We start from the raw sequence: 42,521 nt of genomic DNA, 5'->3' as shown, positions 1-42,521 counted from the left end.
TGGAGGATGTTTTCAAATAATCTGACCGTCGTTCAGGACCACACCTGAGCGACGTATTTTTTTATAAAGAATGCTGCCTAATACTTGAAAATTATTCCGTTATCTGTTATAATAGAAAAAAGCATATAACTCGTTTTGCTCAAAGTACAGCTGGTTATAGTAAGCTTGTTTTGTCACCCATTTGTCACCCTAAATTGAAAAATACTAAGTTCTGACACATATTTCAAAAGGTCAATAAGAATTTGTATTTGCGAAAATACGGCTATTTTTCGACAATTATACGCAACACAACGCAATGCTGTGGAATCCGCAGATCGGCTATACATGAATGGGCAACAACCCCATGGTTGGTGCAACAGTTGCTTGTGCAGTTGCTGTTGAAGAGGCTATGAAGTAATTAATTAAAGAATATATTAAAATGGCAGCAAGTCATGAACTTGCTGCCATTTTTTATATCAATCTTGCAAATCGTAAAAATAAATGCTATAATGTAGAAAAAACAGGGGGATATTATGAAAAAAGTACTGAAAAGAACGGCGATAGTGCTCGTTATACTGCTTATCATCGCATTTGCGGCGGGATATTGCTTAACTGCGTCGGAAATGAAAAAGAACTTCGGGCGCGGGGACTATCCCGACCCGAAGATCACGCTGACGTGGTTTTACGATCACTACGAGAACGACTATCCCCGCGAAGAGGTAAGCTTCAGATCCGGGGAGAACACGCTTAAAGGCTTTCTTTACGGCATGGACAACAAAAAGGGGCTTATCGTCTTTTCACACGGTATCGGAGGCGGCCACGAGTACTATCTCGGACTCATTACCCGTCTTGTCGACTGCGGCTGGAGCATTTTCGCCTTTGACTGTACGGGAAGCGGATGCAGCGAGGGCGAGGGCACAAAAGGTCTTGCCCAGTCGGTGATAGACCTTGACAAAGCTCTTGATTTCGCGGAAAGCGACAGCCGTATCAAGGATATGGACAAGTACGTTCTCGGTCACAGCTGGGGCGGATATGCAGCTGCGGCAGTGCTCAACTTTGACCACGATATTAAGGCAAGCATATCCATGTCGGGCTATAATACGCCTTTTGCGAAGCTTGCCGAGAGCTGCGACAGCTCCTACGGCATGGCGGGAAAGCTGCTCTATCCGCTGGTATGGCTGTATAATAAGGCAGAGTTCGGCAGGAACTCCTCATGGTCTGCTGTGGACGGCATTAACAAGTCAGGGATTCCTGTTCTTGTGATACACGGCGAGAATGACGAGGTAATACAGTACAGCGGCTCTTCGGTAATAGCGCAGAAGGATAAGATAACAAATCCCAAGGCGGAATTCCGAACACTTTCCGAGAAGGACAGAAGCGGTCACAGTTCAATATTCTATACTGCCGAATACGCGGAATATAAGGAAAAGGTGTATATTCCCGCGGCAAATGAGCTCAACGCCAAGTACGATAATGATATACCGCATGACGAGCTTGTGAAGTTTGTCGAGTCGCTTGACGACGAGCTGTATAACGGCTTTAATCCCGAGATGATCGCCCTTATTGACGAATTTTTTGAAAAAGCTGCATAAACAGTGCAGAACTGAATGAGAAGTACGGCACTTCTACGGAAGTATATGGTTATTTATCGGGGAAACCCTTTCCGCAGGAATGGTCCCTCTGACAGAAGGTAACACCTTTGTCAGAGGGACCATTTTTTATTTTTCCTCATTAATATTTATAAGCTTCCTTATATATATACCATACCTTTAAGTACGTGGACTTTATTATACAGGAAGCGATTTCACAAGCTTCAGCAGGTACTTCTGTATAGCAAGGGCGTCATTTGAGGTTATTCCGTTTCCGCTGCCCTCAACATCGCCGTCAGCTATTCCCTGCATTGTGATATGTGTCGGATCAGAGCCGTTCAGACCGTATTTGTTCGGATTTGCAAGGACCTGCATTATAAGTACTGCGTCCGACATATCAACAAAACCGTCTCCGTTTGCATCACCTGCACGTTTCTGCTTGGGTTTGGCAGTTGTAGTTGTTGTAGTTTTAGTGGTAGTTGTGGTCGGCTTTGTTGTAGTCGTTTTTGATGTAGTTGTTGTGGTTTTCGTGGTAGTTGTGGTGGGTTTTGATGTAGTTGTCGTGGTTTTCGTGGTAGTTGTAGTAGGCTTTGTTGTAGTTGTCGTGGTTTTCGTGGTAGTTGTGGTCGGTTTTGATGTAGTTGTAGTGGTTTTCTTGGCAGTTGTGGTCGGTTTTGATGTAGTTGTCGTGGTTTTCGTGGTAGTTGTGGTCGGTTTTGATGTAGTTGTCGTGGTTTTTGTGGTAGTTGTGGTCGGTTTTGATGTAGTCGTTGTGGTTTTCGTGGTAGTTGTGGTCGGTTTTGATGTAGTTGTCGTGGTTTTCGTGGTAGTTGTGGTCAGCTTTGTTGTAGTTGTCGTGGTTTTCGTGGTAGTTGTAGTCGTTTTTGATGTGGTTGACGTTGTTTTTGTGGTAGTTGTAGTAGTCGTAGTCGAAGCAGTTGTTGTAACAGTAGGAACTGCATTTATATTAGCCTCCAGCACCGAAACTGCAACGCCTGAATATTTTATTGCCGCATTGCCTTTATTGTCAACGTGGTCATACTCGGTAGCAAGTCCGTAATACATGGTATTTCCGTCAGAATACATACCGTAGATATATCCTGTGTTCTTTTCAGCCTCCGTAAGCTCATAGGCTTTTTCTTTTTTGCCGTTATACAGCGCATAAACAGCTGTGGGAGTTGTATAGTATATCACGCCGTTCACTACCTCGGAGACTGTAAAGGACTCTGTCCAGTAAGCACGTGGATTTTCCCATACATACCATACCGAATCGGGAGAACCGATAGTCACCAGCGTCTTAACAGACGCTTCCTTATGAGCTGCTCCGTCATATTTTACCAGTTCTGCCGTCACACTTCCCGGTTTGCCCTTTATAACGATCCAGCCGCCGTCATAGGGCTTTACGGCTGCACGTGAGTCGTTCCAGAATGCATCGCTGAATGTATCGGGCACATCAAGGCTGTAAAGGTTACGTCCGAAAACATCCTGCCAGTCACTGGTATCGTGATTTTCCGATGCGATCTCGGAGGCAGTTTTCATGAAATTGCTGTGCTTTACTATGCCGCTGTAGCCGCAGTAGCTGTCGTCCCATGCAACATCCACGAAATATCGGCCTCCGTCTATGTTGACTATGTTCCACGCATGAGAGAGCGAATCGCTCGTAACAAGCTCGGTGTGTATGCCGAGCCTGTTCATCAGCTTTGCATAAAGCTCCGAATAGCCCTCGCATACAGCCATTCCGTTTTTCAGCATACCGTATGCGCTGTACTGTTCCCTGTCGGGACGTGTAACAGCTCCGTAATAAGCAGGATAATCGTAATCGAACTTTACAGACAGATAATCGTGTAGATACAGGGCTTTTTCCTCGTCAGACCAGCTCCCGTCAACTCCCGAGAGGATATCATCCAGCCTCCGGCTGTAAGCCGCGTACTGCTCATTATACTCGTCACCTTCGTACAGATATGACAGCTTTATGATACTTCTGCTCGGGATATAGTTTATCGTGCCTTTTTTGGCAAGTATACCCACATCATAGCAGGCTGCAACGTGTCTGTATATATTTATCAGGTCATTTTCGTTCCTTCTGTTCATACTCACTCCGCGTGCACTGAAATCGACCTGATCGGCACGGTCGCAAAGCGCCTCGTATGACGCCTCGGCAGCTTTTTTCGTCTGCTCGGCACTCAGGCTGCCGACTGCACCTATATATGAAAAATCGGGCATTGATGGAATTACGTATTCAGCAGTTACAATATCTTCCGGAATAAATTGCAGTATCATAAATAATGATACTGCTGCTGCCGCAGCTTTTTTTGTCCGTTGCTTGCCTGTCATATCCATCACCCTTTCAAATTTGACATTTTATAGAAATAATTAATATATTTCTTTCAACACGCTATCCTATAATTGTATCATACCACAATAATAATATTATTTCAATTGATATCATGCATGAAAAAAACGTAAAATATGTATGCAAATTCACGGACAAAAAAGGACTCCGACAAGTGGTGACCACTTATTGGAGTCCTTTTAAGAGAGGGATTGGTATTATTGCAAGATCATTCCTTGATCTCACTTGGAAGTGACTTGATCACATTCAGCTTGTAAAGCTGTATTGCAAGGGCATCATTCGTCGTAACGCCGTCGCCTGCGTTGCAGCAGTCTGCGTTTGCAAGTCCCCTGTCTGTAATGTGACGCTCGTCTGTGCCGCTGATACCGTACTTGTTTGGATTTGCAAGCGACTGCATGATAAGCACAGCATCTGCAAGGTCAATGATACCGTCACAGTTAGCGTCGCCGTAAACGGGCTTTTCGCCGCTGTCTGTAGTTGTGGAGGAAGTTATTGTGCTTGTGACCGATGAGGTGACTGTTGTGCCTGTTGTTGTAGTAGTTGTTGTCGATACTTCGGGAGCTTCGCCCTGAGCGTACTCATATACTACCTGTATGCTTGAGTATTTCACCTCTATCTTGTCCTCGGCGGCAGCTTCGCTCTTTTCGGAAGCGTCCCACCATTTCTGGAGCTCTACCTTGCCGTCGGCAATAGTTGCTTCCAGTTCCTCCGAGACCTTGTCTGCACCCTCGCCCGTTGTTTTTGTGAGCGTACCGTCAAACTTTACCGAGGCAGATACCTTGTCACCAAGGGTAAGGCTGTAATCCTTATAGGTCCAGAAGCCTACGCCGTCCTTTGATACTGCGTTCATGCATACCGCACAGCCTGCTGTTCCCCAGCTTGAACCTGCGCTCGATGTTACGGAACCGTTTATAACTATCTTTGAGAGGTGCTTTGCGTCCTCGATAGGTACTACAACGTAGCCCTTGTCATTTGTGAGAGACTCTATATCTGTGAATTCCTTTGTGACTGTATCCTTCTTTGTCTCGGCGTAGGTCTTTAGTCCTTCAAATGCATCTGCCTTGTCGGAAACAACTACCATAGCTGCCGAGAATGCGGGGAGCTCCACATTCACCTTATTGTCCTTTACATTCTTTATGATATCAATGAGCTTGATCTGCTCCTCACTGCCAAAAACAGCATATACAGCTGCGGACTTGTACTCCTTTTCGGCGTTTTTAAGGTCGATAACAGCATTTTCGCTGCTTGTCTGATCCTTGTTCGTAACCATTACAGTTACCCTTGAATCGTCCTTTGCGTTTACAGCCGCATATGTGCTCGATTTCGCAACGTCCTCGGAAGAAGCGGGTACGAGAGTATCTCCGAAGCAGCCGCCATTGCCGTCATAGTTGGTATAGAGGTTTATACCTGCCATTATGAATGGCTCACCGCCCCATAATGAGGCGAAATACACGCCCTGATCCGCATAGCAGCCCAGTGCCTCAGCCTGCGCGATAGTTCCCGATGCATCGCTTCCGCCGCCGAAATTGTACTCGGAAATGGCAAGCTTTGTGCCGGGATAGTATTTGTCTATGGAAGCCTTTACAGTAGGAAGTATCGGCACATTCTCCATGCACCACTGTCCTATCCAGCTGTTTTCGGCGAAGCCTTCCTCATAAAGTGTGCGGACTGACTGTAATCTGTCGTCAATGCCCTTTCTTGCCGATTCGGAATAATAGTGTATATCAAGAACATCAAGGAGCCTTGTGCCGCTTTCCTCTGAAGCCTTTTTCATCTGATCGAGGTAGCAGTCAAGATACCAGTGATAATTGTTTTCCTTCTTTATATTTTCCCATTCGTCGTGAGCATCGTCATCATCAAGGTGATCGAAGGCTGTATAGCCGTAAAGTGCAGGTCCGAAAACCTCCGCCTTAGGGTCGAGCTTCTTGACCGCCTTTGCCATTTCTATGGACTTTGTGCTGAGCTCCTCGATAGTTACAGGCTCGGGGTGCATCCTGCTGTGGGTATCGTTCCAGAGAACAGGCTCATTGTCAAGGCTGTAGCCCTGTATACCTGTCTCGGACTGTGAGTCGCCAAGCTTATTGATGATATAGTTCACATACTCGTCCATGTATACTACTCCGTCCGTAAGGTCGGGAGTATCCGCAAACGGAGCGTCCTTTGTGAGCACTACCTTGTTCCAGCGGTCTGAGGGAGCTGTTTCAGCTTCGGATACGGGACCGTCCTTATCGGCAGCCACATAGCCTGCAAGCTGTAATGTTGTCAGCTTATAGCCCACATTGTACTTTGCAGCGTCCTTTGAGAGCACCTGTACACAGTCTGCGGGATCGTCGGACTCGGAAAGGTTGGTGTCCGAGCTGTGCTTCCAGTCAGAGCCCGCGTTTGAAGCGTTTGTCTCCCAGTTATAGGCCGTCATGCGGTTTCCGCCCTGACGAACGGCTGTTGCCCTGACGTCCTTTAGAGGTGAGGTGTACTGGTTCACGCCGTAGATAAGTGGGGATATCTCCTTGCGCCCACCCTTTAGGTCTACCGTGATATTCATGTCATAGCCGTCTGCCGCCATTGCGCGGTCGTTTGTCACGCCGTTCATGGGCGCAGTCACTGCACAGCCCGATACAACACAGGCTGCAATAAATGCTGCTGTTCTTTTCATGTTTTTACCTCCGTTTTTCCCGCCGTAATGCCTCCGACGGATATATTTAACAGCTTTTGCTGTTATTTTCTACAGTTCTCCTTCTCCCCACCACGGCACCTGAGGAACTACCTCGTCCTGTTCGCCGTTCTCGCGTCTGAACGCTCCCTGCGACCATTCCTCAACATTGGGATCCATGTACTTTATATAGTTGGTAATGGTCTTTGCAAGGACAAGTATCAGCGTCAGCGGTATCTGGTGAGTATAGCCGTAAAGTATGACAGGCCGTTCGGAAATATCTGCGGAAACTCTCCATACAAGTCCGAACCTGTCAAACCTGTCGATTATATGCTGGACCTTTTCGGGAGATATCCCCAGCTTGTCGGATATCATCGCCGCCGAGAACATCTTGTTCCTTACACTTGCGCCGAGATAGCTTATTATGCTGATAGCGTCATCGTCCGCAAGGGTATTGAAAAGGCGTATCATATTCGTGGTATCGCCAAAGTAGGAATTGACACCGTTTTCGGGGATCTCCAGAAAACAGAAGTACCTAAGATCCCTGCTTATCCGTGACAGTGCCAGTTCACGGTCGGTCTTAAGCCCTGCGTAGGTTTCGTGCTCGTAGCTTTCGCGGAGCTTTGCAACGGTGTCGTTATTTGGATTACAGGCACAGAGGGCGGTATACATTATCCTCATGAACTTTTCGGAGCGATCATCGGGAAGTGTCGCTCTCATTTCATCGTCAACAAGCTGCTCTATGTCTCTTTCACTGCTCATGACCTTTACGCCGAAAAGAGAATCAAGGGAGGTATTCAGTTCCTTAGCGAGCTGTGGGAGCAATTCACCGTCGGGATAGCTGGAATTCTCCCACTTTGAGACCGCCTGCGGAGAAACATTCAGGCGAGCCGCAAGTTGTTCCTGGGTTAGCCCGAGGGCTTTTCGGCGCTTTGCAAGATTCATTCTGAAAACGCTGTTTTTGTCCATGATGCACCGCCTTTCCTCTGTGCTTTCTACAATTACATTCTACCACAACATTTGGTTGAGTTCAAGCGAATAATAATAGATTTTTTGCAACCATTGGTTGAATATGTAATAACAATCATTTAAAACACAGATCATTGCTGTTATATTTCTTTAAAAATACAAATATGGGTTAATTTTCATGCATTTTCGCTTTTCAGGCTCATAAATGCAAAAATAACGGCTCGGTTTAAACCGAGCCGCTGTGATATTTTATTTCAGGATCCCTACGACTATCTGCCGCTGAGTGCCGTCATCGGTACAGGTCACTATCGTCACCCTGTTGTCGCCGAAATCGTTAAGTATCCACGTTTCGTCGGGTTCAACGATAAAGCTGTCGCTGATAATATAGCTGTAGCTATTCTTGTCCTTGTCATAAAGCTTTATTTCCATGCCTGTTTTCGCTTTTTTGAGATCGTTGAAGTACTCCTTATATATCGTACTGCTGTGTCCCGCAATACAATAATTTCCTTTTCCCAAATCGCCGCTTCCAATGAAATGACCTGCCGCTCTGGCAAGCACCTCTTTATCTGTTCCTTCTAATACAGGAGCTTTTATATTCAGATCAGCGATCTCAATAACGGGGTTTTCGCGCATGAGCTTATGCCTGAGGTACTCTCTGTACAGCTTCCTGCCGCCAAAAAATCCCAAAATACCGGTCCCGATCAGTATCGCAGCGAGCCCTGTTATGAACAGAGCCCATTGCTTTTTGGTCGGTTTTTCTTTTTGTTTACTCCTCATTTTTTACGCGGCGTCTGAGTATGCCCGAAAGCATTGCTGCTGCTATACCAAATCCGATAAGTGCAAATGCACCTAAAACGATAAGTATGTTTCTTACGGAATTGTTTCCTGTCTGAGGAAGTGAGATAACTTCATCTGCTGAATTTGTTGCATCTCCCGTAACAGGATCAACGGTATATGTATCGAGCACATTGCCTGCATTATCCTTGAGGATTATCTCGCGCTGACCGTCAGGTGTGATATTCAGCTCAACATCGTCAACACGTATAGCAGTTCTGTCCTGATAGTCGGTGACTGCCCATTTTACGAGCTCGGCATCTGACGCGATATTAGCAGCTGTTGTCGTTGTGACTGCTTCCGTTGTTGATACAGCAGTTGTTGTCGTTGAAGCCTCATCTGTTGTTGTGGATACGTCTGCTGTAGTAGTTGTGTCAGAACCTGAAACTGTAGTTGTTGATGATGTTGTCGTAGATGTAGGTTCTGTTGTAGTTGTAGTAGTAGTTGTTGTAGATGTGGGTTCTGTTGTAGTTGTAGTAGTTGTTGTTGTAGATGTGGGTTCTGTTGTAGTTGTTGAAGTTGTTGTAGATGTAGGTTCTGTTGTAGTTATAGTAGTTGTTGTTGTAGATGTGGGTTCTGTTGTAGTTGTAGTAGTTGTTGTTGTAGATGTGGGTTCTGTTGTAGTTGCTGAAGTTGTTGTAGTTGTTGTGGTGGTTGCAGTAGTTGTTGTTACAGTTGTTGTGGTCGTTGTTTCGGGAACAAGAGGACCGTTTCCGCTGAGATCATAGCTGCGTCCGCTGAGATCGGTCACCTTGCCCTTTGCAATAAGCTTGCAGCCGTCCTTTACTGTGATGTCGGCGTTATCTGCTATGAGTACGTCAACATATTCGGGTATAGTCACGTCAGCTGTTACATTGATCTTGCCGAACAGTGTGAGCTCTGTGCTCTCTCCTGCCTTTACAGCATCGTCAACTGCAACTCTGATATCGGCATATGCTTCTGTGCTGCTGAGCATTGCTACTGCCTCATGATGGATAGGACAGCAGTCTGTGAGTTCTCCGCATACATCGCATACACGTACTGCAAAGCCTGCCTGTGAGCCCTTGGGAGTGTGAAGCACTTCAAATCTGCCTGTTGATACGCACTGGTGCGATGCAATGCTGCGTATCTTCTGCTCTTCTCTTGTGCCGTCTTCGTACTCGATAACGAGCTTACCGCTTACGCCGTCCTTAAGAGCCTGTATCCTGATGATGTCCTCATCGCCTGTTATTGCCAGCATACCATCTTCGCCCACTGTATTGCCGTTGATGTCTGTGAGCTCAAATGCATTGCCTGTTACAGAGGAGGCTGCTGCGGAAGGTGCTCCGCTGCGTGTATCTATCTCGACGAAAAGACCTTTTATCTTTTTGCCGTGATTGTCAACATACATATAGAAGTCGTTGACTATTGACAGCGCACCTAAGATACCGTGCTTTTTATTGAAATAATTTTCAAGTGCTGTATTGACCTGATCCTCATCTGTAGCATCAATATTGAAGATAAAGTCATTTCTGAACTGTTCAAGATCGTTTGAAGACCTTGTCGGTCCGTTGAAGATATCTCTCAGTCTGTTCCTTGCAGTATCCGTAAGGATATGTGCTCTGCTGCCTGTGGGCGCATTGGAATTGTCTATAATGACATCATAATCAATAGGTGTCTGAGAGCCTGAAAAGTTGACATCTACGCTCTTTAAAACGTGCTCTGTGGGGAGCTCGCTGAAGTACTCTGCAAATTCCATATTAACAAGAGCGTCATTGAGCAGAGCAGGATTTGCGGATATCGCATCGAACAGTGTCATCATCTTTGCATCGAGCATTTCTGCCGATATGTACTGCTCATATACAGACTTCCAGAGATCCTTTATGCTGATCTCCAGTGTTGCTGCATTAGATCTGCCCGGTAATAACTCGGGTACTCTCAATTCGTATCCGCCCTTTGACTGATGAAGTGTGCTCTTAGTAGTGCTTGTTTCTACTCCGGCTGCTATTCCGCCTATGGGAGTACCTACTCCTGCTTCATAAGTTTCCTTGAGAGTTGCATTTGATATCTGTCTTAAGCTTGTAACGAGCAGATCAAGATCGTAGATAGGTCTGTCTGTCTTGTTTTCAATGCTTATAGCCATTACATAATCCTTCCTGAAGTATGAATACTTGGGAAGTGTTATGTGCATCTTGACAGAATCTGTTGTGTAAACGCGGAGCTTTTCCTTTGTGCTGAATTCATACTCACAAAGCTGACCGTTGCTGTATCCGCTGAACAGAGCCTTAAGATCATACTCGCCTGCCTTGTCTCCGCGGAGATACCAGTGTGCTGTTCTTAAGTCATTGGGTGCCATATCGCTGATGCTCTGTGTCTGATCGCCCTTTACAAGAGTGAGTCCGTCAGGGATATCGAGCGCTGCCTTGCAGTTTGTAAGAGTATTTGTTCCCCTATTGATAACGAGAAGCTGTACATCGTAGAATTCCTTGAGCCATCTGCAGCTTCCGTCCACGAACATATACATTTCCTCATCAACAGTCTCCTCGTGGTATACATATACTCCGAGGCTGGGGATGTATGTCCCTCTTGAAACGCCTGCGTCGCTGGGTATTTCATAGATACGTCCGTCTTCGTCTTCAAAGCTGATATTGCTGTAAAGCTGTGCTCCTGTTGAGCTGTAGATAAGCTCTCTCTGGATAACAACTCCTGCTGAGTCATACTCAGCGTCGATCTTGAACTTGAAGCTGTTGTAGTTCTCCTCACCGCTAAGGTCTATGCCTGTATTCAGGATCTCTTCCTTAGTCATGGGAGTTACAGTGAGCTCGCCCTTTACAGGGGGGATCGTTGTAATTATAGTAGTAGTTGTTGTCGTCGTTGTTGTAGTAGGAGATGTGGTTGTAGTGGTAGGCTTGGTTGTTGTGGTGGTCGTTGTAGTTGTTGTAGTAGTTGTAGTCGTAGTTGTAGTTGTCGGTTTCGTTGTTGTAGTTGTCGGTTTCGTGGTTGTGGTCGTTGTAGTTGTTGTGGTGGTCGTTGTAGTCGTAGTTGTAGTGGTGGTTGTTGTGGTTGTTGTAGTTGTGGTGGTTGTAGTAGTCGTTGTAGGTGTTGTAGTCGTAGTGGAAGATGTTGTAGTAGTTGTAGGTGTTGTAGTTGTAGAAGAAGATGTTGTAGTAGTTGTAGGTGTTGTGGTCGTAGAAGAAGATGTTGTAGTAGTTGTAGGTGTTGTAGTTGTGGAAGAAGATGTAGTAGTCGTTGTAGGTGTTGTGGTCGTAGAAGAAGATGTTGTAGTCGTTGTGGTGGTGGTTGTAGTCGAAGAAGTTGTCGAAGATGTTGTTGTCGTTGTCTCTTCAACAGTAACTTCGATACAGAGCTCACCTTCAGAATTTACTGAGAGTGTTCCGTTTGCCTTGATAGTCGGCAGGATATCCTTGAGCACTGATGCGGAAACATACTTGCCAAGGCCGTTTGTGAGCACGCCCGAAGCTTCTGCATAGATGCTTGTATCTGCACCTGTGATCGCGCCTGTGATATTTACGGGCTTTTCTTCAGGTACATATATACCGCCGAGCTTGCCTGTTATGCTGATATTGCCGCTGAGGTTCAATGCACCGCTTCCTAAGCACATTATACCGTATTTCTCTTCACTTGCCAGCTTGCCGCCGGAGATATTAACATTGCAGGCTGAAGTTGAACCGTAAACAGCAGGGCCGTAATTTGATGTTATCTCTGTTCCTGTGATGTTAAGATTGCCTGCAAAGTTGCCTGCCATCCATACAGCAGATCCTGCTTCGAGACCGATATTCTTGCTGCTGCCCTTGAAGGTCATCTTACCGCCTGCAAGATTTATAGTTCCTTCATTGGTTCTTATGGAAAGTGCATTGTTGTAATAGCCGATGACCTCTCCTCCGAAGAAATCAAAGTCTCCGCTGTTGATCCTTATGGTCGCATAACCCGTGCTCTTATCATAGCCGTAGAATGTACCGCCATAGATAGTGAGCTTGTTCTGTGAAGTGATAAGATTGCCTACCTGTGTGCTTATTACAGCACCCTTCTTGTCAGCCGAGCTGTCTCTGAAAGTAACATTGCTGTTTCCGCCGCAGTTGATCGAAGAAGCTTTGATAGTATGACCGTTGAGGTCAAGATCAAGCATACCGTTTATTGATACAGAGCCTGTGAGCTCTACATCGCAGTCAAGCTTGTATACGCCGCCTGCGGGGAGGCTGTCTGTCTTTGTCCACAGTCTGCCTTCGCTTTCAACGAACTTGATATTGTGCTCCTTTGCGAATGTCTCCGCAGCAGAGCCCTTGAAGCCGTAGATAGTATCTATCTTGCTTCCGCTGAAAGCATTTGAATTGATATTTGTAACATTTCCGGGGATATAAATTGATGTGAATGTTGTTCCATAGAACGATTCGCTGCCTATGGATCTTACGTAATCGGGGATATCAACGCCCTTGAGCTTTGCACAGTTATAGAAAGTTCTGCCTGATATCGCCGTAACAGAACTCGGAAGAGTTACCGACTCAAGCTCCGTACACTCCCTGAACAGTGAGCTTGTATCAAGAGATGTCACTGTTTCGGGGATAACGACAGACTTGAGACCTGTACCCCAGAATGCATCATATCCGATCGTTGTTACAGTTTCGGGTATCTCTATCTCTGTAAGAGAAGAACAGTTCTGGAATGCAAATGCAGTGATTTTTTCAAGTCCCTCATTCAGCTTTATGGATTTCAGGCTCTTTGCATTCTGGAATGCGCCATTGCCTATTATCTTGACATTAGCAGGTACCTCAACGGATTCAAGGTCAGATTCTCCAAATACTGCTGAATCGAGCTGTTCAAGAGAAGGAGGAAGCTTTATTGTTTTAATGCTGCTGCCATAGAAAGCGCTGTTGCCGATAGTCTTGACAGTATCGGGGATGTCAACGCTTGTAAGCGATTTACAGTTTGAGAATGCACGTACAGATATAGCTGTTACCGACTTGGGTATCACTATCTCTGTCAGGCCCGAGCCTGAGAAAACATCCGAGCCAAGGCTCGTTACCGTCTCGGGAAGCTCTATTGTTTTAAGAGCGGTGCAGTTTGAGAAAGCACCTTTGCCGATAGTTTCGACCTTTGCGGGAAGCTTTACGGATGTAAGATTCTTAGCGTAATTGAAGGTATAGTCAGGAATAGCCTTGATGGCGTCATCACAAACTATGGTCTCAACATTTGAATCAACAAATGCATTAGTGCAGCTCGTCAGAGAAGCGGGAAGCTTTACTTCCTTTATGCCGCTGGCTCTGAACGCATGATCGTCTATAGTTGCTACGCCAGCGGGGATATCAATGCTTGTGAGAGCAATACAGTTATTGAACGCATATTCTCCGATACTTGTTACTGTCTCGGGAATATCAACGCTTTCAAGCACCACACAATTACTGAACGCATTATTCGGTAAGGCTGTAAGCTTTGAAGGAAGCTTTACCGATTTCATCTTGTCCGCATAAGAATATGCATAATCGGGAAGTTCTGTCAGACTGTCATCATAATTGATCGTCTCAATATTTGAACTATAAAAAGCATAGCCGCTCAGCTTTTTCAGAGACTTAGGCATTGTAAGCTCTTTTATTCCGCTGAAGGTGAATGCATACTCATCTATAGTCTCAAGTCCTTCAGGCAGCTCAAGAGCCGTCAGGGATTTACAGTTATAAAATGCATAAGGGCCGATGCTTGTGACCGTATCGGGGATATTGACACTTTCAAGAGCTGTACAGTTATTGAAAGCGCCGTTTGAGATATTGGTCAGCTTAGACGGCAGCTTGACCGTTTTAAGGCTGCTGGCGCCCGAGAAGATACCGTTCGGAAGAACTGTTACAGACTCGGGGACCTCAACAGCTGTGATCTTTGAGCCTGAAAAGGCATTAGCCTTTATCTCTTCTATCTTTTCAGGGAGAGTAAGAGATGTCATAGCGCAGTTCTGGAACGCATAAGCTCCTATGCTTGTTACTGTCGAGGGGATCTCAACATCTGCGAGCTTGCTGCATCCGCTGAACATATAATCAGGTATGGCAGTAAGCTTTGAAGGGAGCTTTACGCTGCTGATAACGCTGTTTCCGCGGAACATCCCCTCAGGCAGCTCGGTAAATCTTTCCGGAACCTCAATTGACTCTATCTTTGAATTTGAAAAGACATTTTTTGAAAGAGTTGTTATGGAATCGGGGATCGCAAATTCCTTTATTCCGCAGTTGTAGAATATTTCAGAGCCTAATTCCGTTACTGTCTCGGGAACTTCAAGACCTGTAAGCGATGAGCAGTTGTAGAACGCACGGTTCGGGATAGCGGTAAGCTTTGAAGGGAGCTTTACTGTCTTCATTTTTGTAGCGCCCGAATATGCGTTTTCGGGAAGCGACTCATTATCATCGGGATAGTTTATGGTCTCGATATTTGAGCTTCCGAATGCATTTGCTTCAACTGTTGTTACAGAAGCGGGGATATTAAGCTCCTTTATCTTTGTAGACTCAAAAGCCCATCTTCCTATGTAATTAAGCGTATCTGGAAGCTCTAAGCTGCTGAGTAAAGTACAATAATAGAAAACATTGTACGAAATTGTTTCAAGCTTTGAAGAAAGCTTTACTGTTTCAAGCTGTCTGCAGCTCGCAAATGCATATCCGTCAAGCGTGACAACGCTGTCGGGGATATTAACGGATTTAAGAGCTGTGGCATTGAAAGCGTTATTACCGATCTTCGTTACGGTTTCTGGTATCTCTATTTCAGTGAGAGAATTGCCGCTGACACACATATACGAAGGGATCTCTTTCAGTCCCTTGGGGAGCTTGACCTCTGCAAGCGATCCGCAGTTCGCAAACGCATATGTACCGATGGTCTCAACGCTGTCAGGGATAGTTACCGACTCAAGATTTTTACACCAGTTGCAAAGACTGGTTGGAAGCGAGGTGATCTTGGACGGAAGAGTAATGCTCTTGATATCCGCATCATAGAACGCATTTTCTCCGATAGATGTCACACTGTCGGGAAACTCCACCGATTCAAAGGAAGAATCCCTGAAAGCATTTGCTCCTACAGATGTTACTGTATCGGGTATAACTATTGACTTGGCAAGAGTGTTGTAAAATGCGTATGCAGCAATATCGGTAACCTTCTGACCGCTTATCTCGGACTGGATAACTACCTTTTCAGCCTCATAATCGCAGTATGCGACCTCAGCGTGATCCTTGTATACGGCATATGTGACCGAATCCTTCCTTACAATTTCAAAAGGTCTTTCGGCAGTTGAAGTATTTGCAGCCGAATCGGGATCAATAAGGATATATCCGTCATAAGGTGTATCCTTAAGGTATTTGTCGCTGCTCACATCAGCTGTCTTCGGTTTCTTGTTGTACTCTGTGTTGACAGTATCCGAGCCTCCTGTATGCATATATGTCGGGTAATCTTTCGTATCACAGATGTTGAAGTAGAAAATATCACCGGGCTGTGCATAAGCAGGAACAGTGACCTCCATTGTTGCAAAGGTTCCGTTCTTGCCGTTGCCGTTTGCCTGAATACGGAAACTTCGTCTCGTCGTTGAAGCAGCAATACTGGTTACCGTAAAATTTGTTGTCGTTTTTCCGTCGCTTGTAAGACCTGTTACGTTGCCGAAAGTCAGACGTCCATCACATAACACAACAATATCAGCGTAAGAATAATATTTAACATCGTCGCTGATATTCTTGTCGTTGATGTAGATATTCATTTTCACCTTGGTACCCGCAGCTGACGCAGGCACTTTCAAAGCGTCCATGGACAAAACGGGATCGGCAGTGATCTTTTCGCTGTCCGCTCCGACATCAGCCAGAACAACAGGCTGTGAGATATCCACAGCCGCCGCATTTACAGGCATAGTGCCTATAAGCTGACCTGTTGCCACAGAAGCTGCCGCCAGCAGTGATATCGCTTTTCGGGTCGATCTTCTGAGAATTTTCTGAATCAATTTAAATTCCTCCTTTTCTGTAGATGCAAATGTTCAACTAAAATGAACACAAGCTCATACCGTGACCTATGATGTGTACAGATCTGTCACATTTCTCCGTCTTTTTCAGGCTGATCTTTCACCACCCTTGTTAACGATTTATATTGCATAATAAAATATAACAACATATTATAAATTATATCGCACTTTATACAACAAGTCAACATATTTATTGCTCTAATTTCCTTTTTTGTGCTATTTGTTAATAAAATAACGCTTACATTGCTTTTATTTCTATACTTTTTCAAATACGCCAAATAAGTAAAAAACTGCCCGTTCCGCAGCAAGTCCTCTGACTTTCGCCGCAAAACAGGCAGTATTCATTTTTATCCTTCAACAATTACGGTATCTGTTCCGTTCAGTGTGAACACGAACTTTCCGTGCTCAGACATTATATTTTCACGCTTCACGCATTGCTCTGCCTTTATGGCTGAATTCAGCACAACGTGAGTATTCGCGCCCTTCTGTTTTATGGTCGTATCTCCCGTAAATCCGCCGATACCCACAGACTGATTTCCTTCTACGGTCAGCCTTATGGCAGCCTGTTCAAAATAAATATCGCTTTTTCCCTCAAGAGCCGCCACAGCCGAACAGCACTCGCCCTTTACATTCACAAAGCAGCTTGCTTCATGCAGGGACAGCTTCGAGCTTTCTCCGTCAAGAGTTCCTATACCGACAAGCTCGACCCCCGACATGAATATCTTCGCGGAAGTCTTGTATATGCTTATCTCGTTGCTCCTTCCGATAGTACCTATTGCCGTTCCGCGGGCAGTGGTCATTTCCATGCCGATATCGCAGTCATGTATTATCATTTCTGTGGAAGCATAAAGAGCTCCTATGCCTACGGCAACATCTCCCTGAAGATTTATGCGGTACTGTCCCGCGTTTATCCTGATGATACCGCCGTTTCCCGAGCCTATGGCAATGCCTGTCTGTCCGTGGGAATTAACGGTAAGTCTGCCCGACTGCTCAAAAATCAGCTCACCATGCAGCAGCCCGACACCGTTGCCGATGCCGTAGTACTCCTTATCATCAAGATTTATTTCGAGCCTTCCCTCACCTGCAAGCCTGAACCTTGAGGACTCGGGAACTCTTATGCCGCCCATATCGAGCTTATTATCGCCCACAAGCACCACAGTAACGTCGTTTTCCTCACCGATATCTATGCACGGCTTGTTCTTTATGCTCGTGAGCCAGGCGTTTTCAAGGATTATCTTACCGCAGAAGCCCTTCCGCGTTTCAACGCGTATCTGCGAATCCACGTTGGGATCGCCCTCAACAGTGACATCGCCGCTGCCGTTTGCCCCAACTACGATGCACTTTATTCCCGAAGGCAAAAGCCTGTCAAGAATGATGCGCTCCGCACAGTCCGCAAGATATACCTGCTGTCCGATACCCTCCTCACGCTCCTGATGATAGCGCTTTATGAGCTGCTTGATATCATTGGGTATGGACTCGATTATCTCGGGCGCAGGTCTTGCTGTAAAATAGCCCTGTATAAGGTCAGCTCCGAGGAGTATCACTGTATGGAGCTCATCTGCTGTTTCAACTCCCTCAGCGAGGGCAAGTATATCATTATCGTGGCAGAACTGTATTATCTCCCTTACGAAATGGCGTTTTTTCGGATTTGTATGTATCTCATGGAGCAGTGAACGGTCTATCTTTACGAAATTCGGCATATACCTCAGGAGATTTCCCACATTTGAATATCCCGAACCGTAATCGTCGATAGCCATTTTTACTCCCATATTCCTGTAGCGTTCCTTGAGCGCCTCAAGGCTCTCATCGTCTATCTCGGACTGCTCTGTCATCTCGACCACAGCCGTATCAGCGTGTTTAAGCAGCATTTTTGTGACGCGTCTGTAGTCCTCCGCCTCCAGCCTTGCCTCGGGGATACTGTTTATAAATACATATTTCCCAAGAAATTCGCTTTTCTTCACATCTATGATACCGAGCACATTAAGGAATGTTCCGCGCTCTATATCGGGAAGCCTGTTTACAAGCCCCGCATATTTCAGGATATGCAGCGGCGTCAGCTTCATGGTGCTCTTAGGTCTCATAAGAGCTTCATATGAAAATATCTCTCCGTCCGTGGTATTGACAATGGGCTGAAAGTAATAATCGAACTCATTTTCATCTATTATACGCTCGGTCTCTTCGAGCTCAGCTCTCTCATCATCTGTAAGCGTCATAAGCTTGTGATTGACTATACCGCTGTAATTCCTGCACCGCAGCAGCATTTCCGCAATACTGTCCGCATCTTTCAGTATAAGCCCTTCTGTTTCCCCTGTATATTCTCTGCGATACCTCTCGATCAGCTCAGAGCGCTCCTCGTCCGTAGAGAGCTTTAATATATCTTCTAACAGCCTGTGTATCCAGGATATGCCAAGTTCATTCCTGTGCTGCTGTTCCATATGCTCTCCCCCCTGTCTGAAAGCAATAAACATTTTCTATATTATACCACTTTTGATGATATTTTTCAAGCATTTTAACCAAAAATTCATAAATTCAGTTAAAAATGCAATATAAGCTTCCGCACAAAGTCTGAACACAAAAAAGTAACCGCCTGACGGCGGTTACTGCATAAACCTTTTTATATCACAGGCTCTTCACTATACCGAGAAGGAACTGCTGTATCTTAAGAGCATCATTTGAAGTAAGTCCGGCAGCATCCGTATCAACATCGCCATTTTTTGCTCCCTGCTCTGTAAGAGCTTTTTCATCGGAGCCGCCTATGCCGTACTTGTTCGGATTTGCCAGTGCCTGCATGATAAGGACTGCGTCTGCCATATCAACAGTATCGTCACAGTTCACGTCGCCTGCTTTGGCTTTAGTCTCCGCACTCTTTTCAGCGAACCTGATGCCCTGCTCTTTGGCAAATGTCTCGGCATAAGAGCCCTTGACGCCATATATCGTTTCAATTTTGCTGTGCCAGAAAGCGTCCGCCGCTATCTTTGTCACGCTTTCAGGGATATACAGCGAGCTCAGCGGAGTTTCCGCAAAAGCATTGCTCTGTATTTCTGTGACTGATACGGGGATATCCACTTCCGCAAGCGAATTGCAGCTGTAAAACATATCTTCTGTTATGACCTTCAGACCTGACGGCAGCTTTACCGTTTTTATGTCCGAGCCTTCAAAAAGCTTATCAGGCAGCTCCGTGATACTGTCTGGTATCGTAACAGATGTCAGATGTGAACACGAAAAAGCACCTTCTTCTAAAGTGTTTACAGTATCGGGGATGACCAGCTCCTTTACACCGCAGCCGCTGAAAGCGTATCTGCCAATACTCGTTACAGTTTCGGGAATATCAACGCTTGATAATAAAGCGCATCTGTCGAAGCAGAAATCAGGTATTGCAGTAAGCTTTGAAGGGAGCTTTACAGTTTTCATTTTTTCCGCTCCCGAGTAAGCATTATCGGGGAGGGTATCAAGCTCGTCAGCGTAATTGATCGTGTTTATACCTGAGTACAGAAAGGCATTTTCTTCTATTTCGGTTACAGACGCAGGGATATCTATCTTCGTTATCCGCGTCTCTCCGAAAACATCACTTGCAATGCTTTTAAGTGTATCGGGCAACTCAATGCTTTTAAGCAGCAGGCATCTGTTGAAAGCGCAGTCTCCGATGCTTTCAAGTCCCGAGGGAAGGAATACGTGCTCGAGAGCCGCGCAGTCAGCGAAAGCAAAGCTGCCGATCTTCTTAACGCCTTCGGGTATCCTTGCAGTAGTAATGGCTGTATATTCAAATGCAGCATTTCCTATAGCCGTTACCCCAGAAGGTATCTCTATCTCCGTAAGGCACCTGCATTCCTCACACATTCCTGTGCTTATCTCCTTAAGCGTACTCGGAAGCTTCAGCTCTGACAGAGATCTGCAGGCCCTGAACACATTCCTGCCTACAGTCTCAATGCCTTCATGGAGCACAGCACTTTTCAGCTTGGAGTCTTCAAATACACATTCTCCTATATTCACAAGGCTTCCCGGGAGCTCAATGCTTTCCAGCGGCGTCCATGTAAAGGCAAAGCTGCCGATAGATGTGACAGAGTCGGGAAGCTCAAGCGAAGCAAGCTTTGAGTTGGCAAAGGCATGGTCACCGATGGAAGTGACTGTGTCAGGTATCTCTACAGAAGTGATATTTGTTCCCGCGAACGCATAATCAGCAATCGCAGTTACCTTTTTTCCGTTTATCTCGGGCTTTATAACAGCCTTATCCGCTTCATACTGACAGAAAATTACCTCGGCATGATCCTCGTATACATCATATTCGAGCTCATCCTCCGAAACAGTCACATATTTCTCTTCTGTCTGCGGATTATCGGATTCCGACTCGGGATCAATAAGGATATATCCGTCATAAGGAGTATCCTTAAGATACTTGTCATCACTTGTATCGGCAGTTTTAAGAGGTTTATCGTTCTCGCCGGCAATATCGTCGGTCTCGGGTATGCTTACCTTTGTTATATTGCCGCCTGCGTCACATATATTGAAATAATAGAGCGTTCCCGGCTGTGCATCCTTCGGTATCTCAACTTCGATAACAGCAAATGTACCGTTTGCACCAAGGCCTTTTTCGGAATAAAACCTGAGGGTACGCTTGTGTTTGGCGTTTATATACATTTCCCCCTGGAGACCTATGCCTTTTGTTCCGTCTTTCATTCCGTTCCTGAATCCACAATACTGAAGTCGTCTGTCAATGTCAATATACACATCAGGCTGCTGATAATACTTACTGCTGCCCATATTATCGTCATTTATGTAAACATTTACCTTTACTCTGCTTCCTGCGGCAGATGCGGGGAGCACTATTTTATCAACCGACAGGCAGGGCTCTGCCCTGAGCTTTTCAGACTTATCCGTTTCATCTGCTTTTTCGGACTGAGCTTCATCTGTTTCAGCTGCTTTTTCAGGCTGTGCTTCATCCGTTTCAGTCACTATTGCAGACTGCGGCTCTTCTGTTTCTGCCGCATTTGCAGGCATAACAGCCGAAAACTGACAAGCCGCAACAGAAAGTGAAGCGATAAGTGCTGCTGCTTTTTTGACCTTACTGTTGATGGATCTTCGTTTCATTATAACCTCTCCTTTTGTTTTAATATCACACGTTGCATAATTTTCATAAGGTATCATATATATTATATCGTTATTTTAGCCTATAGTCAATACAATTTTTACATTCTTATTCTTCGGCATAAACAGGCATGGCTCCTTGACATTTCAGCTCGGCAGTGGTATAATGATAGCGTTTGATATAACGTATATCTTTATATGAAAGTGGGCGTCAGTATGAAGGATAAAAGCTTAAAAAAGAAGAAGCTGCCAAAGGTGCTTCTGACGATAGTTCTTATAATAGGAGCAGCCGCAGGATTTATAGCCTTTAATGCTTCAAGGAACATGAAGGTCATGAACAGGACTCTTGAGTCGGGAATGAAAGCTCTCTCTGAATATGCCGAGGTCACACCTGTTGATGCAGGCGATTTTGAACAGATAAAAATGTACGGATTTATGAAGTTCAATGTTTCTCAGTATGATGTCAGGGATCTGGGCAACCTTTCTGTCATGACGGTGAATATGGGCTTTATGCAGATGGTATCCTACGTCATCACACCTTATGAAAAGAATATGCCGCTTATGTCAATGGACTTCATGTATATACTCGGAAAACGAAAGGCTTATGCTGAGTTTTACGACCTTGTTCCCGACAGGACAGACGGCAGTTATACAGACGTGCTTGACGCACTGAAGGGATTTGAGGACAGATACAGCAGCCTTGAAGATATCGCTGCTTCTCCCGCATGGTATGACGATCTTATGACAGTAGTTCTTCACAAGGCGGGAAAGCGTTCGGACGATGAAAAACTGGAAGAGATGTTCTGCGACGCTGTCCGCACTTACATGGAAAAGGCTGATGAGCTTGATGAGCTTTCAGCTGCGGAAAAGGCAGAAAAGCTCGAGCTTACTCAGCAGTACTCCGATAACCTCATAACAAAAGGCGGAGTTTCCACCGATGTATTCAAAAAAGCTCTCGGCGAAGATACGACCAAGGAGTTCTTTGACAAGGTGTTCTTCGGAACAGAGCGCAGAAAATAAAACCTGTCCAAACAGGACTGCAAAGCGTGAAAATATAAGCAGATCAAGATATCCTATGCGGCTCGCTTCGGTGAGCCGCTGTTTTTTGTCAGTATCGTCTTGATGAATTGAAAGTATTATGGTATAATGGTATGGTACGAAAAAGATCGCAAGGAGGTCATAAAGCTTTGGGACATATGATAAGAGCGGTCATCGGAAAAGAAAATGTCATACGATCAATAACAGAACGCCGTGCATATGCCGAAATGGTAAGCCTTCCGCAGAGCTATGCCCTCATATTTCTGAATGACAGCCTGTTCGATGATATAGAAGAAACAGTTGATATGAAGAATACCTGCCAATATCCGAATCTGTACTTCCTTACAGATTCAGTCATCTGCTTTCTGAAAGAACATTCAGCGGGAGCGCAGCTCATTTATATCGAGACCGATTACTTCGGCGGACATGGAACGCAGGCAGGAGCGTTCTTTGAAAACGGCGAAATGAAATACGGTCCTGCGGACGGAAACGGTACCGTCAATCATTTGTTAAAGCTGTTAGGCGTTAAGAGGCACTTGTTAAAAGATGAATTCGACACTCTCGGATTATACCGATACAGTAACATGGATCAAGAGTAAAGGAATTAATGATAAACATACGGAGGATAGCAATGAAGTTCGAAATACTTAAAATATACGAGGACGACTACGGCTGCGAGGGCATTCCCGATAACGAGGAGCTCATGTGCACGGTTGCTCTCCGCGGTGAAAACGGCATTGAAAAAAACATAAGGCTGTCAGACAGCTTTATCACGGAAAATTTATTAAAGACCGGCAGCTATCTGCTGCTTGAGGAGGTTTAAACATGGCAGAAAAAGCAAACAAGGCTATCGAAAATCACAAGAACTTTTACAGCTGTTCGGCAGCAGTACTATGCGCTTTTGCGGACGAAATAGGACTAAGTGAAAATGATGCAAAGGCAGCGGCTGCTCCTTTTGCAGGCGGAAGAATGGGAAAATGCGGAGCTGTTCTCGCTTCCGAGTACATACTCTCGAAAAAATATCCCGATAGAGCTCAGCAGCTCATAAGCGAGTTTGAAAGTGAATTCACAGGCATGAACCGATCCGTTATGTGCCGCGAATTAAAGGGAGCTCTCACAGGCAGTCCGCTGCGCTCATGCCGCGGATGTGTCACCGACGCTGCCGAGATACTCGAAAAGATGTGCAAATAAAAAAACTGAGGAATGAATATCATTCCTCAGTTTTTTTATTCAGTCCTCGACTTCATATCTGCCGATATCAAGCCTTTTTTCAAATTCATCCACAGGCAGCGGCTTGTCATACAGAAATCCCTGTGCAAGGTCGCATTTATTATTTCTCAGAGCTCTTACCTGAGCCTGTGTTTCCACACCCTCGGCAATACATTCAAGCCCCATGGCTCTTGCCATGCCCACAACATAATGGAACATGACGTCCTTGATGCTGCCCTCCGAATTCTCGTCCTCGGGCAGGAAGTTCTTATCGACCTTCATCACGTCCCACGGTATCTCCTTAATGAGATTAAGTGAAGAATATCCCATTCCGAAGTCGTCCACAGAAGTACATATCCCTGCCTGCCGAAGTCCGTTAACTACTCTCTTGAGGTCGCGGAACTCCACGTCCGTAGTGGTCTCCGTAAGCTCTATTTCCACATATTCATGCGGTACATTGTTCCTGTCAACTATTTCGAGCAGATGCTCGAGAAGGTCTATATCGACCATGTGCTTCCGTGAAAGGTTAACGGATACCCTCACGACCTTTCGTCCTTCATCAAGCCATCTGCGGATATCCCTGCATACATGGTCGAGCATATAGAAGTCAAGCTTGCATATCTCAAGTCCCTGTTCAAGGATCGGTATGAACTCCAAAGGCGGGACTATCTTTCCGTCCCTGAACCAGCGGCAAAGAGCCTCTGCGCCTACTATCTCGCCCGTATTGATATTCACCTTCGGCTGATAGAAAACATGGTACTCCTCTTTCTCTATCGCTTTCGGGAAGAGGTGCTGGATACGCATTACCTTGTCCTTTTCGGCAAGCATCTCATTGCTGAAAAATACGATATTCTGCTTTCCGTTGACCTTTGCAGCCGTTGAAGCAGCGATTATCTTATCGAGTATGTCTCCCACGTCCTCCATGACGAAGTCATCAGGTATCAGAAAAACGCCTACAGAAGCAGATACCATTATCCTGTCTCCCGAATGAACGTCATATACGACAGCTGCACCGCTGAGGTATCCGAGCACGTCGTTAAGACATTCCCGATCACATATAATTGCGAAATTATCACCGCCGATACGGCATATCGCTCCTTTTTCGCTTATCATCTCTTCAAGGGCACTGAAAAAGCTGTGCATTACCATGCTTCCGAGACTTCTTCCGATCTGCTTGTTCACAAGCGCGAAATGTCTCAGATTGAAGTGGAGCGCCGCTCTTCCCGTAAGCTTGCCCTCAATATCAGCGCGCTGAAGATACCGCACGAAATAACGGAAATTATGATAGCCGTCATCATCGAAAAATGCAAACCTTTTAGCTGCTTCCTGTATCCTGTTCCTGCTGACATAAACAGTAACGGTGTCAAGGAAAAAGCTGACCGTTTCCGCTTCCTCGCTGCTCCACGGCTCTGCTCCGTTTCTGATATGCACCTCGCAGGTGATGATATTCAGCATATCGGTAACTATGCGTGATGACAGCGCAACCGTACCCTCTTCGCCGCTGTCATATGATATAATGACATCAGCTTTGCCAAGCTCTTCCAGCTTTGCATTCTGATATGTCTTTGTAGCTATTTTTGATATACGGAACATATCACATATGCTTTCGAGCTCTTCCTTTACCAAGCTGAAATCGATCTTTTTCATGCTGTTGAGCTCTTTCAGCATTTTTTCAAATAATGCATGGAAATTCATACTTTCACTTCCCATCCAAGAAATGATGGAGCATCATTTCTTTTGTAAAAACATAAGCGAATCATCAGCATATCTATATCTTTTAGCAATTCAATTCGCCAATCTCAATCCCATTGTCAATTCGATCCATAATTTGCTACTACATTATATCACATTATAGTTAATTTGTCAATATTCAGCAAAAAATCGCTGAAGCCTCCCCTTTTTTTACATCAAAAAGCGCGTGCAGCAATGAGCGGCACGCGCAGAACATCTTAAATATACGGTCAACATCCGATTTTTCGCTACCTGTTGTCAACAGACTCGGGATACATATCATGATGTGCAAGTCTGTCCCACGCCAGCTGCTCCCACTTTGTGCCTGCAATACCGTAATTGCAGTACGGGTCAATGGAAATGCCGCCGCGGGGCAGGAATTTTCCCCAAACCTCAATATACTTGGGCTCCATGAGCTTTATGAGGTCCTTCATGATGATGTTCACGCAGTCCTCGTGAAAATCCCCGTGATTACGGAAGCTGAACAGATAAAGCTTCAGCGACTTGCTCTCCACCATTTTTTCGGCAGGGATATAGGATATGTATATGGTCGCGAAGTCGGGCTGTCCCGTAATAGGACAGAGACTTGTGAACTCAGGGCAGTTGAACTTCACAAAGTAATCGTTGTCGGGGTGCTTGTTGGGAAAGGTCTCAAGCACGGACGGGTCATAATCCGAGGAATAGGTCGTTCTGTTATTTCCGAGAAGAGATATGCTTCCCTTTTCGTTTTCATTTCTTCCTGTCATGTTATACTCCTTTCACAAGCGCGGGGTCTGCCACACCGTTTTCCGCAAAGGCAGCCGCTCTGTCGATGCAGGTACCGCATTTTCCGCAGGGCTTGTCTCCGCCCTCATAGCAGCTCCATGTGAGCTCATAAGGTACACCCAGTTCAAGTCCTTTTTTTACGACCTGAGCCTTTGTGAGCCCGATGAACGGAGCTTCAACTCTCAGCTCGCAGCCGCTTCCGAGGTATATGGCACGGTTTATCGCTTCATTGAACTCACTGCTGCAGTCGGGGTAGGCATTTCCCGCGGCATCGTCGCTGTGAGCACCGTAGTATATGACCTCACAGCCATTTGACAGCGCTATACTGGCAGCAGATGAGAGGAAAAGACCGTTCCTGAACGGTACATAGGTCGAAACGGGCGAACCGTCCGTTCCCTTGAGCTGTTCCGCATAGGATTCCTTCGGTATCTCCTTTGACGAGCCTTTCAGCAGGGAGCAGTCCGAATCCGCAAATATCAGCGCAAGATCAAGCTTTTTATGCTTTACTCCGTAGTGAGCAGCTATTTTTTCCGCAGCCTCAAGCTCCCTGCTGTGCTTCTGACCGTAATAAACGGACAGTGCAAGGACCTCCTCTGCTCCGTATTTATCAACGGCTATGCCGAGACAGGTCGTGCTGTCCACTCCGCCGCTGAACAAAACCAGTGCTTTCATATCTATCTCCTTATCAGTCCAGTAATTTTCTGAGCTCAGGGTCGTTCCTGAACTCTCCCCGCCATGTTTTGGTAACAGTTTTTGCGGCAGCGTTGCGTATGCCCCGTGCAGTCATGCAGCTGTGGCAGCCCTTTATAACAACTCCCACATCGGGAGAACCCGAAGCCTCCGCGATTATCTCAGCTATATCGCTTCCGAGCCTTTCCTGAAGCTGTAGGCGCTTTGCCGCCATATCGCATATCCTTGCGATCTTGCTGAGCCCGAGGACACGTCCCTTCGGGATATAAGCCACATCTACGGTCATATCGTACATTAGCGCCATATGATGCTCGCAGTGGCTGAACACGGTGATATCCTTCATGACAACAGCCGTATCGTCGGCAGCCTCAAAGGTCTTTCCGAACATCTGCGCTATATCGTGATTAGAGTAGGCTATTCCCTCGAATACCTCTTCCATCATACGCGCCACTCGCTGAGGAGTCTCACGAAGTCCCTCACGCTCGGGATCTTCGCCGAGGGCTTCAAGAATACCTCTTATATGCATTTCTATCGCTTTTGTATCCATACTTTCTCCTTTCAGACGCCCCGCTTGTCGGGCTCCCAGATGAATTTATGGAGCTGAAGCTGTAATCTTACGCCGTTGAGCTTCTCCGCTGCCATGAAATCAACTATTTCCGCAGGTCCTATCCTGCCGAATACAGGGCTTATATACACTCTGCACCTGTTTACAAGGTCAAATCTCTTTATTATCTGAACGGCTCTTCTCAGGTCATCTATGCTGCCCGAAACGAACTTCACAGTATCGCTTTCCGTAAGAAAAGCATAGTTTTCGGTGAGCATAGCTGCTTCCATGCCGCTGTCGGGGAGCTTGTAATCAAGAGTAAAGGACGGTCTGAGCTTCCCCGCCGCAAGCTCCTCAACGGAAATGCTGCCGTTGGTTTCTATCTCAACGCTGTGTCCCGAGCTTATAAGGAGCTCAATAAGCTTATGCAGCCCGGACTGCATAAGCGGCTCTCCGCCTGTGAGAGTGACATTTTTCACACCTGTTAAAGCCACATACTCGGCTATCTCCTCTGCGCTCATAAGCTCGGCTTCCGCGTCTTCGCTGTTAGCCCATTTTGTATCGCAGTAGCTGCAATTGAGGTTACAGCCCCTGAAACGGATAAATACCGCAAGCTCTCCTGCCTTCTGTCCCTCGCCGTTTATGCTGATGAACTTTTCAACTACGGGATATCTCATGGCTTTTCCTCATATACCGCACAGTTCTCGGGAGTCTCATACACAGCCACGCTGCTTACGGGGAGGCCCTCTTCTTTGAGCTTTCCGTAGAAGTACTCCGCGAAATTCTCAGCCGTCGGACGGAAGGGTACAGCGATAAGCCTGAAATTTTCGGCGCTGAGAGCTGCCACCGTCTCCGCTCTCATTGACTTCTCCTCATATATGAGAGCATGATCGAAGCTGTCTGCAAGAGCGCGGACTGCGCTTTTTATATCGCCGAAATCAATGAGCATACCGCGCTTATCACCGCTTTCGGCAAGCTTTTCTCCCGAAAATTCCGCTTCTATCTTCCAGCAGTGTCCGTGTATATTTGCACACTTTCCCTCATATCCCGCAAGGAAATGTGCACTGTCAAATGACGATGAAGTTTTTAATCTGTACATATTATCACCCAAAATAAAAAGCATCTGCCAAAAGCAGATGCATCCTTACGCAAAGATATATACCGTCAGCATGAACTGCGGTATACGGATGCCCTGGTTTTTATTAACGACAGGATGGCGCAAACGAACTGTCGGAGCAACGCTCGTAAGTCATTATAACATCTGCTGAGGACTTTGTCAAGCCATTTTGCAGATGATCATACTATTTCAAATACATGATCGCCTCGAAGAGGTATGTGCTCGGAGATCATATCGTCTATACTTCCCCATATATGAGCCTTCAGCACCTCTATCATATCATTTATGTCGCTCTCGGTGCCCTCAGCTTCCATTTCAACGGAGCCGTCGTCGAGATTGCGTACCCAGCCTGTGATGCCGAATCTCTGTGCGGCATTGGAAGCTCGCCAGCGGAAGCCGACTCCCTGCACATAGCCGTAAAAAATCATATGTCTGCGTATTTTTTTCATATCAAACCTCAAAAAAAGAATAAAAACTCATAATGAACAACATCACTATATTCTCATTATATACTTTTATATTGAAAAGGTCAAGGCATTTATCCGCTTTTTATACGAATTATTGAAACAAATCCGCAAAATACAGGCTGATTTTTATAATTATTTCTTTTATTTATTGACATATGCGGCCGTCGGTAGTATAATAAACTATATTTTGTAATGAAAGGACAGAATAAAATGAAAAAAACAAGAACTGCTGCTCTTATTATGGCTTTTGCCATGGCACTTTCCGCAGCATCATGCGGCGGAAAAAAGAAGACAGCTTCGGACAAGGAGTCCGCAAAGGAAACAACAGCTGAGGTCACAACAGAAGCTTCTGCTGCCGATCCAACAGAAGGAACAACAGAAGATACATCAGAGGAAGAGCTTGCTGAAAATATGTTCGGAAGCACAGCTGACATAAACGACTTCGTCAAGACAACGGATATCAATCCCCCGCTCTGGAAGGTGACCGATCCCGACAGCGGAAACTCCATCTACCTCCTCGGAACTATGCACGTTCTCCCTGAAAAAGCAAAAGATTATCCCGAGAAATTAATGGATATCTACAACAACTGCGAAGCTATCGCTGTTGAGTACGACACCGTAGCTCTCATGTCGGACGCAAATGCTATGGCAGAAATGACACAGGGCTTCATCTATAAGGACGGTTCAAAGGTAACAGAACATATCTCGGATGAGACTTATCAGAAATTAAAGGATTATTTCAATTCTGTCGGCGGCTACAACGAGATGCTGGATATGTACAATACAGGCTTCTTCATCAATCAGCTCAACTCTATCATGCTCCTCAGACTTGAGAACCTTGAAACTTCAGGCACAGACACTTACTTCATGGAGCTTGCAAAGAAAGACAACAAGGAAGTTATCAGCATCGAAACTCTTGATACTCAGGTAAAGGCGCTCTCTGCCTACAGCGACGACCTTGCGGATTACGTCCTCAGCGATTCACTCGACGAAATGGGCAATATCGACGAATATGCCGAGGACATCGCCGAGATCTATGAGCTCTGGGCTAACGGCAGCGGCGATATTCTCTTCGATTCCGACATGGACACTGACGATATCCCCGAGGATCTCAAGGACGACTACGACGAGTACAAGAAGACTATGCTCAACGACCGCAACAAGGGTATGGCAGAAAAGGCTTCCGAGCTTCTCAAGGACGGTAAGAACTGCCTCTTCATGGTAGGCGCTCTTCACTATTCAGAGGACGTCGGAGTTGACAATCTCCTTGAGGGTATGGGCTATACGGTAGAAAAGATAGCCTGAATCCACTGAAAACAATAAGTATGAACGGTCTGACACAAGTCAGACCGTTTTTTGTAAGCCGTATATAACACGCTGTTTGACGTAAACTATAAACTGTGATATACTAAAATCAGGATATTACGGCGGAAGGAGAAAAGAGATGAAAAAATACAATATCACAGGCATGAGCTGTGCAGCGTGCAGTGCAAGAGTCGAAAAGGCTGTATCCTCCGTTGAGGGAGTTACCTCCTGCTCGGTAAGCCTGCTGACCAATTCCATGGGAGTTGAGGGCAGCGCTTCCGATGCCGCTGTCATAAAAGCTGTCACAGACGCAGGCTACGGCGCTTCTTCCGCAGACAAAGCCTCAGAGACTTCAAAGGCTGATGACAGCCTGTCGAATGACGGAGAGCTCCGCACTCTGAAGCACAGACTTTCAGCTTCACTGATATTCCTGCTGATGCTGATGTATATATCAATGGGACACTCCATGCTCGGACTTCCCCTGCCGCAGTTCATGGCAGACAATCACCTTATGAACGGTCTTGCACAGCTGCTCCTTTCCGCCATAGTCATGGTAATAAATCAGAAGTTCTTCATAAACGGCGCAAAGGGACTTCTGCACCGCTCCCCGAATATGGATACCCTTGTTGCTATGGGCTCTATGGCGTCATTCGTCTACAGTACGTGGAGCCTGTTCGCCATGACGGACGCGCAGGTAAAGGGCGATATCGCGCGGGCAGCAAGCTATTCACACGAATTCTACTTTGAATCGGCAGCTATGATAGTCACTCTCATAACTGTGGGAAAGCTCCTTGAAACACGCTCCAAGGGAAAAACTACGGACGCGCTGAAAAGCCTCATAAAGCTCTCGCCCAAGACTGCAACTGTTGTCAGAAACGGCACTGAGACCGAGATCGCCGCAGATGACGTTATAAAGGGCGATATTTTCATAGTCCGCCCGGGGCAGAGCATTCCCGTGGACGGCATCGTTATCGAGGGTGAAAGCGCAGTCAACGAAGCTGCCATAACAGGTGAAAGCATTCCCGTTGACAAAAAGGCAGGCTCGCCGGTTACAGCCGCAACCATAAACGATTCGGGCTATCTCAGGTGTGAAGCCACAAGAGTTGGCACGGACACCACACTTTCGCAGATAATAAAGCTCGTTTCCGACGCTGCCGCCACAAAAGCTCCCATAGCGAAGATCGCTGACAGAGTCTCGGGAATATTTGTCCCTGCGGTAATCATCATAGCCGCTGTAACTCTTGTTATATGGCTGCTTGTTGGCAGGAGCGCAGGCTTTGCCCTTGCAAGGGCTATATCCGTACTTGTTATAAGCTGCCCCTGTGCTCTCGGACTTGCAACTCCCGTGGCTATCATGGTTGGAAGCGGCACAGGCGCAAGGAACGGCATACTCTTCAAGAATGCTGTTTCTCTCGAACAGACGGGAAAGGTCAGCATCGTTGCTCTCGACAAGACGGGAACTGTCACCGCAGGCGAGCCCGTTGTTACTGACATTATCCCTGCAAATGGGTACAGCGAAAAAGAGGTCCTCACGCTTGCCCTTGCTCTTGAATCCCACAGCGAGCACCCTCTTGCAAGGGCTGTGATAAAGCGCTGTAACGAGGAAGAGCTGACCGCCGAGGAAGTTACCTCCTTCAGGGCAGTCTCGGGAAACGGTCTTACGGCAGAGCGCAGCGGTATAAAGATATCGGGAGGAAATCTCGGATTTATAAGCGCTTCCGCAGATATCCCCGAGGATATAAGGACTGCCTCCGAGAAGCTGTCAGCCGAGGGTAAAACTCCCCTTTTCTTTGCCGAGGGAGAAAAAGCCGTGGGACTTATTGCAGTTGCGGACGTTATCAGGAAAGACAGTGCCGAAGCCGTAAAACAGCTGAAAAATATGGGTATAAAGGTCATCATGCTCACAGGTGACAACGAGACTACCGCAAGAGCTGTGGGACAGCAGGCAGGAGTTGACGAGGTCATCGCAGGAGTGCTCCCCGACGAAAAGGAAGCGGCTGTCCGCAGGCTGAAAAAGCAGGGCGTTACCGCAATGGTGGGAGACGGAATAAATGACGCTCCCGCCCTTACTTCGGCTGATATGGGCATAGCCGTCGGCGCAGGCACGGACGTTGCCATAGACGCGGCGGACGTGGTCCTCATGAAAAGCAGTCTCAGTGACGTTCCTGCCGCTGTAAGGCTCAGCAGGGCAACTCTCAGGAATATAAAGCAGAACCTTTTCTGGGCGTTCTTCTACAATATAATAGGTATCCCCCTTGCCGCAGGAGCTTATATAAAGCTTTTCGGCTGGGAGCTTAACCCCATGTTCGGTGCGGCGGCTATGAGCCTTTCAAGCTTCTGCGTGGTGACAAATGCGCTCAGGCTCAATATGTTCAAGCCATATGATGCAAGCCGCGACAAAAAGCGCTCCGCAGCCGTAAAGCCTGCTGAAGCTCCCGAAAGCAGCACAGAAAAGACCATAGAAATAAAGGGTATGATGTGCGATCACTGTGAGGCTCGCGTAAAAAAGGCTCTGGAGGAGCTCAGTGCCGTGGAAAGCGCAGAGGTGAGCCATAAGAGCGGAACGGCTGTGGTCGGGCTGTGCGGCGATATCTCCGACAATGAGCTGAAACAGGCTGTTGAAGCCGCAGGCTACAAGGTCACGAAGATAACATAAAAGAAGGCAAGCTTTTACGCTTGCCTTCTGCTTTTTAATTAAGCCAGTTATCCTGAACGTAGGTATCGTATGTACTTACCATAAAGTCGCTGTTGACGTATACGTCCTTGTCCACCTCTATAAGGATATGCCACTCAGCCATATCACAAGTTTCAATCTGTGGTAATTTGCGCTCAATTGTGACACCGATTCCACCGACCTGCACTACATTATACCTGTGACTGCCGCTGCCCGTTTCAAGAACGACCAGCATCAGCTTATGGGTGCTGAACCAGTTATCATCATATTTAGCAGCTGTTTTGATAAATTCGTCATCATTGTATGAACCGCTCCACCTTTTTTTAGCATTCTCCCAGTATTCTTCTATATAACTGTCAAGCTCAGAACGGCTCGTAATAAGCTTTTTCTGTGGATAGCTTACATTTCCGCCGTAACAATTCGTGCGGATATACTGAGCATTGAAGTCATAGCTCTGTATAGGAATCGGAACGCTGTACTGTGAAGGATACATTCCTATCTCCTCGCCGTGTTCCATAAGGTATTCGGCAAGGTCATCGGGAAGAACAGCTTCCATCTGAACAGGATTGCTGGTTGAGCTGTTGCGCCATACCCATTTGTAATATCCCGAAAAATTGAAATAGAATATCTCCGTATCTCCGGGAGCGTTCAGCACATACTCGGGAAGTCCGTCACAGGTCTCGGGAGAATAGGTCAACTCGTTAAGACGGGCGAATACGTCCATTTTCTCACTGGGTGCAGGAGCTTTTGTGGTCGTTGCCGACTCTGTGCGCTTGGTCGTAGTTGTCTTTGTTGTGGTCTTTGTGGCCGTCTTTGCAGTAGTCTTGGAAGTAGTCTTTGGCTTCTGCGTTTCCGTGGGCTTTTCGGTCTGCTGTACCGTCACCTTCACCACTGTTTCCGCAGTCTGCTGGTTTTTGTCTGTCTTTGAAGTCTGCTCAGTGTCCTTTTTATCCGAGGCAGCCGAAGTCGACTTTTCTGTAGTCTTTGCTGTAGTTTTTTCGCTCTTCTGTGCGGAAGTGGTCTCGCTTTCAGCTTCCTTTTTATCATTACTTTCCTTTGTTGACACTTCATCCGTGCTGTCTGCCTCTGTGGCAAGCTCTGTCTCTTCTTTTACAACGGGAGTACGTTGCCTGAACACATTATACCCGACAGCTCCGATACCTGCCGCAAGAACGAACATAGCCGCCGTTGCAGCGATCCTGCGCCATTTTATCTTATTGCTGTAGAGCTCAACGCCCGATACGGTCATGCCGCTGTCCTCAGCCCCTGTATCGGCTTTTACAAGCTTTTCGGGCTTTATCTCGGCTTCCTTTATAAGGTCGTCGTCGATCATATTAATGGCTTCATAAAATTTCTTTTTATCCATAAACATAACCCTCTTTCTTCAAATATTCTTTCAGTTTTTTTCTTGTCCTGAAAAGATAGGTAGCGACAGTCTTTTCGTTCATGTCGAAATACTCCGCTATCTTTGAAACGCTGTCACCGTACCAGTAGCGCCTGACGAACACCTTTCTGTGGAGCTCGTCCTGTGTACGCAGAAAGCTGCTGATAATTCCCGCAAGCTTTTCCGCCGAGATATCGTCGCCGCGCCTGTCGGGAATACACTCCGAGAGCTCGTCAATGGAAACCTCATACTCCGAGCTGCGCTTCCGTGCAGTATTGTACTTAAGGCGGTCTATAGCCTTGTTCTTTACGATACGACAGAGATAAGTTTTTAAGTCGCGGGGCTCTTCGGGCGGTATCTTGTTCCATATATCATAGTATGCGGAATTTACGCACTCCTCGATATCCTCACGCCTGTACAGGATATTCCCCGCAATATAGCAGCAAAGTCCGTCGTACTTGCTTTTCAGCTCCTTTAAGGCGTTTTCGTCTCTTTTCAGGAACATTTCCATGATCGATGCATCATTCATATGGGAAACCCTCCTTTCATGAGGTATTGAGTTCCTCTTGTCTATATAGTCGATTTTTGAAGCGGAATATTTCACTTTTTCAAAAAAATCTTCAATGAAATTATACATCTGTAATATGAATAATTCAATACAGCTCTCAGATATCCGTATAAAAAATTATCCCCCGACTCTTTATAAAGTCGGGGGAGCGTTTTTTCACACCTGTGCGCGGTTGCCGTACATTTTCTCGTAGTAGTTCTGATACTCGCCGCTGATGATAGTCTCCCACCACTCGCGGTTCTCAAGGTACCATTTGATAGTTTTCTTTATGCCGTCTGCAAACTTTGTCTCGGGCAGCCAGCCAAGCTCGTTGTGTATCTTTGTGGGGTCGATAGCATAGCGCATATCGTGTCCCTTTCTGTCCTCAACGTGAGTGATAAGACTCTCGGGCTTGCCGAGCTCCTTGCAGATGAGCTTAACGATGTCGATATTCTTCATCTCGTTGTGTCCGCCTACGTTGTAGACCTCGCCTACTCTGCCCTTGTGGATTATGAGATCAATGGCGCGGCAGTGATCCTCAACATACAGCCAGTCTCTTACATTCAGTCCCTCGCCGTATACCGGGAGCGGCTTGTCTGCAAGTGCATTTGCTATCATAAGAGGTATCAGCTTCTCGGGGAAGTGATAAGGTCCGTAGTTATTGGAGCATCTTGAAATTGTCACAGGAAGTCCGTATGTCCTGTGGTAAGCCATTACAAGAAGGTCTGCTCCTGCCTTTGAAGAGCTGTATGGGCTGCTTGTGTGGATAGGCGTTTCCTCTGTGAAGAAAAGGTCGGGTCTGTCGAGAGGAAGGTCGCCGTATACCTCATCAGTCGATACCTGATGATATCTCTGTATACCGTACTTGCGGCAGGCATCCATGAGGACCTGTGTACCGAGGATATTTGTCTGAAGGAATATCTCGGGATTTTCGATAGAACGGTCAACGTGTGACTCTGCTGCAAAGTTTACAACGATATCGGGCTTTTCTTCCTCGAAGAGCTTGTATATCGCTTCTCTGTCACAGATATCTATCTTTACGAAGCGGAAATTCGGATTCTTCATTACAGGCTCAAGTGTGGAAAGGTTGCCTGCATATGTGAGCTTGTCCAGACATACGATACGGTAGTCGGGATATGTATCCAGCATATGGAATACGAAATTCGAGCCGATGAAGCCGGCTCCGCCTGTTACAAATATAGTCATACTCTTAACCTCTTATTAATGATATTTTCGGAAATACTATCGAGATGTTCACACATTCTCATAATATACATCTTTTCAAGTATATCATACCTTTATACAAAAATCAAGTCAAAAATGCAGCTTGCAGAAAAACAGCAACTTTTGAAAAACAGAGCCGTGACCTGACAACAAATCGCATATCAGACTGATCAATTGCTTGTCTTTTCTTCCGTCCGCTGACCCAGCAGCAGCTTTATGACAAGCCAGTCATCTATCCAGCAGTAGCTCAGCTCCGAAAGATCAATGTCGGCTTTCATGAATTCAATGGCTCCCACACCATGGCGGATACCTTCTATGGCATCTTTATAGTCCTTTTCGTTTTCAAACTTTATTTCTATCTGCTCTTCACTGCTGTGCTTCGCTATTATCTCCGATATCCTGTCAGCGTTGTATTCCGTCATGTAGGAGCCGTCAACGATATAAAAGTATTTGTCAAAGGAATCGCATTTCGGGACAAATCTGTTATCTCCCTTGCTGAGGTCATGATTTTCCGATAAATGCCCGTCATCGCACATAAAGTAATTATGCGTATAATTATAGTATACATCTTCTCCGAAATCAGGGTCATCATATGCAAGGTCTATCCAGTAATACTTGCCGTCAAGCCTTATATAGTTCCATGTATGACCACCGTTTGAAAACATACCGCACTCAAAGCCCATTCTTTCCATAATGTACTGGAATGCCTGAGCATACCCCGCAGACTGCGTTCTTCCGTTTACAAGGCAGCCGTAGACCGTATCGGTGAATTCATCCTCATCACCGTCCTGATACCATGTATTCCTTACTATCTCATCATGTACAAAAAGTATCTTTTCCCAGTCTGAAGCTCCAACAGGTATATTGTGTATTATCCTGTCTGCCTGTTCCGAGACCTCATCGCACATTTCCCTTATCCTGCCGATAGATATCTCATCACCTCTGAGATTCAGTCCCATATCCGTATATCCCTCAGGATAGGATTGAGCAAGAAATGAATCATCTATCCAGAAAAACTCGGGATGCTCATAGACTACTCTTTGTACTATATCAAATACCTTGCTTTCATCGGGATAACCATAGTACTTTATAGACTGATATTCATAATTTGAAAGATGATCGTATATGACCTGATACAGTGCTTCATCGTCATTCGTATACGCAGCATTGACACGAGTTTCATGTGTTTCTTCGCTGTCATAGTCATCATAATCACAGCCGCACATAAGAACCAAAACAGCCATTACAGGAAACAGCTTCTTCAATATTCCCATCAATATCTCCTTTATCATAAAAAGTGTTTTCCGATATCACCTTATATTTTGCCATATATCACTGTTTTTGTCAAGAGAAAATCTTCATAGCATTAAACAGTTACAAATGTCACTGAAAAAATTATAAATGTCATATTTGCATTTCATGCGGATAGGTGTATAATAATATCATAGAAACATTAAATCCCTTTTTATGGAGGCAGATAATATGACGATCCATTTTTTTGAGATACAGAACTGCACCTTGCTATACAATATGGGTTATCCCATATTTCTTGCACCTGACGGCACGGACGAGGAGCTTCTCGCTATGCGCGGTTTTGCAAAGCAGAGTAACGGTAAATGGATAAGATATGTCGATCAGTTTGAATACGGCTACATCATGCAGCTAAGGAACTGCGAAGAGATCGTTTTCAACGATGATACCGTAAAGAATATCACGTACTTCCCGATACAGTATAACAGTACAGCTCAGCAGGAAAACAGCGGCACAGCCAATATCCTCTGTATCATCTCGGTCACTCTTATGCTGATAACAGTTCCCATATTTTTTACTAAGGTACCCATTCTCAGCGGATTTTTCTTCATTGCCGCAATGGTTCTGATGATAATCGCAAGGGTGATGTACCCGAAAAGCACCTTTGCCAAAATACTCTGCATCATTTACATATTTCTCGCCGTAATTCTGCTCGTTATAAGTATAGCAGCCATTATCACGCTGTACATAGCCTGCAATGAATGTGTAAACAGTCTCAGCTCTTGCAGCTGACAGGACCATACAAAATAAGGAGCGAATAATATGAATATACATATCTGCACGGATTATTTTTTGTTTCCGCCCTATGCGATAATGATCCTGCTATCATGCACGGCAGGCTTTACATTGCAGTATATCCTCAATGTAAAGCGTGGGATACAGCCTATGACATCAGGCTTTATAACACTTCTCTCGCCGTTTATGAGCTTTTTCTTTGCGTTCCTGCTAACTTATGCCGCATCGGGAGGGCAGAAAACAGGTCTTTCATCTATGGGCGGACTTTTCGGTATGTACCTCAGCGTAATTACTCTCGCCCTCATAAACCGCGACAAAGGCAGCACAAAAATAACTCTTGAAAACTGTACTCTTGTTCTTCCGCTTATGTACAGTATTTCCAAAACAGGCTGTTTCCTTGCCGGCTGCTGCCGCGGGATACCCTATAATGGCCCGTTCTGCGTGAAGTACTCGGGAAAGGTCACTGAAACAGGATGTATATTCCCCGTTCAGCTTGCGGAAGCCATGGTATTTTTCATTATTTTCGCCATAGGTATGATAATGCTCGCGAAGAAATGCAGGCATACTTCAGTTTACCTGCTTACACTCTGTGCGGCGTCTAAAGGTCTGCTTGATTTCCTCAGAGAGTCCCACATCGGCAAAGCAGTATCACTTAATCAGCTGCTTTGTTTAGCTGCTGCCGCCGCAGGTATCATTTACGCAGCTGCTTCCGAAAGAGAGCTCCGCGGAAATACTGATACTGTCAGAGCTTCATTAGCAAAATGACAATATAAAAAACAGCACTATGCAAATGCACAGTGCTGTTTTATTATCCGTAACATTGAGCCTTCTGTCAGCGGAAGAACAGTTATCCTGCCGCTATGTGCTCAGAATCCCACATAGGATTATTTGTATTGTGTTATAGGCATACTATAGTCCATATTATTGATTCTGCTCTCTGTGAGTACAACATTATGGTCAAGGTAATACATATAAACGAATATCTCTCTGAAGAAGATATCTACCTTATGAGGATAATTCTTTGTAACGTATGTCTTGAAAGGATAGCCGTTCTTACGTGCTTCTGACTCATATCTCTTTGCATTTTCCTGGAAGATATATGTCTGACCGTTGCTTTCGCTCTTGCTGTATGCGATCAGACGGCGTGCTCTGCTGCTCTTAGCAAAAACGATCTCCTTAGCGCTCTTGAGCCACTGCTTTCCGTCATACGAGTAATATGTGTGTGAAGGACTAAGAGATGCAACGTTTGTGTAAAGATTAGGATATAATGTACCTGTAAGAAGTGAAGCGGAACCGCCCATTGAGTAGCCGATGATATTTATCTGCTTGCTTGGGTTAATGTACTTGCCGTACTCTGTCTTGAGGAGAGCTTCCTTCATGCCGCCCATCTGCTCACGAACGAACTGCTCGAACTGCCAGCCCTGAACGCCTGCTTCCATATCGGGATTGCTCTTGTCAACTGAAGGCATAACAATGATGGAAGGCTTTATGTAGCCGTTTGATACCCACTTGTTTACCCACTGATCGAAGTGGTACCATGTCCATCTGTTTAATCCGCCTGTACCGCAGAAAATGAGGCTGACATCGTACTGTCCCTCTTCCTCGGGTACTAAGATAAAACCGCGGTAAAGCTTGCCGCCGTAAGTTACTTCATACTTTTTGATCTCTGAATAGGTCTTGCTTTCTGCCGCACCTGCTGTCATGCCCACCATGCTCATTGACATTACTGTGAACGCCATAACTAATGTCACAATAAGTGAGATTAATCTTCTTGCTTTACTTTTCATTTCTTCCTCCTGAATTAAAAAAATTAATATGCTTCCTTGTAAAAAGCTCTTTATTTATACTGTACCGAAAACAATACACATATCCATCGGCACACCCCACGGGATAATCCCTTTCGCCTCCCTCCAAACGACACGGCATCGTCCGAAACAGTTCAGACAGCCATGATATCTTTAAAGCCGACATTTTCTCAGACCTGAAAACAGGTGATACGAAACCGGACCGCGACTCCGTTTTTCCTGCTTCGCAAAATGCGGCAGCAGCAATATTCCTTAAAGTCTGCCGAGCGCTGAATAAAGCTCGTCCGAGGCCGCAGCCCTATGCAAGGAAATCGTCGTTATACGGCAAAGTTCCGCGCAGAACACCGCGTATCAGGTCATTAAGGCGGAATTTGCATACGATACCGCCGTACTGATGATAAAGTCCCGACTCGCTCTGCATCGCTGTCTCATGCAGATCAACAAAGATATTGCATCTTATCTTTTTATTATTTTTCGATATCTGCTCATCACAGAATGATCTGCGCCCCGCTCTCTGATCATTGGCGCGATCCTCGCGGGATAAAGCACTGTTTCTGTTTTTTGATAGATAAATATTCATTCTTGCAATTCCTTTTCATCCAATAATCAATTCCCCATCAGTGCAATCCAACACCGCGAATCTCTTTTTCAGCCCGATAAACGAGCCTTAAATACTGCAAAGTATCTCTCGGATAAATAAAAAAGCTCATTGTTTGTAACATATCAGAATAAACCGATATACTCCGTTTCCGCTTTACAGAAACGTAAAAAACAAGAAGCTGTTTACAATATTCATCTGTAGGGGCAAGTAGGAACGAGCCCGTATTTCGAGACAAAAACGCCTTTTAATCGTATCAGGTGATGGGATGTAGTAACAAATATCTTTTTAATTCCAAAAGTCATTTTCATTAATTTCCTTCGCAGTATCACTATTGAAGAAAACTATTACATCATAAACATCTCGTTTATTGTATCACATTTTATACCCTTTGTCAATCACTAAACCCTCATATTGATCCCATTACAGAAAACTTTGTCAATATATGCCAAAGAAATATTGCTTTAAACACAGCTTTATATTATATTTTTATATCGTTATAACAATTAAATTTTCGTTAATATTTTATCGCAATTACGACATCTTTCACAGCTTTTTAAGACAGGAGAAGAAACATCAATTCAGCCGCTTACCGCAGCAGCTCATGTTTTAAAATGAAGGGCAGCCCATAAAATACAGACTGCCCTTCGGTAATAATAAAAACATGGAGAAATGTTTTAAGTGTTCCGGACACCTGGCGCGTGAACGTCCCACTAAATCATTCAGCGATCAGACACGTGTGTGTATCTGTCCGCCTGCAAGAGTCTTGCCCTTTGCAGCTGCCATATCAGAGATATTTACGTTCTGGTAACCATTCTGTGCGAGCCATGGAAGTACTTCTTCCATAGCAGCAGCTGTTGTAGCATAATTCTCGTGACAAAGCACTATAGCACCCTCAAGTGAACCGTTCTGTGCAGCCTGCTTGATAGTATTTACTATCTGATCCTTGGAAGCGTTGTTCCAGTCCTGAGTATCTATTGCACAGCTGATAAGCGGGATATCATAGAGTGCGGACTGAACTGTTCCGTTGCTCTCGAGATAAGGTAATCTCATGAGGTGTGAAGGCTCAGTGCCGATGATGCTCTTGAGCTTGCTGTTGCACTGCTCCCACTCGCTTCTGATCTGTGATGAACCGAGTGAACCCAGTGACTGATGTGACTTTGTATGGTTAGCTACTTCCATACCATTCTGGTACTCATACTGAACCTGCTCGTTTGTCTTGATCCAGTCGCTTACGATGAAGAATGTAGCTGTCATGTTGTTCTTGATGAGAGCGTCGATGATCCTGTATGCGGGATCAGACTTGCTCTGAGCTGAAGCGCCGTCATCGAATGAGATAGCGCAGAGCTTCTTGCCTGCCTGTACCTGAGCGCCGCCGTTATTTACCTGCTGCTGACCGCCCTGACTCCAGTCGTTTCCGCCCTGATTCCAGTTGCCCCAGTCGTTGTTCTGCTGACCGCCCTGGTTCCAGTTGAAATTCTGCTGACCGCCCTGATTCCAGTCGTTACCGCCCTGGCTCCAGTTGTTTACGTCCCAGTTGTACCAATTGTCATTGCCGCCCTGGTTCCAGTCGTTACCGCCCTGATTCCAGTCGAAATTCTGCTGACCGCCGTTGTTCCAGTCGAAGCTCTGCTGATTCCAGTCGTTGCCGCCCTGATTCCAGCTGCTCCAGTCCTGTCCGCCATTGTTCCAATCGAAGTTCTGCTGACCGTTGTTGTTATTCCAGTCATTTACGCTCCAGTTGTTCCAGTCCTGACCCTGATTCCAGTTGTTTCCGCCCTGGTTCCAGTCAAAGTTCTGCTGCCCCTGGTTCCAGTTATTCCAGTCCTGTCCGCCCTGATTCCAGTTGTTCCAGTCCTGACCACCCTGATTCCAGTTGTTCCAGTCCTGACCACCCTGATTCCAGTTATTCCAGTCCTGACCACCCTGGTTCCAGTTATTCCAGTCCTGACCTCCCTGATTCCAGTCGTTGCCGCCCT

Annotated in this window: 31 protein-coding genes; 10 read left to right on the top strand and 21 right to left on the bottom strand. The window is 45.8% G+C overall.

The genetic code is table 11. The annotated features are described in order from the left end of the window. The first annotated feature begins 328 nt into the window (after positions 1-328). Both Q0R37_RS15630 and Q0R37_RS06210 read left to right on the top strand, forming a co-directional pair. Positions 329-397: a GGGtGRT protein gene (locus Q0R37_RS15630; protein WP_227945356.1), complete on the top strand. Its 69-nt coding sequence runs from the start codon at positions 329-331 to the stop codon at positions 395-397. A gap of 115 nt (positions 398-512) precedes the next feature. Beyond that, on the top strand, positions 513-1,571 hold the full coding sequence (locus Q0R37_RS06210; protein ID WP_294752506.1) for an alpha/beta fold hydrolase: 1,059 nt from the start codon (positions 513-515) through the stop codon (positions 1,569-1,571). A gap of 195 nt (positions 1,572-1,766) precedes the next feature. On the opposite strand, the gene Q0R37_RS06205 is transcribed toward Q0R37_RS06210, so the two are convergent. The 7 genes from Q0R37_RS06205 to Q0R37_RS06175 form a co-directional block, all read right to left on the bottom strand. Continuing rightward, positions 1,767-3,902 (bottom strand): transglutaminase domain-containing protein, encoded by a 2,136-nt coding sequence (locus tag Q0R37_RS06205; protein ID WP_294752504.1) that lies wholly within the window; start codon positions 3,900-3,902, stop codon positions 1,767-1,769. A gap of 227 nt (positions 3,903-4,129) precedes the next feature. After that, positions 4,130-6,574: a glycoside hydrolase family 44 protein gene (locus Q0R37_RS06200; RefSeq protein ID WP_294752503.1), complete on the bottom strand. Its 2,445-nt coding sequence runs from the start codon at positions 6,572-6,574 to the stop codon at positions 4,130-4,132. Between the two features lie 69 nt (positions 6,575-6,643). Then, positions 6,644-7,540: a helix-turn-helix transcriptional regulator gene (locus Q0R37_RS06195; RefSeq protein WP_294752501.1), complete on the bottom strand. Its 897-nt coding sequence runs from the start codon at positions 7,538-7,540 to the stop codon at positions 6,644-6,646. A gap of 249 nt (positions 7,541-7,789) precedes the next feature. Continuing rightward, positions 7,790-8,227, bottom strand: coding sequence for a class D sortase (locus Q0R37_RS06190; RefSeq protein ID WP_294752499.1), 438 nt, complete (start codon positions 8,225-8,227; stop codon positions 7,790-7,792). 79 nt (positions 8,228-8,306) lie between these two features. Next, positions 8,307-16,298 (bottom strand): leucine-rich repeat domain-containing protein, encoded by a 7,992-nt coding sequence (locus Q0R37_RS06185; RefSeq protein WP_294752497.1) that lies wholly within the window; start codon positions 16,296-16,298, stop codon positions 8,307-8,309. Between the two features lie 365 nt (positions 16,299-16,663). After that, positions 16,664-18,751, bottom strand: a complete 2,088-nt coding sequence (locus Q0R37_RS06180; protein ID WP_294752495.1) for an EAL domain-containing protein — start codon at positions 18,749-18,751, stop codon at positions 16,664-16,666. A 184-nt stretch (positions 18,752-18,935) separates the two neighbouring features. Continuing rightward, complete coding sequence (locus Q0R37_RS06175) at positions 18,936-21,401, bottom strand: leucine-rich repeat protein (RefSeq protein ID WP_294752493.1); 2,466 nt, start codon at positions 21,399-21,401, stop codon at positions 18,936-18,938. A 213-nt stretch (positions 21,402-21,614) separates the two neighbouring features. Here Q0R37_RS06175 and Q0R37_RS06170 point away from each other — a divergent pair, with 213 nt between their 5' ends. From Q0R37_RS06170 to Q0R37_RS06155, 4 genes are all read left to right on the top strand, one after another. After that, a complete protein-coding gene (locus Q0R37_RS06170) occupies positions 21,615-22,418 on the top strand; it encodes a hypothetical protein (protein WP_294752492.1) in 804 nt (267 codons plus the stop codon). 176 nt (positions 22,419-22,594) lie between these two features. Further along, positions 22,595-23,035 (top strand): hypothetical protein, encoded by a 441-nt coding sequence (locus tag Q0R37_RS06165; RefSeq protein WP_294752508.1) that lies wholly within the window; start codon positions 22,595-22,597, stop codon positions 23,033-23,035. A gap of 32 nt (positions 23,036-23,067) precedes the next feature. Continuing rightward, complete coding sequence (locus tag Q0R37_RS06160; RefSeq protein ID WP_294752491.1) at positions 23,068-23,259, top strand: hypothetical protein; 192 nt, start codon at positions 23,068-23,070, stop codon at positions 23,257-23,259. Positions 23,260-23,261: 2 nt separating this feature from the next. Then, the gene (locus Q0R37_RS06155) at positions 23,262-23,627 is read left to right on the top strand and encodes a C-GCAxxG-C-C family protein (RefSeq protein ID WP_294752490.1); all 366 of its coding nucleotides are present in this window, start codon (positions 23,262-23,264) and stop codon (positions 23,625-23,627) included. Positions 23,628-23,666: 39 nt separating this feature from the next. Here the strand turns inward: Q0R37_RS06155 and Q0R37_RS06150 are convergent, their stop codons facing one another. From Q0R37_RS06150 to Q0R37_RS06120, 7 genes are all read right to left on the bottom strand, one after another. Further along, positions 23,667-25,340 carry a bifunctional diguanylate cyclase/phosphodiesterase gene (locus tag Q0R37_RS06150; protein WP_294752488.1) on the bottom strand — a complete coding sequence of 558 codons (1,674 nt, stop codon included), beginning with the start codon at positions 25,338-25,340 and terminating at the stop codon, positions 23,667-23,669. A 284-nt stretch (positions 25,341-25,624) separates the two neighbouring features. Further along, the gene (gene queF / locus Q0R37_RS06145; protein WP_294752486.1) at positions 25,625-26,122 is read right to left on the bottom strand and encodes a preQ(1) synthase; all 498 of its coding nucleotides are present in this window, start codon (positions 26,120-26,122) and stop codon (positions 25,625-25,627) included. A gap of 1 nt (position 26,123) precedes the next feature. Further along, positions 26,124-26,813: a 7-cyano-7-deazaguanine synthase QueC gene (gene queC, locus Q0R37_RS06140; protein ID WP_294752484.1), complete on the bottom strand. Its 690-nt coding sequence runs from the start codon at positions 26,811-26,813 to the stop codon at positions 26,124-26,126. A gap of 13 nt (positions 26,814-26,826) precedes the next feature. After that, positions 26,827-27,378, bottom strand: a complete 552-nt coding sequence (folE, locus tag Q0R37_RS06135; RefSeq protein ID WP_294752483.1) for a GTP cyclohydrolase I FolE — start codon at positions 27,376-27,378, stop codon at positions 26,827-26,829. Positions 27,379-27,389: 11 nt separating this feature from the next. After that, the gene (gene queE / locus Q0R37_RS06130; protein WP_294752481.1) at positions 27,390-28,052 is read right to left on the bottom strand and encodes a putative 7-carboxy-7-deazaguanine synthase QueE; all 663 of its coding nucleotides are present in this window, start codon (positions 28,050-28,052) and stop codon (positions 27,390-27,392) included. After that, on the bottom strand, positions 28,049-28,474 hold the full coding sequence (gene queD / locus Q0R37_RS06125) for a 6-carboxytetrahydropterin synthase QueD (RefSeq protein ID WP_294752479.1): 426 nt from the start codon (positions 28,472-28,474) through the stop codon (positions 28,049-28,051). Before queD ends, queE begins: the two co-directional genes overlap by 4 nt. A gap of 197 nt (positions 28,475-28,671) precedes the next feature. After that, complete coding sequence (locus tag Q0R37_RS06120) at positions 28,672-28,941, bottom strand: acylphosphatase (protein ID WP_294752477.1); 270 nt, start codon at positions 28,939-28,941, stop codon at positions 28,672-28,674. Between the two features lie 228 nt (positions 28,942-29,169). On the opposite strand from Q0R37_RS06120, the gene Q0R37_RS06115 reads away from it, so the two are divergent. Continuing rightward, the gene (locus Q0R37_RS06115) at positions 29,170-30,264 is read left to right on the top strand and encodes a TraB/GumN family protein (RefSeq protein WP_294752476.1); all 1,095 of its coding nucleotides are present in this window, start codon (positions 29,170-29,172) and stop codon (positions 30,262-30,264) included. A 139-nt stretch (positions 30,265-30,403) separates the two neighbouring features. Then, on the top strand, positions 30,404-32,920 hold the full coding sequence (locus tag Q0R37_RS06110) for a heavy metal translocating P-type ATPase (protein ID WP_294752475.1): 2,517 nt from the start codon (positions 30,404-30,406) through the stop codon (positions 32,918-32,920). A 34-nt stretch (positions 32,921-32,954) separates the two neighbouring features. Here the strand turns inward: Q0R37_RS06110 and Q0R37_RS06105 are convergent, their stop codons facing one another. The 4 genes from Q0R37_RS06105 to Q0R37_RS06090 form a co-directional block, all read right to left on the bottom strand. Then, on the bottom strand, positions 32,955-34,304 hold the full coding sequence (locus Q0R37_RS06105) for a hypothetical protein (protein ID WP_294752474.1): 1,350 nt from the start codon (positions 34,302-34,304) through the stop codon (positions 32,955-32,957). Next, positions 34,297-34,851, bottom strand: a complete 555-nt coding sequence (locus Q0R37_RS06100) for a sigma-70 family RNA polymerase sigma factor (protein ID WP_294752472.1) — start codon at positions 34,849-34,851, stop codon at positions 34,297-34,299. The genes Q0R37_RS06105 and Q0R37_RS06100 overlap by 8 nt, the downstream gene beginning before the upstream one ends. 195 nt (positions 34,852-35,046) lie before the next feature. Continuing rightward, the gene (rfbB, locus tag Q0R37_RS06095; RefSeq protein ID WP_294752470.1) at positions 35,047-36,075 is read right to left on the bottom strand and encodes a dTDP-glucose 4,6-dehydratase; all 1,029 of its coding nucleotides are present in this window, start codon (positions 36,073-36,075) and stop codon (positions 35,047-35,049) included. A 188-nt stretch (positions 36,076-36,263) separates the two neighbouring features. After that, on the bottom strand, positions 36,264-37,367 hold the full coding sequence (locus Q0R37_RS06090) for a hypothetical protein (protein ID WP_294752468.1): 1,104 nt from the start codon (positions 37,365-37,367) through the stop codon (positions 36,264-36,266). Between the two features lie 208 nt (positions 37,368-37,575). Between Q0R37_RS06090 and Q0R37_RS06085 the strand changes: the two genes are divergently transcribed. Continuing rightward, entirely contained in the window at positions 37,576-38,136 is a 561-nt protein-coding gene (locus Q0R37_RS06085) for a hypothetical protein (RefSeq protein WP_294752466.1), read from the top strand. Between the two features lie 30 nt (positions 38,137-38,166). Continuing rightward, positions 38,167-38,904, top strand: coding sequence for a prolipoprotein diacylglyceryl transferase family protein (locus Q0R37_RS06080; protein ID WP_294752465.1), 738 nt, complete (start codon positions 38,167-38,169; stop codon positions 38,902-38,904). 119 nt (positions 38,905-39,023) lie between these two features. Here the strand turns inward: Q0R37_RS06080 and Q0R37_RS06075 are convergent, their stop codons facing one another. The 3 genes from Q0R37_RS06075 to Q0R37_RS06065 all read right to left on the bottom strand — a co-directional run. Then, positions 39,024-39,926 (bottom strand): alpha/beta hydrolase-fold protein, encoded by a 903-nt coding sequence (locus Q0R37_RS06075; RefSeq protein WP_294752463.1) that lies wholly within the window; start codon positions 39,924-39,926, stop codon positions 39,024-39,026. Positions 39,927-40,242: 316 nt separating this feature from the next. Continuing rightward, a complete protein-coding gene (locus Q0R37_RS06070) occupies positions 40,243-40,524 on the bottom strand; it encodes a hypothetical protein (RefSeq protein ID WP_294752461.1) in 282 nt (93 codons plus the stop codon). A gap of 747 nt (positions 40,525-41,271) precedes the next feature. Continuing rightward, positions 41,272-42,521, bottom strand: a 1,250-nt coding sequence (locus Q0R37_RS06065; RefSeq protein WP_294752460.1) for a polysaccharide deacetylase family protein, incomplete at its 5' end; no start/stop codon positions are given.

It is taken from the genome of uncultured Ruminococcus sp. (assembly GCF_946415235.1).
Classification (GTDB): Bacteria; Bacillota; Clostridia; order Oscillospirales; family Ruminococcaceae; genus Ruminococcus.
The sequence above is the reverse complement of the archived record's forward strand: the minus strand, read 5'-3'. Positions and strand labels throughout refer to the sequence as shown.

Coding starts and splice junctions, on each gene's coding strand:
- Q0R37_RS06210 (WP_294752506.1), top strand. CDS start 513: ATGAAAAAAGTACTGAAAAGAACGGCGATAGTGCTCGTTATACTGCTT.
- Q0R37_RS06205 (WP_294752504.1), bottom strand. CDS start 3,902: ATGACAGGCAAGCAACGGACAAAAAAAGCTGCGGCAGCAGCAGTATCA.
- Q0R37_RS06200 (WP_294752503.1), bottom strand. CDS start 6,574: ATGAAAAGAACAGCAGCATTTATTGCAGCCTGTGTTGTATCGGGCTGT.
- Q0R37_RS06195 (WP_294752501.1), bottom strand. CDS start 7,540: ATGGACAAAAACAGCGTTTTCAGAATGAATCTTGCAAAGCGCCGAAAA.
- Q0R37_RS06180 (WP_294752495.1), bottom strand. CDS start 18,751: ATGGAACAGCAGCACAGGAATGAACTTGGCATATCCTGGATACACAGG.
- Q0R37_RS06175 (WP_294752493.1), bottom strand. CDS start 21,401: ATGAAACGAAGATCCATCAACAGTAAGGTCAAAAAAGCAGCAGCACTT.
- Q0R37_RS06170 (WP_294752492.1), top strand. CDS start 21,615: ATGAAGGATAAAAGCTTAAAAAAGAAGAAGCTGCCAAAGGTGCTTCTG.
- Q0R37_RS06165 (WP_294752508.1), top strand. CDS start 22,595: ATGATAAGAGCGGTCATCGGAAAAGAAAATGTCATACGATCAATAACA.
- Q0R37_RS06160 (WP_294752491.1), top strand. CDS start 23,068: ATGAAGTTCGAAATACTTAAAATATACGAGGACGACTACGGCTGCGAG.
- Q0R37_RS06155 (WP_294752490.1), top strand. CDS start 23,262: ATGGCAGAAAAAGCAAACAAGGCTATCGAAAATCACAAGAACTTTTAC.
- Q0R37_RS06150 (WP_294752488.1), bottom strand. CDS start 25,340: ATGAATTTCCATGCATTATTTGAAAAAATGCTGAAAGAGCTCAACAGC.
- queF (WP_294752486.1), bottom strand. CDS start 26,122: ATGACAGGAAGAAATGAAAACGAAAAGGGAAGCATATCTCTTCTCGGA.
- queC (WP_294752484.1), bottom strand. CDS start 26,813: ATGAAAGCACTGGTTTTGTTCAGCGGCGGAGTGGACAGCACGACCTGT.
- folE (WP_294752483.1), bottom strand. CDS start 27,378: ATGGATACAAAAGCGATAGAAATGCATATAAGAGGTATTCTTGAAGCC.
- queE (WP_294752481.1), bottom strand. CDS start 28,052: ATGAGATATCCCGTAGTTGAAAAGTTCATCAGCATAAACGGCGAGGGA.
- queD (WP_294752479.1), bottom strand. CDS start 28,474: ATGTACAGATTAAAAACTTCATCGTCATTTGACAGTGCACATTTCCTT.
- Q0R37_RS06120 (WP_294752477.1), bottom strand. CDS start 28,941: ATGAAAAAAATACGCAGACATATGATTTTTTACGGCTATGTGCAGGGA.
- Q0R37_RS06115 (WP_294752476.1), top strand. CDS start 29,170: ATGAAAAAAACAAGAACTGCTGCTCTTATTATGGCTTTTGCCATGGCA.
- Q0R37_RS06110 (WP_294752475.1), top strand. CDS start 30,404: ATGAAAAAATACAATATCACAGGCATGAGCTGTGCAGCGTGCAGTGCA.
- Q0R37_RS06105 (WP_294752474.1), bottom strand. CDS start 34,304: ATGGATAAAAAGAAATTTTATGAAGCCATTAATATGATCGACGACGAC.
- Q0R37_RS06100 (WP_294752472.1), bottom strand. CDS start 34,851: ATGAATGATGCATCGATCATGGAAATGTTCCTGAAAAGAGACGAAAAC.
- rfbB (WP_294752470.1), bottom strand. CDS start 36,075: ATGACTATATTTGTAACAGGCGGAGCCGGCTTCATCGGCTCGAATTTC.
- Q0R37_RS06090 (WP_294752468.1), bottom strand. CDS start 37,367: ATGGGAATATTGAAGAAGCTGTTTCCTGTAATGGCTGTTTTGGTTCTT.
- Q0R37_RS06085 (WP_294752466.1), top strand. CDS start 37,576: ATGACGATCCATTTTTTTGAGATACAGAACTGCACCTTGCTATACAAT.
- Q0R37_RS06080 (WP_294752465.1), top strand. CDS start 38,167: ATGAATATACATATCTGCACGGATTATTTTTTGTTTCCGCCCTATGCG.
- Q0R37_RS06075 (WP_294752463.1), bottom strand. CDS start 39,926: ATGAAAAGTAAAGCAAGAAGATTAATCTCACTTATTGTGACATTAGTT.
- Q0R37_RS06070 (WP_294752461.1), bottom strand. CDS start 40,524: ATGAATATTTATCTATCAAAAAACAGAAACAGTGCTTTATCCCGCGAG.